General features: G+C 61.6%; 37 protein-coding genes and 1 tRNA gene (1 of these 38 cut by a window edge). 16 read left to right on the forward strand and 22 right to left on the reverse strand.

From position 1 onward, the window contains the following. Together KGB20_RS05665 and KGB20_RS05670 are read right to left on the reverse strand one after the other, a co-directional pair. Nucleotides 1–1928: the 5' portion of a PAS domain-containing sensor histidine kinase gene (locus KGB20_RS05665; protein ID WP_150814448.1), read on the reverse strand. Its footprint begins 184 nt before the window's first position; only the first 1928 of its 2112 coding nucleotides appear in the window; its start codon is at nt 1926–1928; its stop codon lies off the left edge, out of view. 226 nt (nt 1929–2154) lie between these two features. Further along, nucleotides 2155–2844, reverse strand: coding sequence for a GntR family transcriptional regulator (locus KGB20_RS05670; protein WP_007973313.1), 690 nt, complete (start codon nt 2842–2844; stop codon nt 2155–2157). A gap of 140 nt (nt 2845–2984) precedes the next feature. Between KGB20_RS05670 and KGB20_RS05675 the strand changes: the two genes are divergently transcribed. From KGB20_RS05675 to KGB20_RS05705, 7 genes are all read left to right on the forward strand, one after another. Beyond that, nucleotides 2985–4070, forward strand: coding sequence for an ABC transporter ATP-binding protein (locus tag KGB20_RS05675; RefSeq protein ID WP_154909259.1), 1086 nt, complete (start codon nt 2985–2987; stop codon nt 4068–4070). A 1-nt stretch (nt 4071) separates the two neighbouring features. Further along, the gene (locus KGB20_RS05680; protein ID WP_090455669.1) at nt 4072–4989 is read left to right on the forward strand and encodes an ABC transporter permease; all 918 of its coding nucleotides are present in this window, start codon (nt 4072–4074) and stop codon (nt 4987–4989) included. Further along, nucleotides 4986–5774: an ABC transporter permease gene (locus KGB20_RS05685; protein ID WP_057714357.1), complete on the forward strand. Its 789-nt coding sequence runs from the start codon at nt 4986–4988 to the stop codon at nt 5772–5774. The genes KGB20_RS05680 and KGB20_RS05685 overlap by 4 nt, the downstream gene beginning before the upstream one ends. Nucleotides 5775–5790: 16 nt before the next feature. After that, nucleotides 5791–6858 (forward strand): extracellular solute-binding protein, encoded by a 1068-nt coding sequence (locus KGB20_RS05690; RefSeq protein ID WP_090455671.1) that lies wholly within the window; start codon nt 5791–5793, stop codon nt 6856–6858. Between the two features lie 143 nt (nt 6859–7001). After that, nucleotides 7002–8198, forward strand: coding sequence for an amidohydrolase family protein (locus KGB20_RS05695; protein WP_159390135.1), 1197 nt, complete (start codon nt 7002–7004; stop codon nt 8196–8198). Beyond that, nucleotides 8195–9682: an amidohydrolase family protein gene (locus tag KGB20_RS05700; protein ID WP_159390136.1), complete on the forward strand. Its 1488-nt coding sequence runs from the start codon at nt 8195–8197 to the stop codon at nt 9680–9682. The genes KGB20_RS05695 and KGB20_RS05700 overlap by 4 nt, the downstream gene beginning before the upstream one ends. Before the next feature lie 12 nt (nt 9683–9694). Further along, complete coding sequence (locus KGB20_RS05705) at nt 9695–10357, forward strand: flavin reductase family protein (RefSeq protein ID WP_007973324.1); 663 nt, start codon at nt 9695–9697, stop codon at nt 10355–10357. 186 nt (nt 10358–10543) lie between these two features. Here the strand turns inward: KGB20_RS05705 and KGB20_RS05710 are convergent, their stop codons facing one another. The 15 genes from KGB20_RS05710 to KGB20_RS05780 all read right to left on the reverse strand — a co-directional run bounded on the left by KGB20_RS05710 (nt 10544) and on the right by KGB20_RS05780 (nt 27253). Next, nucleotides 10544–13642: an error-prone DNA polymerase gene (locus KGB20_RS05710; RefSeq protein ID WP_202982158.1), complete on the reverse strand. Its 3099-nt coding sequence runs from the start codon at nt 13640–13642 to the stop codon at nt 10544–10546. After that, nucleotides 13618–15033 (reverse strand): Y-family DNA polymerase, encoded by a 1416-nt coding sequence (locus KGB20_RS05715; protein WP_154859772.1) that lies wholly within the window; start codon nt 15031–15033, stop codon nt 13618–13620. Before KGB20_RS05715 ends, KGB20_RS05710 begins: the two co-directional genes overlap by 25 nt. 7 nt (nt 15034–15040) lie before the next feature. Continuing rightward, nucleotides 15041–15658, reverse strand: coding sequence for a translesion DNA synthesis-associated protein ImuA (gene imuA / locus KGB20_RS05720; protein ID WP_154859771.1), 618 nt, complete (start codon nt 15656–15658; stop codon nt 15041–15043). After that, complete coding sequence (gene lexA, locus KGB20_RS05725) at nt 15658–16275, reverse strand: transcriptional repressor LexA (protein WP_008016176.1); 618 nt, start codon at nt 16273–16275, stop codon at nt 15658–15660. The genes imuA and lexA overlap by 1 nt, the downstream gene beginning before the upstream one ends. A gap of 165 nt (nt 16276–16440) precedes the next feature. Beyond that, complete coding sequence (locus tag KGB20_RS05730) at nt 16441–16719, reverse strand: DUF971 domain-containing protein (protein ID WP_154859770.1); 279 nt, start codon at nt 16717–16719, stop codon at nt 16441–16443. Further along, nucleotides 16716–17678 carry a HEAT repeat domain-containing protein gene (locus tag KGB20_RS05735; protein ID WP_159390138.1) on the reverse strand — a complete coding sequence of 321 codons (963 nt, stop codon included), beginning with the start codon at nt 17676–17678 and terminating at the stop codon, nt 16716–16718. Before KGB20_RS05735 ends, KGB20_RS05730 begins: the two co-directional genes overlap by 4 nt. Then, nucleotides 17675–18523: an ABC transporter ATP-binding protein gene (locus KGB20_RS05740; RefSeq protein WP_159390139.1), complete on the reverse strand. Its 849-nt coding sequence runs from the start codon at nt 18521–18523 to the stop codon at nt 17675–17677. Before KGB20_RS05740 ends, KGB20_RS05735 begins: the two co-directional genes overlap by 4 nt. Beyond that, nucleotides 18523–19305 (reverse strand): ABC transporter permease, encoded by a 783-nt coding sequence (locus tag KGB20_RS05745; RefSeq protein WP_159390140.1) that lies wholly within the window; start codon nt 19303–19305, stop codon nt 18523–18525. The genes KGB20_RS05740 and KGB20_RS05745 overlap by 1 nt, the downstream gene beginning before the upstream one ends. Nucleotides 19306–19442: 137 nt before the next feature. Further along, nucleotides 19443–20849, reverse strand: coding sequence for an ABC transporter substrate-binding protein (locus tag KGB20_RS05750; RefSeq protein ID WP_174245521.1), 1407 nt, complete (start codon nt 20847–20849; stop codon nt 19443–19445). 301 nt (nt 20850–21150) lie between these two features. Continuing rightward, nucleotides 21151–21396 (reverse strand): ferredoxin family protein, encoded by a 246-nt coding sequence (locus tag KGB20_RS05755; protein ID WP_008050632.1) that lies wholly within the window; start codon nt 21394–21396, stop codon nt 21151–21153. Nucleotides 21397–21421: 25 nt separating this feature from the next. Further along, the gene (locus KGB20_RS05760; protein ID WP_159390141.1) at nt 21422–23152 is read right to left on the reverse strand and encodes a fumarate reductase/succinate dehydrogenase flavoprotein subunit; all 1731 of its coding nucleotides are present in this window, start codon (nt 23150–23152) and stop codon (nt 21422–21424) included. Continuing rightward, nucleotides 23149–23901, reverse strand: a complete 753-nt coding sequence (locus KGB20_RS05765) for a GntR family transcriptional regulator (RefSeq protein WP_154859766.1) — start codon at nt 23899–23901, stop codon at nt 23149–23151. The genes KGB20_RS05760 and KGB20_RS05765 overlap by 4 nt, the downstream gene beginning before the upstream one ends. A gap of 201 nt (nt 23902–24102) precedes the next feature. Continuing rightward, a complete protein-coding gene (locus KGB20_RS05770) occupies nt 24103–25092 on the reverse strand; it encodes a Gfo/Idh/MocA family protein (RefSeq protein ID WP_154859765.1) in 990 nt (329 codons plus the stop codon). A gap of 16 nt (nt 25093–25108) precedes the next feature. After that, nucleotides 25109–25996 carry a Dyp-type peroxidase gene (locus KGB20_RS05775; RefSeq protein WP_154859764.1) on the reverse strand — a complete coding sequence of 296 codons (888 nt, stop codon included), beginning with the start codon at nt 25994–25996 and terminating at the stop codon, nt 25109–25111. 216 nt (nt 25997–26212) lie between these two features. Further along, a complete protein-coding gene (locus tag KGB20_RS05780) occupies nt 26213–27253 on the reverse strand; it encodes an AraC family transcriptional regulator (RefSeq protein ID WP_154859763.1) in 1041 nt (346 codons plus the stop codon). A gap of 238 nt (nt 27254–27491) precedes the next feature. Here KGB20_RS05780 and KGB20_RS05785 point away from each other — a divergent pair, with 238 nt between their 5' ends. Further along, nucleotides 27492–28409 carry a transporter gene (locus tag KGB20_RS05785; RefSeq protein ID WP_411740887.1) on the forward strand — a complete coding sequence of 306 codons (918 nt, stop codon included), beginning with the start codon at nt 27492–27494 and terminating at the stop codon, nt 28407–28409. A gap of 119 nt (nt 28410–28528) precedes the next feature. Here the strand turns inward: KGB20_RS05785 and KGB20_RS05790 are convergent, their stop codons facing one another. The 3 genes from KGB20_RS05790 to KGB20_RS05800 form a co-directional block, all read right to left on the reverse strand. Further along, nucleotides 28529–29737 (reverse strand): DSD1 family PLP-dependent enzyme, encoded by a 1209-nt coding sequence (locus KGB20_RS05790; RefSeq protein ID WP_174245547.1) that lies wholly within the window; start codon nt 29735–29737, stop codon nt 28529–28531. A 74-nt stretch (nt 29738–29811) separates the two neighbouring features. Further along, complete coding sequence (locus tag KGB20_RS05795) at nt 29812–31206, reverse strand: D-arabinono-1,4-lactone oxidase (protein ID WP_411740886.1); 1395 nt, start codon at nt 31204–31206, stop codon at nt 29812–29814. A 22-nt stretch (nt 31207–31228) separates the two neighbouring features. Further along, nucleotides 31229–31615 carry a c-type cytochrome gene (locus KGB20_RS05800; protein WP_057714317.1) on the reverse strand — a complete coding sequence of 129 codons (387 nt, stop codon included), beginning with the start codon at nt 31613–31615 and terminating at the stop codon, nt 31229–31231. Nucleotides 31616–31878: 263 nt separating this feature from the next. Here KGB20_RS05800 and KGB20_RS05805 point away from each other — a divergent pair, with 263 nt between their 5' ends. Further along, entirely contained in the window at nt 31879–33504 is a 1626-nt protein-coding gene (locus tag KGB20_RS05805) for an NADP-dependent glyceraldehyde-3-phosphate dehydrogenase (RefSeq protein ID WP_090455715.1), read from the forward strand. 44 nt (nt 33505–33548) lie between these two features. Then, nucleotides 33549–34589: an FUSC family protein gene (locus tag KGB20_RS05810; RefSeq protein ID WP_154946792.1), complete on the forward strand. Its 1041-nt coding sequence runs from the start codon at nt 33549–33551 to the stop codon at nt 34587–34589. A gap of 16 nt (nt 34590–34605) precedes the next feature. On the opposite strand, the gene KGB20_RS05815 is transcribed toward KGB20_RS05810, so the two are convergent. After that, nucleotides 34606–35499: a DMT family transporter gene (locus KGB20_RS05815; protein ID WP_154859759.1), complete on the reverse strand. Its 894-nt coding sequence runs from the start codon at nt 35497–35499 to the stop codon at nt 34606–34608. A gap of 136 nt (nt 35500–35635) precedes the next feature. On the opposite strand from KGB20_RS05815, the gene KGB20_RS05820 reads away from it, so the two are divergent. Together KGB20_RS05820 and KGB20_RS05825 are read left to right on the forward strand one after the other, a co-directional pair. Further along, complete coding sequence (locus tag KGB20_RS05820) at nt 35636–36073, forward strand: Lrp/AsnC family transcriptional regulator (protein WP_046038550.1); 438 nt, start codon at nt 35636–35638, stop codon at nt 36071–36073. A 56-nt stretch (nt 36074–36129) separates the two neighbouring features. Next, nucleotides 36130–36459, forward strand: a complete 330-nt coding sequence (locus KGB20_RS05825) for a YceK/YidQ family lipoprotein (protein ID WP_090455721.1) — start codon at nt 36130–36132, stop codon at nt 36457–36459. A 60-nt stretch (nt 36460–36519) separates the two neighbouring features. Here the strand turns inward: KGB20_RS05825 and KGB20_RS05830 are convergent, their stop codons facing one another. Further along, on the reverse strand, nt 36520–37191 hold the full coding sequence (locus KGB20_RS05830) for a Bax inhibitor-1/YccA family protein (protein ID WP_057714309.1): 672 nt from the start codon (nt 37189–37191) through the stop codon (nt 36520–36522). A gap of 123 nt (nt 37192–37314) precedes the next feature. Here KGB20_RS05830 and KGB20_RS05835 point away from each other — a divergent pair. The 4 genes from KGB20_RS05835 to KGB20_RS05850 form a co-directional block, all read left to right on the forward strand. Continuing rightward, a tRNA-Ser gene (locus KGB20_RS05835) sits at nt 37315–37402 on the forward strand. A 612-nt stretch (nt 37403–38014) separates the two neighbouring features. Next, nucleotides 38015–39415: a GABA permease gene (gene gabP, locus KGB20_RS05840; RefSeq protein ID WP_154859722.1), complete on the forward strand. Its 1401-nt coding sequence runs from the start codon at nt 38015–38017 to the stop codon at nt 39413–39415. Between the two features lie 106 nt (nt 39416–39521). Continuing rightward, nucleotides 39522–40634 carry a GlxA family transcriptional regulator gene (locus KGB20_RS05845; RefSeq protein ID WP_371319473.1) on the forward strand — a complete coding sequence of 371 codons (1113 nt, stop codon included), beginning with the start codon at nt 39522–39524 and terminating at the stop codon, nt 40632–40634. A gap of 73 nt (nt 40635–40707) precedes the next feature. After that, nucleotides 40708–40785 (forward strand): hypothetical protein (locus KGB20_RS05850; protein WP_223441004.1); only part of this gene is annotated, 78 nt, incomplete at its 3' end.

Below are 40785 nucleotides of genomic sequence, written 5' to 3' on the forward strand. Positions count from 1 at the left end.
TTGATCAGGCCGGGCATGACCACGTCGGTAAAAATCAGGTCCACCGCCAGCCCTTCCAGCAACATTTGCATGGCGACGTCACCGTTGGTGGCCGTGAGGACCTGATAGCCCTCCTCGCGCAACAACTCCACCGCCGATACCCTCACGGCCTCATTGTCCTCGACCACCAGGATGCGTTCGTGCCCGCCCCGTTGCGGCACATCAGGGCCCGGCGTTTCGCTGGGTGCCGCGCGCAAGGTGCGGGGGAAGTACAGCTGCACCCGGGTCCCCCGCCCCACGTCGCTGGCGATTTCGATATGACCGCCACTCTGCTTGACGAAGCCAAACACCATACTCAAGCCCAAGCCGGTGCCCTGCCCGTCGGCCTTGGTGGTGAAGAACGGCTCGAACGCCTGGGCCAGCACCTGCGGCGGCATGCCGACGCCGGTATCCGTCACGGACACCCGTACATAGTCCCCGGGGGCAATGCCCTTTGCGGCGCAAAATTTGCGATCGAGGACGATATTTTCCGCGCACAGGTCAATCCTGCCCTCGCCTTGAAGGGCGTCACGGGCATTGATCGCCAGATTGAGAATGGCGTTTTCCAGTTGGTTGCGATCGACAAACACATTCCAGGAATCTTCGGGTGCCGTCATGTGAACCTGAAGGGTTTCACCCAGGGCACGCAGCAACAGCTCCGCCAGGCCATCGAAAATCTGCCGCAAGGTGAAGACCGCGGGTGACAACGGTTGGCGGCGGGCGAATGCCAGCAATTGCGAAGACAGCTTGGCACCGCGCTCGACAGCGGCAATCGACGCCGAGACCCGGCGCTGCACATTGGCGTTACCCGGCTCATGACGCGCGAGCAAGTGCAGGTTGCCGGCGATCACTTGCAACAGGTTGTTGAAGTCATGGGCCACACCACCGGTGAGACCGCCGATGGCTTCGAGCTTCTGTGACTGGCGCAGTTGTTCTTCCGCCGCCAGCCGCGCCTCGACTTCATCGGCCACCCGCTGCTCCAGGTTGCGGGTGAACTTGAGCAGGGACTCTTCGGCGGTCTTGCGTTCGTGGATGTCGATCAGCACGCCGGGGAAACGAAACGCCTCGCCCTGCTCATTGAACTCGCAACAACCACTGGCGAGTACCCAGAGGTAGCTGCCATCCGGGCGCCGGATCCGGTATTCGACGTTGTAGGGCTCGCCCGTCTCCACCGACAGTCTGACTCGTTCCTGAACCCAACTGCGGTCATCCGGATGGATCCGGCTTTCAGCGATTTCCTGAGACAGGTTTTGCAGGTCTTGCCCGGGTGGATAAGAGAACGCGCGAGCGAAGCGCTCGTCACCCGACATCACGTTGGCCTTGATGTCCCAGACAAAGGAACCGAGCAAGGCGCCGGCGTTCAGCGCCAGGCGTACCCGTTCGTTGTCGGCGCGGTAGGCGTCTTCAGCCGCCTGTCGCCGGTGTTCGGAGATCACCCGATCGGTGGTTTCCACCACCATGGCCATGACCCCGGCCGGGCACCCGTCATCGTCGGCCACCGGGCTGTAGTAGAGGTCCATCCAGACATCTTCCGGAACCCCGTCACGCAGCAGCACCAGTTCTTTGTTGCGATAGGACAAGGTGCCGCCCGCCAGGCAGGTGTCGACCACGTGGCGATTGAATTCGGCAACTTCCGGCCAACCCAGTTCTACGGCAGAGCCGAGCAGATACGGATGACGCCCACCGGCAAACTTGGAATAAGCGTCGTTATAGATCATGTACCCGGACTGGCCCCAGAGCATCACCATCGGCAGTGGGGACGCGAGCATCAACTGCACCGCGCTGCTCAGGCTCCTGGACCATGAATCGAGCGGGCCAAGTTCGGTCCGGCTCCAGTCGAACGCACGAATGCGCCCGGCCATTTCGCCGTTCCACCCGGAGCACCCGTGGCTTTCCTCTAGAAACTGCATCGGCTGGCTCTATCCCGGTAAGTTGCACCCGTTTGTTTCGAGCATCCTGCACGCTATTCGTTTCATAGAGGTATAGCTGATTCTCGCGGGCCACTGGAGATCCCTTGTGGGAGCGGGCTTGCTCGCGAAGGCGGTGTGTCATTCAACATATTCGTCTGCTGATACACCGCTTTCGCGAGCAAGCCCGCTCCCACAATTTGGTCCTCGGTAACCGAGAGTCCGTGCACTACACCTCGATCAAGTGCTTCAGCGGGTTGTAACTGCTTTTCAGGGTGGCCGCGACATCCAGAATGGCCTTCTCGATGCCATTCAAATGCATGCAGGTCAGTTCGATGGCCGCACTCTGGTTGCCTGCTTCGATGTATTCGATCAGCCGCAGGTGTTCGTCGTCGCGGCAGGCTTCGTGGCTGTCGTCATCCAGAGCGGCGGCATACAGCGACGCCCGGGAAATCAGCTTCTGGAACCAGTCGAGCAGCACCGGGTTGTTCAGGCTGCGGGCCAGTTTGATGTGGAACTCGCCGAGCAGGTGAATCAACCGCTCGTGATCACCGCTTTGATGCGCTTCATCCTCCAACAGCAAGTGATCGCGCAGGTCCTGAGTCACCGCCGTATCACGCCGACGGCACAGTTCGCTGACGATGCCGATCTCGACCAGGCGACGGGTTTCGAACAGCGAACGGATCTCTTCGTCACTGGGCAGCGACACCGACGCACCTTTATTGGGCTCGGTGGTGACCAGTCCGTCGGCCTCCAATTGCTTGAGCGCGGCCCGGACAGACGTGCGGCTGACATTGAACAGCTCGGCCAAAGAGGCTTCGCCGAGCTTCATGCCCGGACGCAACGAGCGCTTGCTGATCGCCTCGTAAACCCCTTGGTAGACGCGGTCGACCGTAGTTTCCAGTTTCTTTTCCGTCATTCATCAACTCCTTGCGCCCTGTGCAAACGACCCTGGCGAATGAACAGCCATTGAAAAAGGGGCTTGCACGGACAGATTAATCCGGGTATTTCTAAATTGCATCCAGATTTTGCATACAATAATTAGAGGAATGCACCATAATGGGTCATCCAACAGCAATCGAAGTGCGAAACGTCTCAAAGCGATATTCCGACGATCCGGGACTGGCACCAGCCCTCGATAACGTCTCGGTGGACATTGCCGACAACGAATTCTTCACCCTGCTCGGCCCCTCCGGCTGCGGCAAAACCACCCTGCTGCGCACCATCGCCGGCTTCGAGCATGTCAGCGACGGTGAGATCCGCCTCGCGGGCGAGCCGGTCAACGATTTGCCGCCGTTCAAGCGTCGGGTCAACACGGTGTTCCAGAGTTACGCGCTGTTTCCGCACATGAGTGTTGCGCAGAATATCGCCTTCGGCCTCGAGATGCAGGGCCTTGATCGCAAACTGATTCCGCAGCGGGTCGATGAGATGCTCGCGCTGGTGCAAATGCAGCACCTGGCCAAGCGTAAACCGGCCGAGCTGTCCGGCGGCCAACAGCAACGGGTGGCTCTGGCCCGGGCCCTGGCGCCAAAACCCAAAGTGCTGTTGCTGGACGAACCGCTGTCGGCCCTGGACCTCAAGCTGCGCAAGGAAATGCAGGTCGAACTCAAGCGCGTACAGAAAGAAGCCGGGATCACCTTCATTTTCGTCACCCACGATCAGGAAGAAGCGCTGACCCTGTCCGATCGCATCGCCGTGATGTCCGCCGGCAAGATCCTGCAAATCGGCTCGCCCAATGAAATCTACGAACGGCCGCAACACCAGTTCGTCGCGCAATTCATCGGCGACATCAACTTTCTCCCCGGCCACCTCAAGCGCGGCCAGCAGAACGAAAAGCTCTTCGTGCCCAACGGCATGCCCGTGGAAATCCCCTGCCCGGCCCAGGGCTTTGACGGCAGCAAGGTGCAACTGGCTTTCCGCCCGGAGCGTTCGCAACTGGTCGAGCCGACGCAGCCGCATCACCTGCGCGGTGTGATCGAGGCCGTGCTGTATGTCGGCACGGCCACGCTCTATCAATGCCGCCTGAACAACGACATCAAGGTCATGCTGCGCGAGAACAACGAAGGTCTGAACCATGGTCGGGTGGTGGGTGATCGCGTCGCGGTCAACCTGCCGCCCCACGCCTGCCTGTTGATGGAGGCCTGAGATGAGCGTCAGCAGCACTTCCCCAGCCCTCAACCGCGCGCTGTTGCTCAGCCCGGTGGTCCTGACCCTGCTGGCCCTGATCGCCATTCCGCTGGGCATCATGGGCTACATCAGCCTGCTGCCGCGCAACGTCTATGGCGGCGTCGACTGGCAGGCCGACTGGCAATTGCAAAGCTACGTGCAACTGTTTTTCCAGGAAGGTTTCGACGGCGAACTGGAGCTGAACTGGGTCTACGCCCAGGCATTGCTGCGTTCGGTGTTCCAGGCCGGTGGCACCACAGTCCTGTGTTTCCTGTTCGGCTTCCCCGTGGCGTTGTGGATGTCGAGCCTGACACCCCGTCGACGCAACCTGATGGTGTTGCTGATCACCATCCCGTTCTGGACCAACCTGCTGATCCGCAACTACGCCTGGCTGATCATCCTGCGCGAGCACGGCTGGGTCGCCCAGAGCCTCAACGCGCTGTTCCCCCAGGCCGGTGGCATCACCCTGCTCTACAACGACTTCGCGGTCAGCGTCGGCTTGGTCTACAGCTTCCTGCCGTTCATGATCCTGCCAATCTACTCGACCCTGGAAAAACTCGACTGGCGTCTGGTGGAAGCCGCCTATGACCTGGGTGCCAATCGCTGGCACGCGTTGCGGCGGATCATCCTGCCACTGTCGATGCCGGGGGTGATCGCAGGTGCCTTGCTGGTGTTCGTGCCAAGCCTGGGCGCCTTCATTACCCCGGCGATCCTTGGCGGCGGCAAAACGCTGATGATCGGCAACCTGATCCAGCAGCAGTTCGGTACCGCGCGCAACTGGCCGCTGGGCAGTTCGCTGTCGTTCCTGTTGCTGGGGATCATGTTGCTGTCCCTGGTGCTCTACGCCCTCTATAGCCGCAAAGCCGCCAAGACCCAACGCCCGGGAGCACAAGCATGATCGCCCTGCACCTGAAGAAACTGCCCCTGACCCGTGAAGTCAGCCTGTTGATGCTGGCCTACCTGTACCTGCCGATATTCGTGCTGATCGCCTACAGCTTCAACGCCAACCGCTCGGCGACGGTGTGGACCGAGTTCTCGTTCGACTGGTACGGGCGAATCCTGGCCAACCCGTCGATCCAGACCGCAGCGCTCAACTCGATCATCGTCGCCAGCATCGCTACGGTCTGCGCCACCGCGATTGCCCTGCTCGCGGCACTGGCGACCTACCGGCCGTTCTACGGACAGAAAATGGTCGAGGGCGGGATCAACCTGCCGTTGATCCTGCCAGAGATCGTCACCGCTGTGGCCACCCTGCTGCTGTTCATGGCACTGGGGATCAAGCTCGGTCTGCTGACGGTGATCGTCGCGCACATCGGCTTCTGCATTCCCTTCGCCTACCTGCCGATCCGCGCGCGGCTCAACGACCTGGACAAGAGCCTGCTGGAAGCGGCGAACGACCTGTACGCCAACCCCTGGCAGGTGTTTCGCCGGGTGACCTTGCCGCTGCTGTGGCCGGCGGTGCTGTCCGGTTCGGTGCTGGCGTTCGTGGTCAGCCTCGACGATTTCATCATGACCTTCTTCGTCGCAGGTCCCGGTTCGACCACCCTGCCGGTGTACATCTTCTCGGCCATCAAGGCCGGCGTGACGCCAGAGATCAACGCGATTTCGACCCTGATGCTGGTGATTTCCATCGTGCTGGTGGTGCTGGCCTTCTGGCTGGGACAGCGCGGCAAACAACAATAAGCCTGGAGACTTCTATATGAGCAAGAAAGTGAAAAGCATGCGTTTCGCCGTTGCCGGTCTGGCCTTGAGTTGCTTCACGGCGTTCACGGCGTTCAGCGCCCAGGCCGCCGAGCCCAAGGAACTGTTCTTCTACAACTGGACCGACTACTACCCGGTGGAGCTGCTGGCCAAGTTCGAAAAGGAGACCGGGATCAAGGTCACCATGGACGGCTACGACAGCAACGAAACCCTGCTGGCCAAGTTGCAGGCCGGCGGCGCGGCGTACGACGTGATCGTGCCGTCGCAATCGATCATGCGCACCCTGATCAACCAGGACCTGCTGCTGGAAATCGACGCCTCGGCCCTGCCCAACTTCCAGTACGTCAAACCGGCGTTCCGCGACCCGAGCTTCGACCCCGGCCGCAAGTTCTCGGCACCGTACCTGTGGGGCACCACCGGGTTCTCCTATGACAGCGCCCGGGTGCCCGGCGGCAAGCTTGACGACTCGTGGAAAGAGTTCTTCGAGCCGCGCAAGGAACTGCAAGGTCAGCTCGCCGCCCTCGACACCTCCAGCAGCGTGATCAACGCCGCCAGTCACTACCTGAATGTCGACGAGTGCAGCGAAAACCCGCAGGACGCCAAGCGCATCCTCGAACTGCTGCAAAAACAGAAACCCTTCCTGAAGATGTACAGCTCGGACAACACGGTCGACCGCATGGCCAGCGGTGAAGTGATCATGATGCAGAACTGGAACGGTTCTACAGCGCGGGCCACCCTGCAGAAGAGCACCATCAAGTACGTCTACCCCCGTGAAGGCCTGGCAATGTTCCAGGACAACTTCGCCGTACCGAAAAGCGCGCCACACCCCGGCAACGCGAAGATCTTCATCGACTGGATGATGAAACCGGAAAACGCCGCCGCCGTGTCCAACGCCATCGCCTACGCCAACGGCATCCAGAGCGACAAGCTGATCGACGCCAAATGGCGGGTGATGGACGCCATCAACATGCCCGACGAATTCGCCGCGCGCCTGCGCCCGGAAAAGGAATGCAGCAACAAGGCGCGGGAGCTGCAGGACCGCATTTGGGCCAAGCTCAAGGGCTGATCGTTTGACTTGAAACCGCGTCGCGGCCTTCGCGAGCAAGCCCGCTCCCACAAGGGATCTCCAGTGTTCACACGGACAATGTGGGAGCGGGCTTGCTCGCGAAGAGGCCAACACAGACACCTGAGAATTCATTGAGGTTACTCATGACCCAACCCCGCTGGCTGCGCAACGTGCGCCCCTACGGCACCACCGCCGAAGACCTGCTGATCGAAAACGGCCGCTTCAGCCAACGCCGCCCCGCTTCTAACGAAGCCCTGTCGGCCACCGACATCGACGGCCAGGACCAGTTGCTCACCCCCGCCCTGGTGGAAAGCCACGTGCACCTGGACAAAACCCTCTGGGGCCAGCCGTGGCGCCCCAACAGTGCCGGCCCGACCCTCAAGGACTACATCGCCAACGAACGGCGCATCCTGCGTGAAGTCACCACACCGATTGCGCAACGCGCCGGCGCCCTGCTGGAAAACTGCATCGTCCGCGGCTCGCTGACCATGCGTTGCCACGTCGACATCGACCCGGAATTCGGCCTGCGGCATGTCGAGGCCATGCAGCAACTGCGTGAAAACTACCGCGACCTGATCGACCTGCAACTGGTGGTGTTCCCGCAGACTGGCTTGATCAGCCGCCCCGGCACCGCCGAACTGATGCGCGAAGCCATGGCCTTGGGCGTGGAGAACGTCGGCGGGCTGGACCCGTGTGGTATCGATAACGACCCTGTCGCACAACTGGATTTCGTCTTCAAACTGGCCAGCGAATTCGACCGGGGCGTCGACATTCACCTGCATGACAAAGGTGAGCTGGGCCTGTGGCAGATCGCCCTGATCGCCGACTACACCGAGCGCTTCGGCCGCCAAGGCCGGGTGATGATCAGCCACGCGTACTGCCTGGGGATGTTGCCGTGGAGCCAGGTCAAACCGGTGGCCGAACGTCTGGCCACATTGGGCATTTCGCTGATGAGCTCGGCCCCGGCCGATTGCGCGGTGCCGCCGTTCCTGGCCCTGCGCGAAACCGGCGTGAATGTGTGCCTGGGCTCGGACGGTATTCGTGATGCCTGGTCGCCCATGGGCAACGGCGACATGCTGGAGCGGGCGATGTTGCTGGCGTTCCGCTTCGACTTGAACAAGGACGAAGAACTGGCGGCAGCGTTCGAGGCGGCGACCGTCAACGGCGCCCAGGCGCTGGGTTGCCAAGCCAATCGCCTGGAGATTGGCCAGCCGGCGGACTTCCTGTTGATGCCGGTACAAACACTGGGTGAGGCGGTGGTTTCACGGCCGCTGCGTCAGGTCTATCGCGCGGGTCAGTTGATTGCTGCGGGTGGCCGTTTGCTGGAAAGCCGTCTGTGAAGCGCATCGGCTTGCGGGCCAGTTGCGTGGTCGGCTTCGACGGCACGCGGCATGTGCTGTGGCGCGATGGCGAAGTGGTGTTCGAAGGCGCGCGCATCGAGTTTGTCGGGCGTGGTTATGCGGGGCCGGTGGATCAGTGGGTTGATTACGGTAATGCGCTGATCGGTCCCGGCTTCATCGATCTGGATGCCTTGGGCGATCTCGATTCCACGGTGCTGACCCTGGACAACGGCGACGAGCGCGACATGGGCCGGATGTGGTCGGCGCAGTATCTGGCGCGTGGATCGCGGGAAAGCTACAGCCCCGAAGAAGAAGTCTTCAAATACCGCTACGCCTTCACCCAACTGATCCGCAACGGCATCACCACGGCCATGCCGATCACCTCGATGTATTACCGCGAGTGGGCCGAGACCTACGACGAATTTGCGGCGGTGGCAGGTGTAGCCGTCGAACTGGGGCTACGCACTTACCTCGGTCCCTGCTACATGAGCGGCATGAGTTACTGGCAGGCCGATGGAACCCTGGCGCACCACTGGGACGAAGCCCGGGGAATGGCCGGGCTCGACGCCGCCGAGCGGTTTTTCCGGGATTTCGACGGCGCGCACAACGGCCTGATTCGCGGTGCGCTGCTGCCCGATCGCATCCAGACCTGTACCCCGGCGTTGCTGCAACGCACCGCCGCGCTGAGCCGCGAACTCAACGCACCGATGCGTTTGCACTGCTGCCAAGGCCTCGGTGAAGTGGCGATGGTCGAGCAACTGCGCGACACCTCGCCACTGGGCTGGCTGCAGCAGCTTGGGCTTTTGACCCCGCGCAGCCTGCTGCCCCACGGCATCTACACCCGCGGCGATGACGACCTGCAACGGGTGGTGGACGGTGGCGCAAGCCTGGTGCATTGCCCGGTGGTGTTCGCCCGGGATGGCGAGGCGCTGAATTCGTTCGGACGCTATCGGGCCAAAGGCATCAACTTCGCCCTGGGCACCGACACCTGGCCGGCGGACTTGCTGGACAACATGCGTCAGGGCTTGAACATCGCTCGCCTTATGGAAGGCAGTAACGATCTGACCAGCACGCTGGACCTGTACAACGCCGCGACCCTCGGCGGTGCCAAGGCACTGGGCCGCGACGATCTCGGACGCCTGGCGCCCGGGGCCAAGGCCGACATCACCGTGTTCAACCTGCGCGGGATGCACCTGGGGCCGCTATTCGATCCACTGAAAAATCTTGTTCTGGCCGGTCGCGGTGACGACTGTATCGCCAGCTACATCGACGGCCGCTGCGTGATGCGGGACGGCCAGGTCGAGGGCCTCGACTACCCCGCCCTGCAACGCCAGGCCCAACGCCAATTCGAAAAATTGATGCGCAGCCACAGCGACCGGGCCTTTGATCAACCGGACTGGAAAAGCCTGTTCCAGCCCGCCATCCCGTTCGCCGACGACTACAGCGCACAGGCACCACTGAGCGCGATTGATCCACTTCTCTAGAGATTTCTGCCCATGCAAAGCTTCGACTTCAGCACATTGAGCCCACGGGACAAATACAAGATCCTGATCGGCAGCGTCGTGCCACGGCCGATAGCCCTGGTCACCACCGTCGACGGCGAAGGCCGGATCAACGCAGCGCCGTTCAGCTTCTTCAATGCGCTTTCCGCCGATCCACCGATCCTCGCCCTGGGCGTGGAAAACTACGGCGACCAAAGCCCCAAGGACACCACTCGCAACATCCAGCTCAATCAGGAATTCACCGTAAACATCGTCAGCGATGCCCTGGTGGAAGCCATGAACGTCTGCGCCGTGCCCTTCGCCCCCGGCTTCGATGAACTGACCGCCGCCGGCCTCACTGCCATCCCCGGCACCACGGTCAAATGCCCGCGCATCGGCGAAGCTCCGGTGGCGCTGGAGTGTCGGCGGATGATGGCCCTGTCCATCGGCCAATCCCGGGAGATTATCTTTGGTGAAGTGCTGATGGCCCATGTGCGTGACGAACTGATCGATCCGAAAACCCTGTACATCGACCAGTTGGGGCTGGATGCGATCGGACGCATGGGCGGGCATGGTTATGCGCGTACGCGGGATTACTTCGACTTGCCGACACGCTCGTTGCAGGCCTGGACGGATGCGCCGGGGGGTGGGGAACGGTTTTGGCCGCTGGCCAAATAACAGGCATTAACACAAACCCTGGGGGGAGCGGCTTTTGTGGCGAGGGGGCTTGCCCCCGTTGGGCTGCGAAGCAGCCCCCAAACCACTCACCGCAATAATTTCAGGCACGCCGCATTCAACGGTTTTACGACGGCTTCGCTGCCGAACGGGGGCAAGCCCCCTCGCCACAAAAGCTCCCGCAGCAGATCAATGAAAATCCCGGCTGCGCACAGTAATGCCATCCAGCAACGGGCTCAGGTCACTCAAGCGTCCGGCTATCAGATGCCGGACCTCGCCCTCTTTCTCCCAGCGCCCATCGACCTTGAGCAACTGCGAGCCAACCAGCACCTGACGCTGACGCTCGGCCAGGTCGCGCCACACCACCACGTTGACGTTGCCGAACTCGTCCTCAAGGGTGACGAACGTCACGCCGCTGGCGGTGGCCGGGCGTTGTCGGCCGGTGACCAGCCCGGCAACGCTGACTGGCCGACCGTGCTCGACGTCCAGCAACTCCTTCGAACTACGGCAGCGCCGCGCCTTCAACTCACCGCGTAACAGGGCCAACGGATGCGGCCCGAGGGTGGTGCCGACACTGGCGTAATCGGCTTGCAGGTCTTCGCCCACGGTGGGTTTTGGCAACGACACCGCGTCCTCCTCCCGGCTCGGCAGGCCGACAAACAGGCCCAGCTGCTTTTGTACCCCGGCCACTTCCCAACGTGCCCGATGCCGGTCGCCGGCCAGACCACGCAACGCGCCCGCATCGGCCAGTTGCTCCTGGGCGCGGGCATCGAGTCGCGCCCGTTCGCCGAGGTCGGCAATGTCGGCAAACGCCCCTTTGGAGCGTGCCACCTCGATGCGTCGGGCATCGTCCTCGCGAAAGCCCTTGATCATGCGTAGCCCCAAGCGAATCGCCGGTTGCGCACCGCTGATCGGTTCCAGGCTGCAATCCCAGTCGCTGGCGCGCACGTCCACCGGGCGAACCTGCAAATGATGGCGCCGGACGTCCTGCAGAATCTGGTCCGGGCTGTAGAACCCCATCGGCCAACTGTTGATCAGCGCACAAGCGAAGGCCGCCGGCTCGTGGCATTTCAACCAGCAACTGGCGTAAGTCAGCAAGGCAAAACTGGCCGCGTGGGACTCGGGAAAACCGTAGCTGCCAAAGCCCTTGATCTGTTCGAAGATCTGCGCGGCAAACTCCGGCGTGTAGCCTTTTTTCTTCATGCCGGCGGCCAGTCGATCCTTGTGCGGTTCGAGCCCGCCGTGGCGTTTCCAGGCAGCCATGGAGCGGCGTAGCTGGTCGGCCTCGCCGGGGCTGTAGTCGGCGGCGACGATGGCGATCTGCATCACCTGTTCCTGAAACAGAGGAACGCCAAGGGTGCGTTTCAACACCTCCCGCAACTCTTCGGAGGGGTAGCTTTCGAGCTCTTCCTTGTTTCGTCGCCGCAGATAGGGATGCACCATGCCGCCCTGGATAGGTCCGGGGCGAACGATGGCCACCTCGATCACCAGGTCATAGAACTTGCGGGGCTTGAGCCTGGGCAGCATCGACATTTGCGCCCGGGACTCGATCTGGAACACGCCGATGGTGTCTGCACGACCGATCATGTCGTAGGTCTGTGAATCCTCGGAGGGCACCGTTGCCAGGCTCAAGTCCCGGTTGCGATGACGGCGCAGCAAGTCGAAACAGCGACGAATCGCGCTGAGCATGCCCAGGGCCAGGATATCCACCTTGAGCAACCCGACCGCATCGAGATCGTCCTTGTCCCACTGGATGATGGTGCGCTCGGCCATCGCGGCGTTTTCCACCGGCACGAGGTGATCCAGCGGCTGCTCGGAAATGACGAAGCCGCCGGGGTGCTGGGACAGGTGCCGGGGGAAGCCGATCAGTTGCTGTGTCAAGCTCAACACCCGGCGCAACACCGGGCTTTCAGGGTCGAAACCGCCTTCACGCAGGCGCTCCACGGGCGGCGTTTCATCACTCCAGTGACCACAGCAATCGGCCAGGGCATTGATCTGGTCTGGCGGCAAACCCAGCGCCTTGGCCACATCGCGTACCGCACCGGCCGCATGGTAAGTGCTGACCACGGCTGTCAGTGCCGCGCGGGTCCGACCATAGCGCTGGAACACGTACTGCAAGACTTCTTCGCGGCGTTCGTGCTCGAAGTCCACATCGATATCCGGTGGCTCGTTGCGCTCCCTGGAGAGAAAGCGCTCAAACAGCATGTTCATTCGCTCGGGGTCGATCTCGGTGATGCCCAAGGCGAAACACACCGCCGAGTTGGCCGCAGAGCCTCGGCCCTGGCAGAGAATCTTCTCGCGCCGGGCGAAGGCGACGATGTCCTGAACGGTCAGGAAATAGCTTTCATAACCCAGCTCGGCGATCAGCCCGAGCTCCTTGTCGATCAGCCCGCGAACCTTTTCGCTTGCACCGTCGGGCCATCGCTCGCGCATGCCGCGCTCGGTCAACGCCCGCAGCCAGGACTCTGCGCTGTGCCCTTCTGGCACCAGTTCGCGAGGATATTGATAACGCAACTGGCCAAGATCAAAGGTACAGCGCCGGGCGATGTTCAGCGTTTCTGCCAGCAAGCCGGGCGGATAAAGTTCCCCCAGCACGTCCAGGCTGCGCAGATGGCGTTCGCCGTTGGGATGCAGGCGCAGCCCGGCATCGGCCACCGGCAGGTGATGACGGATCGCGGTCATGGTGTCCTGCAAGGCGCGCCGGCCGCGAGCATGCATGTGCACATCGCCACTGGCCACGGCCGCAATACGCAACTCCCTGGCCAGGCTCAGCAGATCGTTCAGGCACCGGGCATCGTCCTGACCGCGGTGCAACTGCACCGCCAGCCACACGCGCTCGGCGAAGACCTGTTTGAGCCAGCGCCCCTGTTCAAAGGCATCGACAGCGTCCGGCACCCACAACGCCAACAGGCCCGGCAACGGTTCGCTGAAGTCTTCGCGCAGCACCTGATACTGGCCTTTCTGCGTGCGCCGCCGGGCGCGGGTGATCAATCGGCACAGCGCCTGATAGCCCTCGAGGCTCTCCACCAGCAGCACCAGTTTCGGACCGTTCTCGATGCGTATTTCACTGCCGATGATCAGCGGCAACTCCACGGACTTCGCCGCTTGCCAGGCGCGCACGATGCCCGCCAGGGTACATTCGTCGGTGATCGCCAGGGCTTGATAACCCTGTTTTTTCGCGCGCTGGAACAGCTCGAGGGCACTGGAGGCACCGCGCTGGAAGCTGAAGTTCGACAGGCAGTGCAGTTCGGCATAGTCGATGCTCATGCGAACCAGCCCTGCAACCACAGCGGGCCGTCCTCACCGACCGCCCGGTAGGCCCAGCCCTGTTGGCCTGCACGGGTTTCGATCAGGTAATAGTCACGGCGTACGTCGTCACCGTCCCACCAACCGGACTCGATGCGTTCCGGCCCCATGAGGATCCGCGCCGAGCCCTGATGCACGGCCAGCGGTTCAGTCAGCAGCCAGCCCGGCCGTTTCACCGCGGCCGGCACCACGCAAGGCTGGCTGTCGGCACTGGCCTGCCATGCACACTCGGGGCGGTGATCGGCCTGGAAGCGCAGGCCATGCACCGCGTCATCCCCCAGCCGTGCACGCAGGCGTTCGCGCAGTTGCTCCCAGGGCAAGGACTGCTGCGGGCGATCGTCGAACAGTTCCTGATGTTGGGGCACGAAGGTCGGCAAATCCTCGGCGCGCAAGCGAAAGCCGCGCACCGGCGCCTCGACCTGGACTTGCTCCAGCCGCCCCCGGGCCAGTTCGAAGAGCATCGCCGGATCGCGCTCGGCGCTGAGCAGGCCGACCTTGATGAGCGTATCCGGCAACCCGGCATGTTCCAGATGCAGGTCGAAACGCTGTACGCCGCTGTCGCGACCACAGAGGAACGCCGACAGGTCGCCAGTCAGCCGGCGCAACGGAAACAGCAAGGCTTGATGGGACTGCACATCGAAATTGAGCTCGATACGCACATCGAAGCGGTCCGGCGGCAGGTAAAACGCCAGCGCCAGCCGCCGTAAACCCGACAGGGCATCCAGATGCTTGAGCACCTGAGCCTCGAAACGCCGGGCCAGGCTATGCCGGGGCAGCGCCTGCACCTGGCTCAAGGTGCGCAAGCCCATGCGCGACAAGGCCGTGGCGACCGAGGCTTCGAGGCCGATCCGGTCGACAGGCATTTGCCCCAGGTGATGCTGCAAGGCTTGATCGTCCGGCACCACCAGACCGTCATAGGCGTTGGCCAGCACCCGCGCCGCCACCGGGTTGGGCGCGGCCACGATGCGGTGCCGAAACCCCAGCTCACCGAGCTCACGGCGCAAAAGCGCTTCGAATTGCGGCCAGGCGCCGAACAAACCGAGGCTGGATTCGATCTCGAATACCACGGCCCGGGGGTAATGCACGCTGACCTGGGAGCTGAAGCGATAGGCCCAGGCGGCGAGAAACTGCTGCCAGTGTTCGATGTCGGCGGCGTCGTATTCAGCCGTGGCAAAGCCTTTGCTCAAGGCCTGTGCCGCACTCATGGACTGACCGGGACGCAAGCCCAGCGCCCGCGCCGCGTCGTTAACCGCCTGCAGCACCCGGCGCTGGGCCGGGCCGGTCAGCAACGCCAGGGGTTCCTCGGGATCGGCGCGCTGACGCAGTACTGCGTCCAGCGCCAATTGCGGGAAAACAATGCAGACCCAGCGCATGGCAACCTCAATGCCCCACGGCGAAGGCAATCGGCGCCGAACGGGCCAGGCCGCCGCGGCACTTGAGCACACGCAGTTGTGCCGGTCGGGTATCGATGGCGATGCGCAAGGCTGCCGGCGAAGGGTTGATCGCTTCATTGAGGGGACGATAGGCGAAGGCCAGGGTCTGGCCGGTTTCCGCCGCCACCTGCAAGCGGCGCAAGGCACGGTCATCGGCCTTGTGCGGCCAGCACAGCACAGCACCGCAACTGCCCGAACGCAGGCATTGTTCCGCGGCCCACAGCGCATCGCGCTCGCTGGCCTGGATGATCGACAACTGACGCAGATCGACCCCGGCACCCTGCCACGCCTGGGGATACGGCACATAAGGCGGCGCCACCAGCACGATGTGCTCGCCCGCCGCCGACAGCCGTGCCAGCGTCGGCCACACCAGTTGCAACTCGCCCACGCCCTGCCCGGCCAAGAGGATTTCCGTCAGCGCCGCCTCCGGCCAGCCTCCGCTGGGCAATGCGGCGTCCAGCGCGGCATGCCCGGTGGGTTGCGGGCTGGCGGCCGGTGGCGCAGGCCGGCCCTTCCAGACCTGGCCGCCATTGAACAGCGTATCCAGCGCAACGACGGCACCCATCAGCCTTGCCTCACCAGGCCACAGAACACGCCTTCGATGGCCAGGTCCCGGTCGGCTTCGACAATGATCGGCCTGTAGGCCGGGTTGCGTGGCAGCAGGCGAACCACATCGCCGACCCGCTCGAAGCGCTTGATGGTGACTTCGCCGTCGAGTCGCGCCACGACGATCTGGCCATTGAGCGCCTCGGGGTTGCGGTGCACGCCCACCAGATCGCCATCGAGAATGCCGTCCTCGATCATCGAGTCACCCCGGACCCGCAGCATGTAGTCCGGCACCCGCGAGAAGATCGACGGATCGAGCAGCAAGCGGCTATGGACCTCAGCATCGGCCCCGATCGGCGCACCGGCCGCCACCCGGCCGAGTACCGGGATGTCCAGCAACTCGGGACGCGGCGGCTGCCCGAGCAGGCGAATGCCCCGGGCCTGATGCGGGTTGACCTCGATAAACCCGGCTTCGGTCAGCGCCAGCACATGCTTGCGCGCCACGCTGCGGGAGGCAAAACCGAACGCCTCGCTGATTTCAGCGAGGCTCGGAGGCTGACCGTGCTCGGCGATGCGATCGCGGATAAAGGTCAGGATGGCGGTACGGCGGGGAGTCAGAGTCGTCATGGAGTACATTTGTACTCTTTTGGCTTTTGCCTGGCAAGGACCGTCAATCATCTGGTGACAGGACCAGTGACCTGTGGGAGCGAGCTTGCTCGCGATGGTCTTTCATTCAACATGTGTGTCGACTGACCGGGCCGCATCGCGAGCAAGCTCGCTCCCACATTGGATTTCAGTGACTCAAGAGGTGAGTTGCGCCAGATACGCCCACGGATAAATCCCCCGCTCATGCCCATCGCTGAACACCAGTTGCAGTCCATACCCCTGCGAGTGCAATTCAATAACCCGAACCCGCCCATCAACCATCGGCGTCAGCCCCCGCAACCGAAACGCCCGACACTGCGAACACGGGCACTGGCGACGCAATTCGGCATGGTCCAACACCTGTTCGCGACCATCCGGCCAGTTCAGTCGCAACTGCTGTTTGCTTCGAGAATTACCCACCGCCAGCGGATTCATTGCAGTTGACTCAAGGCAATGCGCACGGCCTTGCGCACTTCCGGGTCGCCGTCGTCCTGCGCGGCCTGCAATGCCGCGATGGCCCGTGGGTCGTTCAATTCGCCCAGGGCCAACGCGGCTTCCTTGCGCAGGTTGCTGATGCGGTGGCCGAGGGTGTCGATCAACGCATCGATCGCCGGTCCATAACGTAAGCGACCGAGGCTGCGGGTGGCGCGCAGACGCACTTGCCAGTAATCGTCGCCCAAGGCGTCGATCAGGGCCGGGCCGGCGTCGAGGTGGCCGACCTTGCCCAGGGTGGTGGCGGCTTCTTCGCGGACTTGCCAGGCAGCGTCGCGCAAGGCCTGGCGCAGGGCCGGCAGCACCTGCGCGTCAGACGCCAGGCCCAACGCCCCGGTGGCGGCACGCCGAACTTCAGTGTCCGGGTCAGCGCTGGCCAACCGCGCCAGGGTCGGCAAGGCATCGAGTTGCTTGAGCCAGCCGAGCACGCCCACCGCCTCGCGGCGCACACTGGCGCTTTCATCGTCCAGTGCCCGGGCAGCCGCATCGGCGGCATCGGGGCAACGCAACTCGCGCAACGCCCTGAATGTGGCAATGCGTACACCGCTGTCGGCGTGCCCGGTCCACGGCAGAATGACCCGGCCCGCCGCTTCACTCTTGAGCAGGCTAAGGCTCTGCGCTGCGGCCGCCTGCACCGCCGGGGATGGATCCGTCAGCGCCTGGCACAACGCCTCGACTACGGGCTCGTCCTCCCAGGCTTCCAGCAACCGCGCGGCTTCGGCGCGAACGTCTGCAATCGGGTCTTCGGCCAGCCGATTGATCAACCACTGCAGGCCATCCGGCTCCTCGAGATCGGCCAGTTCGATCAGCGCGATCCGGCGTACGCCGGGGTCGTCATCGGTCAGGCGCGGTTGCAGGGCAAGAATGTCGTCGTTATCGGTTACATCGAATAGTGAGGTCATAGGGCAAATCGCGGCAGTTTGTTTTCAGGGGGAAGTCCGAGCGGGTTCAGGCGCGGCAGTTGCCGACCGTCTTCGTGGCGCAGGAGTTCGAGGCAATGGCGCTTGAGGTGCGAGAATTCAGGGCGGGTCATCAGTTCCGTGCTGCGCGGCCTGGGGAAGTCCAGGCGCAGGTCTTCGATGATTCGCCCGGGGCGCGAGCTCATGACCAACAGGCGATCAGCGAGGAACAGCGCTTCGTCGATGTCATGGGTGACAAACACCACGGTGGTGCGGATGCGCGTCCAGATATCCAGCAGCAGTTCCTGCATGTTCAACCGGGTCAGGGCATCGAGGGCGCCAAAGGGTTCGTCCATCAACAACAGGCGCGGACGGTTGACCAGCACCCGGGCGATTTCCACCCGTTGCTGCATGCCACCGGAGAGCTGGTCGGGCCAGCGCCCGGCAAAACCTTCGAGGCCCACCAGGGCGAGGATTTCATCCGCCGCCTTGTGCCGTTCGGCCTTGCCGACGCCACGCATTTTCAGGCCGAAGGCGACGTTGTCACGCACCGTGCGCCAAGGAAACAGTGTGTGCTGCTGGAACACCATGCCGCGCTGGGGCGATGGGCCCGACACCGCTGCGCCATCGACATTCAGCATGCCCGTGCGCGGTTGCAGGTGGCCGGCCAGGGCGCCGAGCAAGGTGGACTTGCCGCAACCGGACGGCCCGAGAATGCACACGAACTGCCCTGGCTCGATCCGGCAGTCGAGGCCCTGTACCGCTTCGAAAGCCGCGCCCCCCTCGCCCAGGCTGATCGACAGCCCCCGGATGTCGATACGCCCTTCCAGGTGTTGAAAAACGCTCATCAGGCTTTTCCTCGTGGTCGATGCCAAGGCGTGAACAGCCCGCCCAGACGCTTGATCAACAGGCTGCTGCCCATCCCGAGCACGCCGATCAGCAGCATGCCGACGACGATGTCGGCGTAGTTCTGGATGGTGTAGGACTCCCAGGTGTAATAACCGATGCCGAATTGGCCGGAGATCATTTCCGCCGTCACCAGGCAGAACCACGAGGTGCCCATGCCGATGGCCAGACCGGTGATGATGCTGGGCGCAGCACCCGGAAGAACGACCTCCAGCAGGATTGCCCGGCGCCCTGCCCCGAGGCTTTTCGCCGAGGCGATCAGCCGTGGATCGACGCCTTCGACGCCGTGCACGGTGTTGAGCAGGATCGGGAACAATGCGCCGGTGAAGGTGATGAACACCATCGACAGTTCCGACGAGGGAAACATCAGGATCGCCAGGGGAATCCACGCCACTGCCGGGATCGGGCGCAGCACCTCCAGGGGCGGCAGCAAGAGATCTTCGGCCCATTTCGAGCGACCGATGGCCAGGCCCAGGGCCACACCAATGATCAGCGCCGCGAGGTAACCGGCGAACACCCGGCCGAGGCTGCTGCCCAGGTGCTGGGCGAGCTTGCCCGAGTCGCCGAGGCCGAGGGCGGCTTCAATGACCGCCACGGGTGTCGGGACGTTGGCGAAGGTCACCAGGCCGAGGTTCCAGTGGTAGCTGGCGGCGAGTTGCCAGAACAGCAGGCAGAGCAGCAAGGATGCGGCTCTGGGGATCCAGCGTATAGATGATAGGTACACAATTCCTCCTCACAACCAAGATCTCTGTGGGAGCGGGCTTGCTCGCGAAAGCGGTGTTTCAGTCAACTCAGATGTTGAATGTTGATCCGCATTCGCGAGCAAGCCCGCTCCCACATTTGCCCGAGGGGTACTTGGGATTAGCGAACAGCCACGGCCTGGGCAGTGGCATCAGTGAAGTCGAGGACCTTGCCGCCCTGCGCCGTGGCGAACTGTTGGGCCTGACCTTTGAGCAGGAACGCGCTCAGCTGCCCTTTCCCGTCGGTGGCAAACCACGCCTGATCCGCCAGCAACTTGATCCCGCTGTCGCGGGCCTGGGCGTACACCGCGCGGATGCTCCTGCCTTCCTGCTTGAGGCTGGCCAGCGCGGCAAACGCCGCTTGCGCCGAGGCGTACTGGCGGACTTTCGGCTCGCCGCGCACCCAGATTTCCGCCACGTGGCTGAAGTCGGTGATGGCTTGGCCGCTGGTGGCATCGACGGCCTTGAGCGGCGCCTGCCCGTAACTGGCCAGTTGCGCGCTGTAGTCCAGGTTCGAGGCCTTGAAGGCGGCGCGGATGTATTGGTCGTCAATGAAGGTGTTGAGATCCAGACCGCGATCGGCCTTCTTCAACAACTTGAGGGTATCGATGGCGGTGCCAACGGCCTGACGGTATTCCGGCTTCCAGCTCAGGTCGCGGGTCTGCACACCGAGTGGGCCATGGAACAGATAATTGACCTCGGCATCGACCCCGGTGACCTTGGCGATCAACTCGCTGTATTTCTCCGGCTCAGCCGCTAGCAGCTGGTTGGCTTCGATACTCGCCCGCAGGTAAGCGACGACGATTTCCGGGTACTTTTTCGCATAGGCCTGATCGACCAGCGCACCGTGGAAGGTCGGCGCGTTGGCCTGGGCGCCGTCATAAATCTTGCGGGCGAAACCACGGCTGGGGAACAGTTCGGCGAAGGGCACGAAGTCAGCGTGAGCATCGATCTTGCCGGCCTGCAACGCGGAGCCGGCGACTTCCGGCGGCTGGGCAATGATGTTCACGTCCTTGAGCGGGTCCCAGCCCTGGGCCGCGACGGCGCGCAACAGCATGCCATGGGCAGTGGAAGCGAACGGCACGGAAATGGTCTTGCCCTTCAGCTCTGCCAGCGACTGCACACCCGATGCGCTCGGTACCACGATGCCGTTGCCACTGCCCTTGATGCTGCCCGACAGCACGCTGATAAACAGGCTGTGCTTGCCCGCCGTTTCGAACGCTACGCCGTTGAACGCGCCGGGGAAGTCGGCCATGGCGCCGAAGTCGAGTTTGCCGGCCACCATTTCGTTGGTCAGGGGTGCGCCGCTGGTGAAGTTTTTCCACTGCACCTCGTATTGGGCGTCCTTGTAGGGGCCATCGTGGGGCAGGTATTTGTCCAGTAGCCCGAGTTCGCGAATCAACAATCCGCCGGCGGCGCAGTTGATGGTGGTGTCCTGGGTACCGATGGCAATGCGGATGGTTTCGGCCGAGGCCGACAGGGTGAATGAAGCCAGTACCAGACCGGCCAAAGCTGCACGCAACATCATGAGTGTTTCCCCTCGAATCATTTATAGGATGTTCGTCTCCGCCACGATCAGGGCGCGGTGGGAAACGAGGGGTGTCTTGAATCAGGCGTCCGGTGGTGCCGGATGGCGTTTTGGGTTGTTCGAGCGGGCCTCATCGCGAGCAAGCTCGTTCCCACAGGTTTTTATGGTGTATGCAGGACTTGCGACTGGCCTCGATCCACTGTGGGAGCGGGCTTGCTCGCGAATGCGTCCTTTCAGTCAATGAAGATGCCAGCTGCGCCGGCCTCTTCGCGAGCAAGCTCGCTCCCACAGGGACAGTGTTTCAGCGCAGCAGGTACGGGATTTCGACTTTCACCGCACCCGTCGGGCAGTCCTTTTCACAGGGCATGCAGTACCAGCATTCGTCGAACGCCATGTAGGCCTTTTGCGTGGCCGGGTTGATCGCCAGCAGGTCCATCGGGCAGACGTCTACGCACACGGTGCAGCCTTTGTGGGCGATGCATTTGTCCTCGTCGACGGTGACGGGGGCGTTGGAACGGAAGAAAATTTCCTGGGCTTGATAGGCCATTTCACGGTCTCTCTTGGGGTGATGCTCAGGCGGCATCCGCGCCGACCCGCAGCCGGTCGTAGGCCTGCATCTCGTCGGCATCGAGCGGGATGATGTAAGGCTCGACGGCTTTCTTGAAACTGCTCATCAAACCGTTTTCGTCTTTCTTCAGGTGGCAATGGCAGAACCAGTCGCGGTCGTTGCGTTGCGGGTGATCGACGCGATGGTGGTAAAGCCCCCAGCGGCTTTCGGCGCGGAACAATGAAGCGCGGGCGGCCATTTCGGCGCAGTCGCGGATCATGCTGACTTCCATGGCGCGCATCAGCTCGTGGGCGTTGTGCGCCTTGATCTGGTCGAGATCGCGCTGGATGTCGCTGAAGCGCTGCAGGCCGATCTGCATCTTCCTGGTCACTTTCGGCGGTTGTAGGTAGTCGTTGACCAAGCGCCGCAGCTTGTATTCGACCTGGGCTGGCGGCAGGCCGTGCTCACGCTCCAGCGGTGCGTAGACCCGTTGTTTTTCGGTTTCGATCTGCCGGGCATCCAGCGCTGAAAACTCGCGCCCGGCGACAAAATCCGCCGCGTTCTGGCCAGCGAACCACCCATAGGTAAACGCACCGAGCATGTAGTTGTGCGGCACCGCAGCCATGTCTCCAGCCGAGTACAAACCCTTGACCGAGGTCTCGGCCTTCTCGTTGACCCACACCCCCGACGCCGAATGCCCGCTGCAAAAACCGATTTCCGAGATGTGCATCTCGACCATCTGCGTGCGGTAGTCGGTGCCGCGATTGGCGTGGAACTGGCCACGACTCGGACGCTCGTTGCTGTGCAGGATCTCTTCGATGTTCTGGATGGTTTCCTCGGCCAGATGATCGAGCTTGAGGAACACCGGGCCATTGCCGCTTTCCAGTTCCTGATGGAACTCCCACATCATCTGCCCGCTCCAGTAGTCGCACTCGATGAAGCGTTCGCCCTTGTTGTTGGCGGTGTAGCCGCCCAAGGGGCCGGTGACGTAGGCGCAGGCCGGGCCGTTGTAATCCTTGATCAGCGGGTTGATCTGGAAGCATTCCAGGTTCGCCAGTTCGGCCCCGGCATGGTAGGCCATCGAGTAGCCGTCGCCGGCATTGGTCGGGTTTTCGTAGGTGCCCATCAGGTAGCCCGAAGACGGCAACCCCAGGCGTCCGGCGGCACCGCAAGCGAGGATCACGGCCTTGGCCTTGATCACGTGGAAGTCCGCCGTACGGCAGTCGAAGCCCATCACGCCGTTGACCGTGCCCTCTTCATCCGTCAGCAATCGGGTGCAGACCAGGCGATTGGTGATACTCACCCGCGCGCGCTTCAACTGCCGATAGAGGACTTTCTTGATGTCGTGCCCTTCCGGCATCGGCAACACATAAGCGCCCATGTGGTGGACCTTTTTCACCGCGTAGTCGCCGGTTTCGTCCTTTTCGAATTTCACGCCCCAGCGGTCCAGTTGTTCGATCGTTTCGAAACTGTGGGTGGCATAGGCGTACACCGCGGTCTGGTTGACGATGCCGTCGTTGGCGATGGTGATTTCCTTGGTGTACTGCTCCGGTGTCGAGTGGCCGGGAATGATCGCGTTGTTCAGGCCGTCCATGCCCATGCTGATCGCGCCGCTGCGCTTGACGTTGGCCTTGTCGATCAACAACACCCGCAGGTCGCGGTTGCGTTCCTTGGCCTTGATCGCCGCCATGGGGCCGGCGGTGCCGCCGCCGATCACGACGATGTCGTATTCCTGCTCCAATGTGCTTCGGGTCATGCCTGCTCCCCTTTTTCCCGGTCGATCCGCAGGCGGTACTGGAAGGCATCGCCACGGTAGTAAAGGTGTTCGAAGTCCAGCGGCCGACCGTCGACATCGTGGGTCAGGCGTTCGATGTGCATGATCGGCGAGCCGGGTTCAACGTTCAGCGCGTGGGTCAGGTCGCTATCGGCCAGTACCGCATCGATGGCCAGGTCGGCGTGCCCCAGGGTCAAGCCGCAGTCGTTTTCCAGGATCAGGAAAATGTCGCGGGTGACCAGGTCGGCTTTTTCCAGGCGCTCGCCAATGGCCTTGGGCAGGTAAGTGATTTCCAGGGAAACCGGCTCGCGATTGATCAGGCGCACACGTTTGATCTGCGCCACGACCTCCCCTTCGGCGACCTGCAAACGCTCGGCCACCAGCTTGTCGGCGGCAATGAACTTGAAGCTGCGCAGGCGGTTGATCACCTCATAGCCGCGATCGGTCATGGACTCGGCCAAGCCTTGCAGGGTGCTGACGTTCTGGAAGGTTTTCGGCTTGGCGACGAAAGTGCCCTTGCCGTGGATCTTGAAGATCAGCCCTTCCTTTTGCAGATCGCCCAAGGCCTGGCGCACGGTGATGCGGCTGACCTTGAACAACGCGCCAAGCTCGCTTTCTGAAGGCATCTGGCTGTCTTGCGGGTATTCGCCGTCGAGGATGCGGGCGCGCAGCACATCTCGCAGCTGGGTGTGCAACGGGACGCTGCTCAGGGATAGAACGTTATCGGTCATGGCAGATCACTTGTTATAACGAGTTATGACGTGATCTTAGATAAGTTATGACAGGGTTGAGAAATACCGAATGCGCATAAGGTTAGAAGTGCGAAGCAAGAACAAATGTGGGAGCGGGCTTGCTCGCGAAGGCGGAGTGTCAGTCAACTCAGATGTTGAATGTTGAACCGCATTCGCGAGCAAGCCCGCTCCCACAGGGGGTTATGTGTGATCACGCTTGAGAATCTGGTCCATCACCCAATCGGTCTTCAGCGCCTGCTCGGCCACGGCGGGGTGCTGCGTCTCGCCACGAATATGCGCATTCATGCCCAATACGTGGTGCCACTGAATGTGTGCGTGATGCTCGATGTTCAGGCTGAGGTGCTCGCCAGCGTGCAGCTCGTCGGCGTGCAGCTCGACCGGGTGTTCATCGAACACTGAAAAAGTGATCCGGCCTTCGCTGCCAATCACTTCGACCCGGTCTTCGCGACGGTCTGCAACGAAGTTCCAGCAGCCCATGCCCAGTGCCCCGCTGGCAAACCGCCAAGTGGCGCTGACGGCATCTTCGGCCGCGTACAAACCAGCCTGCCGCGCAGTGAATCCGGCGACTTCGACGATATCGCCGAGAAGGTACTGAAACAGGTCCAGGCCATGGCTGGCAAGATCGGCGAAGTAACCTCCACCGGCAATTGCCGGGTCGGTGCGCCAGTTATCGGTGCCGCTCCGGTCCGCTGCCGACGGGGCTTTGGTGAGGGTCCAGCTCAGGTGCCGGACCTCGCCGATCCGCCCCTCTTCCAGCCATTGCCGCACTTGCCGGAAGCGTGGCAGCGAACGTCGGTAATAGGACACGAACAGGTGCAACCCGGCATCGGCAAACACCTGCTGCATTTCACGGCTTTGCCCGGCATTCAGCGCCATCGGTTTTTCCACGCAGCAATGCTTGCCGGCCGCGGCCACCTGCAAAGCATAGGCGTGATGGCTGTCGGGCGGCGTGGCGATGTACACCGCGTCGACCTCGGGATCGTTGATCAGCGCCTGCGCATCGGTGTAGACCCGAGCGATGCCGTGGCGCGTGGCGTAGTCGGTGACGGCTTCCAGGCGCCGGCCCATCACCGCGACCAACGCCGATCCGGGTGCCTTGTAAAAGGCCGGCCCGCTTTTGCGTTCAGCGACACTGCCACAGCCGATCATGCCCCAGCGCACCAGGTTCATAGGCACTCCTTGCGGCTCAGCCGACGCGCAATGCGCGCAGGTCCAGTCGACCGTCCTTGAGCGGCGGGCACCAGTAGTAGCCACCGGTGAGCGGACGGCTGATGCGGTACAGACCGTCGGTGATGCCGTCTTCCAGGCCACTCATGCGGCGCAGTTGGGCTTCGAAGGCGTCAAGGGAAAAACCGAAGGCCAGGAACATCAGGCCGGCACGGTCACCTTCGATCCACGGCATCGAGCGGCGCACCACGAAGGCTTCAGGCGCAAAGCTTTCCTGGGCGGTGCGTTTGACGTGGGCGGAAACCGGCGCGTCGTCGATCTCTTCGTTATCGCTCAAGCGGCGACCCATGATGTTGTCTTTTTCATCCGCCGACAGCCCATGGAAACCTTTCAAGTCATGCTGCCACTGCTGGATCGCGGCGAAGCTGCCACCCACCGTGCCGTCCGCGCCCTCACCCACCAGGGCGGCGGTCACGGCGGCTGCGTCGTGGGGGTTCTCGGTGCCATCTTCGTAGCCGGTCAGGTCATGGCCGGTCATGTGGCGGAAGGTTTCGTTCATCTGCACCAGGCGCAACGCCGGGGCCAGTGCCGCCGAGATGGCGTTGCTGCGGTTGAGCAATTCGCCACGGTCTTCACCGTGCAGCCAGCACCAGAGCGCGTGTTGGGTCGACGGATTGTCGACGCCGACGCCAGTCAGTGCCGGGAAAGTGCGCAGGCCTTCGATCTGCCCGTCCAGCGCCTTGACCAGGGATTCACCGAAGCCGACCACCACCGATTTGCCGTCCACCAGGCCTTGCAGGTTATCGAGCGCGGTCGGTAGAGCAGCAACGGATTCGAGGGCGAAGAACATATGGCGAGCTTGAGGCGGAACGGGGGTGGCGAGAATGCCCGGCTGGTAATGACTCATATGAACTCCTCGAAAAAGAGCATGGAGTTTAACCGGAGTACGAGGGTTTGTGTGCCGTCAGAGGCCAGGAACCTGTGGCAAAGGGGGCTTGTGTGGCGAGGGGGCTTGCCCCCGTTGGAGCGCGTAGCGCTCCCCTATATTTTCAGTCATACCGAGTCGCCAGGTTTTGGGGCTGCTTCGCAACCCAACGGGGGCAAGCCCCCTCGCCACAGAAGATCAAACCACGCCGGGGCTTTCGTTGCGGAACGCACTCGGGCTCTTGCCGGTCCAGCGCCTGAAAGCCCGGCGAAAGCTGCGCACGTCGCTGTAGCCGACTTCCTCGGTGATGCGTTCGATGGACATGTCCGGGTTGGCCAGCAGGCTCATGGTGCGGGCCTGGCGCACTTGTTCCAGCAGCGTTTCGAACGTCAGCGCATGTTCGGTGAGACGGCGGCGCAAGGTGCGGCTGCTCATGTTCAGGTCGCCGGCGATTTTCTCGATGTGGCTGCCCTCGGTCAGGTCCCGGGCAATCGCCCGTTCCACCGCCTGGATCAGATCCATTTTCTGGTGCACCTGCGCGGCTTCCAGTTCGAGCAATTTCACGGCCTGGCGCAGGGCCAGGGAATGGTGATTGGGCAACTGAACGTCCAGCCAATGCGCATCGATCACCATGCGGTTTTGCAGGCAACCGAAACGCACGTCCGGCCCCAGCAGGCGCGAATATTCGCCGAGATAGTCCGGCGCGGCATGCACGAACTCCACGGCCGTCGGCTTGAAATCCGCCCCGACCAGCGCCCGGCCGTACACCAGCAGGCTGGCGAAAAACTCCTCGACCGCGAACAACTGCACGTCGGCGAACGGCAAGCGGCATTCAACGTCGACAAACACCCGATCCCCCGCCTCCTCCACACTCGACACGACAATGCCGCCTGAGGTGTGTTGATGGCGAATGCCCAGTTCGAAGGCATCGCGCAGGGTCTTGCACAGCGACAACACATGCCCCAACAACCCCAGCGTGCCGAGCACATTCTGCGCGCCGACCCACAGGCCCAGCCCCTGATTGGGCAAGGCCTTGAGCGCGCGTTGAATCATGGCCACGGCCTGGCGATGGGAAATACGCTGCGCCGGGTCCTGCAGGTCTTCAAAGGTAAAGCCCAACCCTCGGCACAGGCTCTCGGGGTGGATGCCTTTTTGCTCGGCGACTTCGGCCAGGGTCTGCAGGAGAAACGGCGACACCAGCGCCAGTTCAAAGGTGGGATCGATCACTTTCATTTGCATGGGGCTATACATTCCGGGTCGAGCTGCATTCTTATTTTTGTAACCGGTTATGTCGAAGGAAGTTAGCACAGGGCTCAAAGACTGTCCGCAGAAGTCCCCCTAAATGGCCGCCAATACCCTGCCTTGCAGGGCACAGACAGCTTATTTCTATGTTGCGGCCCTCGTATGGATGCCGGACAGCCCGACAACAATAATAATGAGTACACCCATGATCCCGACCCGCACGACACTCCCCCTGATGGTCATTGGCCTGGCCGGCGTCTGCGCCCTGCAACCGGCACTGGCCACCGAGACTGGCGTGGACAACATCGGCACCGGCACCGACGGCTTTTTCGTGTTGCCGCTTTCGCCCGACAGCCTTCCGGACAACATGGTTGCGTTCAACCTCTACTACAACCACTACAAAGCCACGAAGCTCAATATCAGCTCGCTCGGCGGCAAGGTGCCGAACGTCGAGATCGAGTCCACGGCGGTCATTCCGCGCCTGGATTACCTCAGCCCGGTGCGCGTGTTTGGCGGCCGGCTGGCCGGCTACATCGCGCAGCCCTGGCTCAAGCAGGAAGTCTCGGTGTTCGGACTGCCGCAGGACACCCGTGAAGGCATGGGTGACACAACGTTTGCGCCGATCATTCTCTGGGACATGGGCCCGAACCTGACCCTCGGCGCCGCCATCGAAATCACCGTGCCGACCGGCGAGTACAGCGTTGACCGCCTGGCCAACACCAGCAACAACTTCTACACCTACAAACCGTTGTTCTCCTTCACCTGGCTGCCGACGGACAGAACCGAGGTGTCGATGAAGACCACCTACAGTTTCAACGAGAAAAACAAGGACACCGACTACAAGTCGGGGCAGATTTTCCACTTCGATTATTCCGCCAGTTTCAAGATCACCGACGACCTGATGCTCGGATTGAACGGCTACTATCTCAAGCAAACTACCGACGACAAACAGTTCGGCCACACCGTGCAGTTCAATGGCCAGGACGTGAACGACGGGGTGCGCGGCCAGGTGTTTGCCATTGGTCCGGCGCTGCACTGGACCTTTCTCGAATACGCCAGCGCGGAGATTCGCTGGGCCAAGGAGTTCGACGTGGAAAACCGGCCTGAAGGGGAAATGCTTTGGGCCAAGGTCAGTATTCCCTATGCGTTCTGACTGAACTGACGCCTTCGTCGGAACGCCGCCCGGAGCAAGCCCGCTCCCACAGGGGAATGCATTCCAAATGTGGGAGCGGGCTTGCTCGCGAAGGCGTCGGGACAATCACCCAAAAAACATCAGGAATACACCGGCCAGCTATCCACAATCCGCCCACCCCGAACCGCCAGCAAATCCCCGAACTGCAACAACACCGACTCCGTCTGGGCAGGCCGCAAGAACACCTGGTCCTCAACCGTCAGCCCCACCGCGGCCGAACCATTGACCATTTCCTGGTTCGAGCTGCGGCCATACACGCCATTGCTCTGCAACCCCGCTGGCGATTCGAACTCCGCCATCCAGTTACCGCCATAGATGAAATACGTCTCGCGCTGATTGGTGTCCCACCAGGAAAACAGCCTGGACTTGCCATCCAGCGCCGGGATGTTTACAGCCCCGGTGCTTTTCAGCACCGGCGTGGCGATAAAAGCGGCCGGCACATGCTCCGCCAGTGACGGCAAATCATAATGAGTGGGCTTGAGCAGCCCCGTCCCCACCGACACTTCGCTGCTGAGCTGTTCGTGTTCATGCATGCGATAGCTCGGGCTGCCGGCCGTATTGAGGGTCAGCCCTTCGCGCCACAAACCGGGGTATTGCTGACGGGTGAAATCGACGCAGCGGTTGTAAACCACCATCACCTTGGCGAACAGCTCCTCGGGCGAGCCCAGGATCCCCGGCACGCCCATGCCCACGAACGGGTCGTAGCCCATGTACCCGGCGAATTCCAGGTGCTGCGGGTGCTGGCTGATCAGCGCCAGCATCTGCCCGAGTACGCCAAGGTCACTGACGCCACCGCGATGCAGCCCGACATCCAGTTCGATGTTCACCCGTATTCGCGTGCCCAGCCCTTGAGTCAGGGCGAGGTATTGCTGCAAGCGTTGCGGCGTATCGAGCAACCATTGCAATTGCTTCGAAGGGTCGAAAGAACCCTTGTGCGACTGATAGAACAACTCGGCCGAACGCACCGGCAGCGGCTTGCCCAGCAGAATATCGGCCTCGGCAAACTGCACCGCGTCATGATTGAGAAACGGTTGGTGAAACGACATCAGCCGTTGCGTACCGGCGCGCTGGGCGATGTAGGCCAGAAGCCCCGGTGCCGGCAGTGATTTTTCCACCAGGCGCAGGTGCTTGCCGGCGCGCTTGACCGATTGCATCACCACATCGATGTTGTGATCCAGCCGATCAAGGTCGATCAGCATCACCGGTCGCATCGGGCCGTGGTCCTTGAGTTCGCGGTTCAGCGCAAGGAAGTAATCGCTGTACGGCGCGCCTCGGTCACCCGGCCGCAGCCACGCCCCGACACCCACCAACAAGGCGCCGACACCGGCGGTGCCGAGCAAGAAATTGCGGCGATTGACGGCCATCAGCTCACCCCCAGAATGGATGACAAGTGCGCGTTGAGAAATTTGCCGCTGGGGTCGAGCGCCTGCCGCACCTGGATGAATTCCTGCCAGCGCGGGTACAGCGGCTGCAGGTTTTTCGCATTCAGCGTGTGCAACTTGCCCCAGTGCGGCCGGCCGTTGTACTTCCAGAAAATCGGCTCGATGGCGGCGAAGAAGTTGTGATGATCCATCTGGTAATGCTGGTGGACCGAGATCGAACAGCTGTCGCGACCTTCGAACATGCTCAGGGGAATGTCGTCGGCCTTGACGTAACGGTACTCGATCGGAAACCAGGTGCGCAGGTCCTTGTCCTGGATCAGTTTGAGGATCTCGCGCAAACAGGCTGGGCCGTACTCGGCCGGCACGGAGTATTCCATTTCATTGAAACGTACCGTGCGCACGTTGGCATAGATGTCGAACGAGTCACCCACCCGGTCATCGAAACTGGCCAGGTGGCGCAAGTTATTGAGCATCGTGCGACGCAGGTCCGGGAAGTCGCTGGCGTATTTGTCGATCTTCTCGATCAGCGTGACAAACTCGTTGCCGCCCTCCTCATCCGCCGGGACCAGTGGTGTAACCGGGTCGCCGGTTTCGTTCAGGGCGATCGACAGGGCGTAGTCGGAATGGGTCACCACGAGCATTTCCCAGTGCTGGTTTTCCCGGGTGTTCTTGTCCAGGTCTTCCAGTAACTCTTCGGTTTTAGCGATCCATTGGCGCTCCCGCAATCGATACGCCGGGCGGTTTTGCAGGCGTACCCTGGTGGCCACGCCCAGCGCGCCCAGGGACACCCTCGCGGCACTGAACACTTCAGGATGGCGGCTGGCATCGCAGTCCAGCACGTCGCCGTTGGCGGCCACCAACTGCAAGCCGCAGACATGCGCCGAATACGATTGAAAGTCTTTGCCGGTGCCGTGGGTCGAGGTCGAGATCGCGCCGGCAAGGGTCTGGTAATCGATGTCAGCCATGTTTTGCAGGGCCTGGCCGATGTCCTTGAGCGGCGTGCCCATGCGTGACATCGGCGTGCCGGCGGCGAACTCGGCCTGCAGCGTTTGCCGATCGTGATCGAGCAAACCCGTGAAATAGCTCAGCGACAGCAAGGTGCCGTCGGTGGGCACCAGCGCACTGAAGGAATGCGCCGAGCCCACCGGACGAATCTTGCCGGGGGCCTGGCGCACCACTTGCGTCAACTCATCCAGGTTCTTGGGCGCCAACCGCGCAGCCGGCAGGCAACTCTGGCCTCCCGACCAATTGCGCCAGGGAATCAGGCGTGGCGCGCGCAGCAGCTCGGCCACTGCCGGCGTTGAGCCGAGCGCGGTAAAGGCGCCAATGACGCTCGCCCGTTGCAACAACTGACGCCGTGTCAGGTCCATCGTCATGAATCGCACCCTGCCGTTCTTGTTATTGGATTTGCTGGCCGGACATAAAGGCAATCAGCGCCAGGAACTGTTCTTGCGAACACTGCATGCACATCCCCATCGGCGGCATGCCGTTGTAACCGTTGATCGCGTGATCGAGCAGCGTGTCGGCGCCCTGTAACACCCGTGGTTGCCAGGCCTTGATATCGCCGGTCAGCGGCGCCCCGGCCGCCGGATTGGCATGGCAAAGCTTGCAGCTGTTGTCGTAGACCTGCGCGAGTTCCGCGTCGGCGGGCCTCGCGGCACCTGCTTCGCTGCGGGTCGGCGGGTTGTTCGGCTCTTTGCCGCACCCTGCAAGCAACGCCGCAAAGACACAGCCCACCAAGGCCAAACAAAGGCTAGGCTTTTCAGTTAATCGGCTTGCCCGCATGGCTGTCCTCTCAATGGCTGCCCGGCCGGCCGGGTGCACTTTTTTGTTGTGATCAAGGAGAGTCAACATTAAGGCACCCCGCGCGGGCAGGTTGAGGGCATTGGGGGCCAACAAGGGGCGCTTCTGAGGCCATGACGCAAGGCACCGATAAGTCCCCGGACATCATGCTGTTCGGCAAAACCCTGAGATGAGTCATGACAAGCGTTGCTGAGGTCTGCTAAAACGATTCATCAGTGCATCAGCCAATCCAGAGGGGTAGCGACATGACCACAGCCAATAATCTGCAGAACCTGTTCCCTAGCCCCGCCGAGATCCCGGAAAAGTACCGCCTTGACGGCCAGACCGAGCAGCGCGAGTACTTGGTCGATGGCCAACTCAGAACCTGGAACGGGCCGCTGGCCCTGGTCCGCAGCCCGGTGTACCTGGCAGGCCCGAATGGCGATGAACAGGTGATCCTCGGCAGCACACCGCTGCTGGATGCCGACACCGCCTTGACCGCCCTCGACGCTGCAGTCCGCGCCTATGACCGTGGCCAGGGCCTGTGGCCGACCATGCGCGTGGCCGAACGCATCCAGCACGTCGAAACCTTCCTCGGGCGCATGCGCGAGCAGCGCGACGCCGTGGTCAAGTTGCTGATGTGGGAAATCGGCAAGAACCTCAAGGACTCGGAAAAGGAGTTCGACCGCACCTGCGACTACATCGTCGACACCATCAACGCCCTGAAGGAACTCGACCGCCGCTCCAGCCGTTTCGAACTGGAACAGGACACCCTCGGCCAGATCCGTCGCGTACCGATGGGCGTGGCCCTGTGCATGGGGCCTTACAACTATCCGTTGAACGAAACCTTCACCACGCTGATCCCGGCGCTGATCATGGGCAACACCGTGGTGTTCAAGCCGGCCAAGCTCGGCGTGCTGCTGATTCGCCCGCTGCTGGAGGCCTTCCGCGACAGCTTTCCGACCGGGGTGATCAACGTCATCTACGGCAGCGGCCGCGAGACGGTCAGTGCGTTGATGGCCAGCGGCAAGATCGACATCTTTGCCTTCATCGGCACCAACAAGGCCGCCAGTGACCTGAAAAAACTCCATCCGAGACCCCACCGCTTGCGCGCGGCGCTGGGCCTGGATGCGAAAAACCCGGGCATCGTCCTGCCCGAAGTGGATCTGGACAACGCGGTCAGTGAAGCGGTGACCGGTTCGCTGTCATTCAATGGCCAGCGCTGCACCGCTCTGAAGATCCTGTTTGTCCACGAAGACGTGGTCGAGTCCTTCATCGACAAATTCAATGCCAGGCTCGCCAACCTCAAACCCGGCATGCCCTGGGAAAGTGGCGTAGCCCTGACGCCACTGCCGGAATCGGGCAAGGTCGACTATCTGCATGCACTGGTGGCGGATGCCGAAAGCAAAGGCGCCAAGGTAGTCAACCCCAACGGTGGCGAGGCTCGTGCGTCATTCTTCTACCCGGCGGTGCTGTACCCGGTCACGCCGCAGATGCGGGTTTATCAGGAAGAACAGTTCGGCCCCGTCATCCCCATCGTGCCCTACCGTCATCTGGATACCGTGATCGACTACGTGCTGGAGTCGGACTTTGGCCAGCAATTGAGCATCTTCGGCACCAACCCGGTGGCGGTTGGCCGGCTGGTGGACACCTTCGCCAATCAGGTCGGGCGCATCAACCTCAATGCCCAGTGCCAGCGCGGCCCGGACACCTATCCCTTCAATGGTCGCAAGAACTCGGCCGAAGGCACCTTGTCGGTCCATGACGCACTGCGGGTGTTTTCGATCCGCACCCTGGTGGCGACCAAGTTCCAGGAGACCAACAAAGACCTGATCAGCGAGATCATCAGCGGCCGCAGTTCGAGCTTCCTGACCACCGACTACATCTTCTGAGGAGAGCCAGCCTGAGTACATCCAGAGCCCAACGATTGCCACCGCTGTTGCGCCGATTGCTGCGTCCGTTACTGGACCCGTACCGGCGCTACCGCCATGCCCGGGTGATCCATGCGGTGCGGGTGTCGCTCGGGTTGCTGGCAACGATCCTGCTGACCACCGGCATCAATCTACCCCACGGTGAGTGGGCGTCGGTGACCATGCTGGTGGTGATAGGCGGCTTGCAGCACCACGGCAACATCGGCAAGAAAGCCGCCGAGCGCGCCATTGGCACCTTGATCGGCGCCGGTGTCGGCCTGGTGTTGGTGGCACAACAGGCCTGGCTGGGGATGCCCTGGCTGACCTATTTCGCGATGTCGGTGGTCTGCGGGTTTTTCTCGTATCACGCCATCGGCAAGGGTGGTTACACGGCGCTGCTGTCGGCGATTACCGTGTTCATCGTCGCGGGGCACGGCGACAACCCGGTCACCGATGGCTTGTGGCGCGGGGTGGATATCCTGATCGGCATTGCCCTGGCCCTGGCGTTTTCCTTTGCCCTGCCGCTGTACGCGGTTTATTCCTGGCGCTACAACCTGGCCGATGCGCTACGTGATTGCGCGAAAGTCTACGGGCGCATCATTGACGGCCAGGCCATCACCGCCGACGAACACCTCAAGCTCATGACTCGCCTGAACGCGGCGATGGTGCAACTTCGCTCACTGATGCCCTCGGTGTCCAAGGAAGTGAAGATTTCCATGACCGAACTCGATGCCCTCCAGCGCAATTTGCGCATGTGCGTCAGCACCCTGGAAATCCTCGGCAATACCCGACCGGATGCCAATGACCTCGAGGCGATGTCGCTGATGCAAACGGCATTGAAAGCCGAGCATCGACAAATTCGCGTGCAATTGATCGGCATGGCCCGGGCGTTGAAATCAGGCGCCGCCCAGCGGCTCAATCGCCCCGTGGATGTACCGCTTGTCAGCCTTGATGCGCCGGTCTACAACACGCTGGACGGGTATCGTTTGCTGACCCAACAACTGGCCGCCAACGTCGGGGAGATGCGCCAGCGCTTGGCCAAGAGCGCGCCGCGCTGGAACATCTGACGCCCCTGGTTGGCACTCAAGGCGTCACCGTGCGCCGAAACTTCAGCGACCAGCCTTGTTGCATGCCGGCAGCGGCCAACAGAATCGCCGCGACTCCAATCCATTGCAGTGGCTCCAGGCGATGACCGAAGGCAAACCAGTCGACGAAAATCGCCGCGATCGGGTAGATGAAGGACAGCGCGCCCGTCAACGCCGTCGGCAGTTTTTGAATCGCGCCGTACAACAACACATACATCACGCCGGTGTGCACCATACCCAGCGTCACCAGGCTGGCCCACGCGCTTGGCGCCTGGGGCAATACGGAAAGATTCGCGAAGGGCGCGAGCAACAGCACGCCTGTGCTGACCTGGATCAGCGCGATCAAATGCGGTGGGGTTCCAGTCAGGCGCTTGATGATCAACGCGGCAATTGCGTAGAGAAACGCCGCGCCCAACGCCAAGGCAATGCCCGTCAGGTAATCGCTGCCGCTTTCGCCCTGGCTGCCATGGGCACTGACAATCGCCAGCATCCCGAGAAACGAAACACCCAGCCAGGTCAGTTTCTGCGCGGTGATCTTTTCGTTGAGGAACAACGCCGCCAGCCCGACCAGCATGAAAGGCTGGACGTTATAGACGGCGGTGCCGATGGCAATTGACGCCCGGGAATAGGACGCGAACAACAGCACCCAGTTGCCGACGATCGCCACACCGCTGAGCACTGCGAGCAGGAACGTGGTGCGGGTCAGAATGCCGGGGCGCAGAAAGCCGAAAGCCGCGCAAATGAGCAGCAAGGTGCCAGCACCGAACAGGCAGCGCCAGAACACCACATCCAGCACCGGTTGCCCGGACACCAGCACGAACCAGCCGATGGTGCCGGAGATCAGCATGGCGGCCGTCATTTCGAACGAACCGCGGCGTAGGGTTTTGTCCATCATCAGACTCCTGTGTTTGTGGCCAAAGTATGCCAATGCACCCAGGGGCTACTCCAGAGCAAAAAGCAGGCTAAACTCGTGATCTGCCTTTTTTATCAAGGCCTTTTTTAAAAAATGCCTAACAGAGGGTTTCGCCATGACCGATGACATCGACCAGCTGCTGATCACGGCGCTGATGGAGGACTCGCGACGCTCGCTCAAGGCCCTGGCGCAAATCAGCGGCCTGTCTTCCCCCAGTGTTGCCGAGCGTCTGCGCCGCCTGGAAGAGCGAGGCGTGCTCAAGGGCTACACCGTTGAAATCGACCCGAAATGCTTCGGCTATCAACTCCAAGCCATCGTGCGTATTCGCCCGTTGCCGGGGCAATTGCAGGAAGTGGAGCGACAAATCATGGCCATTCCCGAATTCACCGAGTGCGACAAGGTCACCGGCGACGACTGTTTCATCGCGCGCCTGCATGTGCGCTCGATGGAACAACTGGACACCCTGCTCGACCGACTCAACACCCACGCTGAAACCAATACGGCGATCGTCAAGAAAACCCCGGTCAAGCGCCGGTTGCCGCCCATGGCGTGAGTGATATTTATTTCAGACTGAAGTAGATTGATGGTTTCCGGCGAAGGATTGACGGCATGAAAACTCAGGCAATGTTACTGGTGGCTACGATGTTGGCGGGTTGCGGCACGATTCAGACGGTTGTGCGCAGTGACGAAGTGGCCTCGAAAAGTCTCAAGGAACAAAAGAGTTACTGCGGCGCGGTACCGCGAATCTACAGCGGCGTGACCTACGACTTCTGCTACCTGAACGCGCCCCTCGAAGACGGCCGGGATGCGCAGGTACATGGTCCCGCCCCCGCTATCGTGCTGCTCGACGTGGTCGTGTCCGGGGCGATGGACACACTGCTGCTGCCCTACACAATCTACCGCCAGCAAGCCGACGGCAGCATCGTCATTACAGAGTAGGCCTGGATTTGTGGCAATAAAAAACCCGCCTGAGCGGGTTTTTTAGTTCAAGGCCGAGGATCAGTCATCGCGGCTCATGATGCCGAACAGCTGCAACAGGCTGACGAACAGGTTGTAGATCGATACATACAGGCTGATGGTAGCCATGATGTAGTTACGCTCGCCGCCATGAATGATGGCGCTGGTCTGGAACAGAATGCAGACCGAGGAGAACAGCACGAAACCTGCGCTGATCGCCAGTTGCAGGCCGCTGATCTGGAAGAACAGGCTCGCCAGCGTCGCACCCAGCAGCACAAAGAAGCCTGCCGTGATGAAACCACCGAGGAAGCTCATGTCCTTGCGGGTAATCAGCACATACGCCGACAGTCCGCCGAACACCAGCGCCGTCATCGCGAAAGCCGAGCTGACCACTTCAGCGCCGCCCTGCATACCCAGGTAACGGTTGAGGATCGGGCCAAGCAGGAAACCCATGAAACCGGTCAGGGCAAATGCCGACACCAGGCCCCAGGCCGAATCACGGAGTTTGTTGGTGAGGAAGAAAAGACCATAGAAGCCGATCAGCACCACGAAAATGTTCGGGTAGCCAACATGCATCTGCTGGGCAACGTAGGCTGTCACACCGCTGAAAGCCAGGGTCAGGGCGAGCAAGCCGTATGTGTTGCGCAGGACGCGGCTAACCTCTAGCTGCTCAGCCTGCACGCTGTTATTAACTGCGTAATCCTGTTCGCGCATGGCGACACTCCTGTTGGTTTGAAACGTTCAGTCGCAAAGATCATAACAGACGCTCTGTAACAAGCTATGCAGAGAGTTTGACAGTGTGTTTCATTCAGGTATTATGGCGCCCGCAACGCAAACGGAGGTGTGGCCGAGTGGTTTAAGGCAACGGTCTTGAAAACCGTCGACTGTAACAGGTCCATGAGTTCGAATCCCATCGCCTCCGCCATCTTTATACGACAAAGCCCTGATTATTCAGGGCTTTGTCGTTTCTGGGGTTTGGGAATCGGTGCTGCTTTTCAGAGCCGTTACAAAACCATTTGGTAACCCCTCGACCAAGCTGAAAGCGCCGCTACAGGAAAAAGGTCGCCAACTGACCTTCTTGACCGACAGTAAACGGCTATGGATTCAGCCGGTCGCGACAGGCAGTAATCATCCAATCCGCTCTTCCCGCAGAGATCTCGCGGCCCTCGGCCCGAAACCTTCTCGGCCGCTTAAACCTTCCAGACAATCCCCATTCGTTGCTGCTTTAGCAGAATCCTCAAAAAAACAAAACGATTCCACCTGGCCAATTCGTGACCGATTGGTTTTCGCTGTGAACGTTAAATAGGCACGTGTCGATATCAGGCAAGGAGGTGGCGTGAACAGGTAACTGAATTATCGGACAAGCCGGGTAAGGTGGCGCCTCTTTTCATGGAAATAACCACATCGCGACGATGGGTTTGATAAGTACGGCAGCGTTTGAAGGGTGCCACTTTCAGGAAGCGGCAGCAGGAAACGATGATGATCCGTTGCCCCCATCACTTCGCTTAAATGTCGATCAGCAGAGAAAAAAAACCCGATGATTAGCCCGAGCTCCAAGGATTCGAATGGCCAATTGGCACAGGGCTTCAAGCCTCGTCACGTAACAATGCTGTCAATCGCCGGAATTATCGGCGCCGGTTTATTCGTTGGCTCAGGACATGCCATTGCAGCTGCTGGCCCGGCCGTCCTGCTGGCCTACCTATTCTCAGGCCTGCTTGTCGTTCTGGTCATGCGTATGCTCGGTGAAATGGCGGTGGCCAACCCGGACACAGGCTCGTTCTCCACCTATGCCGACCAGGCAATAGGTCGTTGGGCAGGCTTCACCATCGGTTGGCTGTACTGGTGGTTCTGGGTACTAGTGATCCCTATCGAAGCACTGGCCGCCGGCCATGTGTTGAACCAGTGGTTTCCCCAGATCGATGCCTGGCTGTTCGCCCTGGTGTCGATCATTGCGTTGGTGATCACCAATCTGTTCAGTGTCTCCAAGTACGGCGAATTCGAATTCTGGTTCGCCATGGCCAAGGTGGTGGCGATCATCGGTTTCATCGGCGTGGGTTTTGCCGTGCTGATGGGCTGGGTTCCCGATCGGGAAGTCAGCGGCTTGAGCGGACTGATGGCCGAGCATGGCGGATTTGCCCCCAACGGCCTGTCGGCGGTAGTCGGCGCTTTCATCACCATCATGTTCAGCTTCATTGGTACTGAAGCGGTCACCATCGCCGCCGCCGAATCCGACAATCCCTCGCAGAACATTGCCAAGGCCACGCGTTCGGTGATTTGGCGCATCGGCGTGTTCTACCTGTTGTCGATTTTCGTGGTCATCTCCGTGGTGCCCTGGAACGATCCGCTGCTCGCCCAGGTAGGCTCCTACCAGCGGGCACTGGAGATCATGAACATTCCCCACGCCAAGTTCATGGTGGACGTGGTGGTGCTGATCGCCGTGGCCAGTTGCATGAACTCCTCGATCTACATTGCTTCGCGCATGCTGTACTCGCTGGGCCGTCGTGGCGATGCGCCGAAGTCGCTGAAGGCGACTTCCTCCGAGGGCGTGCCGCGTGCAGCAGTCATCGCCAGCACCGTGCTGGGCGCGGCGATCACCGTGTGGAGCTACTTCATGCCCGCCGGGCTGTTTAACTTCCTGCTGGCCAGCTCCGGCGCGATTGCCTTGCTGGTGTACCTGGCCATTGCGGTGTCGCAACTGCGCATGCGCCGGATGTTGCGTCGGCAGAACGTTGAGCTGACCTTTCGCATGTGGCTGTTTCCATGGCTGACGTGGCTGGTGATTGCGTTCATATGCGCAGCGCTGGCAGTCATGATGATCACCCCTGAGCACCGTACCGAAGTCAGCACAACCATTGGCCTGGCGCTGGCGATTTCCTTTATCGGCCTTGTGACGTCGCGTCACCCTGCGCACGCTGCGAGGGTGACGTCAGTGGGATAAACCAAGGAGGTATTTGCGCCAAACCTGCTCCCTGCGCCAAGGCTGGGGAGTATTACCAGCTCCTGCGTCTCAGGCCGTAATCGCTCTCTGTGAGGACATGACCACGATGTCATCGAACTCCACCGTGTCCGACGGTACGACTCAATCCGTTGGTTTTCTGCTGCTGGATAAATTCACACTTATTTCCCTGGCGTCCGCAGTAGAGCCACTGCGCATGGCCAATCAGTTGTCGGGACGAGAGCTATATCGCTGGCATACGTTCAGCCCCGATGGAGAGCCTGTCTGGGCCAGTGACGGCGTGCCGATCACTCCGGATGCTTCGTGGAACAATCCATCAGTGGCGGACACTGTAATCGTGTGCGGTGGTGTTGGAATCCAGAACGTGATTACCCGCGAGCACATTACCTGGCTGCAAGCCTTGGCGCGTCAATCCAGACGGTTGGGAGGTGTGTGCACCGGCAGCTGGGCGCTCGCCAAAGCCGGGCTGCTCGACGGCTACGAGTGCAGCGTGCATTGGGAATTCTTGGCCGCCATGCAGGAAGCTTTCCCGCGAGTCAGCATCAGCGCGAGTCTCTTCACCCTGGACCGAAACCGATTCACAAGCTCCGGGGGAACAGCGCCGCTGGACATGATGCTGCACCTGATTGGTCGCGATCATGGTCGTGAACTATCCGCAGCCATCTCTGAGATGTTTGTTTACGAGCGCATACGCAACGAACAGGACCATCAGCGGGTTCCGCTCAGGCATGTGCTGGGAACTCATCAGCCTAAGCTGCAGGAGATCGTCGCGTTGATGGAGGCCAATCTCGAGGAACCGATCGACCTGGATAACCTTGCAGAATACGTTGATCTGTCACGTCGACAGCTGGAACGGCTATTTCAGAAATACCTTCACTGTACGCCGTCACGCTACTACTTAAGGTTACGTCTTATTCGAGCGCGACAACTGCTTAAGCAAACATCATTGTCGATCATTGAGCTGGCGTACGTATGCGGTTTCGTGTCCACACCACACTTTTCCAAGTGCTATCGCGAGTACTTTGGTGTTCCACCTAGCGACGAGCGTTCCGGCTCTGACATGAGTCGCAAACCGGCAACGCTTGCGACTACGCAGCAGTCATCAACTAAACCACTGACAGCGCTCGACCAGGCACGAAACGAATCGACTTTTGCCAGTGTTCGAATGATTGATCGTTTCGACTTGGCGGAGTCGTGCTGACAGGACGTCCCTGCCGCCCCCATTCATCCGTAGTGCATGGGTTTACTCAATAAGATCACGCAGGAGATTTGACGTGCACATTGGTGTTCCTCTCGAAACCCAGACCGGTGAAACACGGGTTGCTGCAACCCCGGAAACCATCAAGAAGCTG

This window comes from Pseudomonas sp. BF-R-30 (genome assembly GCF_019956175.1).
Lineage (GTDB): Bacteria > Pseudomonadota > Gammaproteobacteria > Pseudomonadales > Pseudomonadaceae > Aquipseudomonas > Aquipseudomonas jessenii.

Bases quoted from the DNA above. Each gene is read 5' to 3' on its own strand.
- KGB20_RS05670 (WP_007973313.1), bottom strand. From the start codon at position 2,844: ATGACGGAAAAGAAACTGGAAACTACGGTCGACCGCGTCTACCAAGGG.
- KGB20_RS05675 (WP_154909259.1), top strand. From the start codon at position 2,985: ATGGGTCATCCAACAGCAATCGAAGTGCGAAACGTCTCAAAGCGATAT.
- KGB20_RS05680 (WP_090455669.1), top strand. From the start codon at position 4,072: ATGAGCGTCAGCAGCACTTCCCCAGCCCTCAACCGCGCGCTGTTGCTC.
- KGB20_RS05685 (WP_057714357.1), top strand. From the start codon at position 4,986: ATGATCGCCCTGCACCTGAAGAAACTGCCCCTGACCCGTGAAGTCAGC.
- KGB20_RS05690 (WP_090455671.1), top strand. From the start codon at position 5,791: ATGAGCAAGAAAGTGAAAAGCATGCGTTTCGCCGTTGCCGGTCTGGCC.
- KGB20_RS05695 (WP_159390135.1), top strand. From the start codon at position 7,002: ATGACCCAACCCCGCTGGCTGCGCAACGTGCGCCCCTACGGCACCACC.
- KGB20_RS05705 (WP_007973324.1), top strand. From the start codon at position 9,695: ATGCAAAGCTTCGACTTCAGCACATTGAGCCCACGGGACAAATACAAG.
- KGB20_RS05715 (WP_154859772.1), bottom strand. From the start codon at position 15,033: ATGCGCTGGGTCTGCATTGTTTTCCCGCAATTGGCGCTGGACGCAGTA.
- imuA (WP_154859771.1), bottom strand. From the start codon at position 15,658: ATGGGTGCCGTCGTTGCGCTGGATACGCTGTTCAATGGCGGCCAGGTC.
- lexA (WP_008016176.1), bottom strand. From the start codon at position 16,275: ATGTACTCCATGACGACTCTGACTCCCCGCCGTACCGCCATCCTGACC.
- KGB20_RS05730 (WP_154859770.1), bottom strand. From the start codon at position 16,719: ATGAATCCGCTGGCGGTGGGTAATTCTCGAAGCAAACAGCAGTTGCGA.
- KGB20_RS05735 (WP_159390138.1), bottom strand. From the start codon at position 17,678: ATGACCTCACTATTCGATGTAACCGATAACGACGACATTCTTGCCCTG.
- KGB20_RS05740 (WP_159390139.1), bottom strand. From the start codon at position 18,523: ATGAGCGTTTTTCAACACCTGGAAGGGCGTATCGACATCCGGGGGCTG.
- KGB20_RS05750 (WP_174245521.1), bottom strand. From the start codon at position 20,849: ATGATGTTGCGTGCAGCTTTGGCCGGTCTGGTACTGGCTTCATTCACC.
- KGB20_RS05755 (WP_008050632.1), bottom strand. From the start codon at position 21,396: ATGGCCTATCAAGCCCAGGAAATTTTCTTCCGTTCCAACGCCCCCGTC.
- KGB20_RS05760 (WP_159390141.1), bottom strand. From the start codon at position 23,152: ATGACCCGAAGCACATTGGAGCAGGAATACGACATCGTCGTGATCGGC.
- KGB20_RS05765 (WP_154859766.1), bottom strand. From the start codon at position 23,901: ATGACCGATAACGTTCTATCCCTGAGCAGCGTCCCGTTGCACACCCAG.
- KGB20_RS05770 (WP_154859765.1), bottom strand. From the start codon at position 25,092: ATGAACCTGGTGCGCTGGGGCATGATCGGCTGTGGCAGTGTCGCTGAA.
- KGB20_RS05775 (WP_154859764.1), bottom strand. From the start codon at position 25,996: ATGAGTCATTACCAGCCGGGCATTCTCGCCACCCCCGTTCCGCCTCAA.
- KGB20_RS05780 (WP_154859763.1), bottom strand. From the start codon at position 27,253: ATGCAAATGAAAGTGATCGATCCCACCTTTGAACTGGCGCTGGTGTCG.
- KGB20_RS05785 (WP_411740887.1), top strand. From the start codon at position 27,492: ATGGTCATTGGCCTGGCCGGCGTCTGCGCCCTGCAACCGGCACTGGCC.
- KGB20_RS05795 (WP_411740886.1), bottom strand. From the start codon at position 31,206: ATGACGATGGACCTGACACGGCGTCAGTTGTTGCAACGGGCGAGCGTC.
- KGB20_RS05800 (WP_057714317.1), bottom strand. From the start codon at position 31,615: ATGCGGGCAAGCCGATTAACTGAAAAGCCTAGCCTTTGTTTGGCCTTG.
- KGB20_RS05805 (WP_090455715.1), top strand. From the start codon at position 31,879: ATGACCACAGCCAATAATCTGCAGAACCTGTTCCCTAGCCCCGCCGAG.
- KGB20_RS05815 (WP_154859759.1), bottom strand. From the start codon at position 35,499: ATGGACAAAACCCTACGCCGCGGTTCGTTCGAAATGACGGCCGCCATG.
- KGB20_RS05820 (WP_046038550.1), top strand. From the start codon at position 35,636: ATGACCGATGACATCGACCAGCTGCTGATCACGGCGCTGATGGAGGAC.
- KGB20_RS05825 (WP_090455721.1), top strand. From the start codon at position 36,130: ATGAAAACTCAGGCAATGTTACTGGTGGCTACGATGTTGGCGGGTTGC.
- KGB20_RS05830 (WP_057714309.1), bottom strand. From the start codon at position 37,191: ATGCGCGAACAGGATTACGCAGTTAATAACAGCGTGCAGGCTGAGCAG.
- gabP (WP_154859722.1), top strand. From the start codon at position 38,015: ATGATTAGCCCGAGCTCCAAGGATTCGAATGGCCAATTGGCACAGGGC.
- KGB20_RS05845 (WP_371319473.1), top strand. From the start codon at position 39,522: ATGTCATCGAACTCCACCGTGTCCGACGGTACGACTCAATCCGTTGGT.